The following is a 57,671-nucleotide window of genomic DNA, read 5'->3' as shown; positions in this document are numbered from 1 at the left end:
TCGGATACGCTCAAAAACCGTCTGACCGCGTTCATCCAGAAGCTCGGTCAAGCATGGGATAACGATCCTCGGGTCGCGTATGTCGAGCTGGGCTTGTGGGGGAACTGGGGCGAGCATCATATTTGGCCGGATAAGCTGGCCGACGGAACCGACCGGATTCCGCTCGCCTTCCAGACGGCGCTTGGCAATGCGGCCTCGCAAGCGTTCCAGAATAAGAAAGTGCAGGTGCGGTATCCCGACACGTTCCAAAATTTCAACTTCGGGTTCCTGTGGGATTCTTTCGCGCTCATCGATGACCTGGCCGGCGGGGAAGGCATCGTCTCCCGCAACGTATGGCGAACGCAAATCAACGGAGGGGAGATTGCTTACGACTGGGGACAGAAGCATATTCAGCCGGGCGATTCGCCGAACGACACGTTAAGCGATCCGACCCATCGCAACTATGTCATCGATTGGATCAAGAAGACGCATTCGACCAGCCTCGGGTGGGTGGATCTGTACGATGCCGGCAATTCCGCCGTCTCGGAAGGCGCCGCGCTGATGCAGAAGGAATTCGGCTACCGGTTCGTCATTAACCAAGCGACCTTCTCCGGCAGCGTGCAGCCCGGCGGATCGATGAACGTCGCCTTCCAAGTCGTGAACAAAGGATCGGCGCCGTTCTACTACAACTGGCCGGTGGAAGCCAGCTTGCTCAATAGCGATCGCACGGTAGCATGGAAAGGAATCTTCAACAACGCGGACATCCGGACGTGGATGCCGGGCGACGACTGGAACAGCGCGACGCGCCAGTATAATCAAGCGCCGGCCGTGCATCAAGTGTCGGGCACCTTCGCCATCCCGTCCAATATGCCGGCGGGAACGTACACGTTGGCGCTCTCGATTCTCGACCCTTATGGGTATAAGCCGAGCGCCAGATTTGCCAACGCGAACTACTATACGGGCGGCCGGACGCCGCTTGGCAAAGTGGGCATCGGCATGGATCCCGCGAATCAGAACCTCGGCGCGTTCGATCAGCTGAAGTCGGACAATACGCTGTCGTATAGCCTGACCCAAACGCCGTATAATGGCGGCTACAGCGGCGGCGGAAGCGCGGATACGCAGGCGCCGAGCGTGCCGGGCAATGTGGCGGTAAGCGGGAAGACGTCGAGCAGCGTGAGTCTGACGTGGTCGGCTTCCACCGACAACGTCGGCGTAACCGGCTATGATATTTATCGCGGCGGCGTATGGGCAGGCTCCGCGAGCTCCGCCGCTTTCACGGATACCGGGTTAAACCCGAGCACGACCTACGGCTATTCGGTACGGGCGAAAGATGCGGCGGGGAACGTCTCCGGCGCGAGCGGCTCCGTAAGCGCGACGACCAATGCTTCCGGAGGCGGCGGTACCGGGACGGCGTATGAAGCGGAAGCCGCGGGCAATACGCGGACCGGCGCTGCCGTCGTTGCCGCCTGCGGCACCTGCTCGGGAGGCTCGAAGGTCGGATATATCGGGAACAACGACGGCACGCTGCAGTTTAACGGCGTCAGCGCGTCGGCAGCCGGGTCGTATACGATGACGGTGTCTTACCTCGGCGCGGAAGCGCGTTCCATGCAAATTCGCGTCAACGGAGGCTCGCCTTCGACGCTCAGTCTGCCAAGCACGGGGAGCTGGACGACGGTCGGTACCGTGCAGACGCAGGTGCAGCTGAATGCAGGCGCGAACACGATCCATTTCTCCAATCCGACGGGGTGGGCGTCCGATCTGGATCTCATCCAGATTAGCGGCGGCGGCAACGGCAGCGGCGGAACGAGCAGCTTGGTGCTGGATAACTTCGATAACTCGCCGGGCTGGCCGAGCGCCAACGATCTGGGCAAATGGACGGGCGCGAACGGGTTCGTGAATAACGCAGGCGTCATTGAATCCGGCGCGTTGAAGCTGCAGTATAACAACGACGGCTGGTTGGGCACGGATATCAACCAGAACATCGGGAATTACGCGAAGATGGTCATTCGGGTCAAAGGCGCGAACGGCGGCGAGCAAAATCACGTCCAGCTGACGATCGGCGGCGTTACCCGCACGTTGGCGGCATTCAGCGGGGATACGGTCACGACCGGCTACAAAAACATCGCGATTGATCTGGCCGCCAACGGCGTGGACCGGAGCAGCCCCGGACAGATGACGATGACGTTCTGGCACGGAGGCAGCGGTACCGTCTGGATCGATGAAATTCGTTTCGAATAAGACGCGTTCTGTGCGTTAGAGGGCGAGCTTAGGACGGCACAATAAGATCGGCCCGCGGATTCCGCGGGCCGGTCTTTTGTTCTGTTTATTCGGCGGATCAGCGGACAGGCACTCCGCCTTATTCAGACGCCCTTGCCTGCTGACCGACGTCGATGCGCGCGGTCGCCGCAAGCGACTGGCGATAGCGCTTCATATCGACGACGGCGCCGCCGCTACGCCTGGACGCCTCGGCGGCGAAGGCCATGAGGTGACTCTCTAGCGAGGCGGCCGCGGACGTCAGCGTATCGCGGTAACGTTCGTGCCGAAGATCGGAGAGGAATTGCCGCATGATTCCGTCGTCGCCGCCTTGATGGCCGCCTTCGCCGGCCGGAATCGGAATGACGGTCTGCGTCCCCGAGGCAAATTCGAACAGCTCGATGCGGCCGCTTAGCAAATCGCCGCGAATCTCGCCCTTCGTCCCCATGATCTGGACGGTGCGGTTCATATCGCGCGTGAACCCGCACATGCTGAACACGACAGTGACGCCATTCTCGAATTCCATCTGAACCGTTTGATGATCCACCACGTTATTATCCGTCCGATAGACGCATTTGCCATAGGGGCCTTCCAGGATGGCTTGCATGCGATTCGCCTCGGTCGGCGGATCGGCGATCAGCGCCGCGAATCGGTTGATCTCCGGATCTTGCATATAGAATCGCGGCGCCGAATACGGACAGGTCGCCTCTGCCTGGCAGCCATCCGTACAGCGGTCGGTCGAGCCGGCGGGCGCCTGGTCGAGCCGGAAGTGGCCCAAGGATCCGAAGGAGCTCACCTTCGCGCAGTCGGCATCGACGATCCATCGGATCAGGTCCATGTCGTGACACGACTTCGCCAAGATCATGGGACTGGCGATCGCGTCATTTCGCCAGTTGCCGCGGACGAAGCTATGCGCATAATGCAGGTAGCCGACGTTTTCGTTGTGCTGCATGGACATGACGTCGCCGATCCTGCCGTCTTGCACGAGCTGCTTCACGTTTTGCCAGAACGGGGTGTAGCGCGAGACGTGGCAGATCGAGAGCAGGCGGTCTTCTTCGCGCGCCGCGCGTTCCATCTCGACGCACTCCGCCGGGTTGTGGGACATCGGCTTCTCCAGCAAGACATGATACCCTTGGCGGAGCGCGGCGATCGTAGGCTCGTAATGCATCTGATCTTGCGTGCAGATGAGGACCGCATCGCACAGCTTGGGCCGGCTGAGCAGCTCTTCCCAGGTGGCATACAGCTGCTCCGAGGTCAGGTTGAACGCTTCCGCGAATCTCGTTCTTCGTTCTTCATTCGGTTCGGCGACCGCGACTACCTCGACCTCGCCGGGGGACCGTCGCACATACGGCATGTAGGACAAGAAGCCTCTGGCTCCTGCGCCTATGACGGCTAATTTTATCGTCCTCATAGCAACCTCTCCCAACAGAAGCGTTTAGATTTTGCGGTACCACGGCAGCCGCGATAGCGGGGCGCTCACTTCGACTTGAAGCGGGCCTTCGACGACGCTGCCGTCATCCCCTTGCCATCGGCCTTCCGGGAATTGAATTCTGCGAGAAGTCTGCCCCTTCTGCACAACCGGAGCGACCAGAATGGAGTCGCCAACCATGAACTGATCCGTCACGGCATGGAAGCCCTGCTGCGGATAAACGAACTCCAAGCTGCGCAGGATCGGCAGCCCTTCTTCGGCGGCTTGGTCGGCCAGTTCGGCTAGCGCGGGACCCAGCTCCGATCGGATGCGTACGGCGTCCATGCACCAGGACAACTCTTCGCCGTTCAACACGCGCCACGGCGCCATGGAGAACTGCATCGCCGGGAATAAAGCCGAGCATTGGACGAAACGGACGAATAGCTCGGCATCAAAACGGAAATGAGGCGAGTTAATGTCTCCGTCCATCCCGCCGCCGACCATATCCGGACAGTTGTAGGCATAGCCCATCAAGCCCTGCGCGATCGCGTTCGGGATGAGACCGCTAAGGCCGGTCGCGGCATCCCAAGAATGCGTCTTGTCGCGCTGCCGCTGAATGAGCGCCTGTCCGCCGAGCTTCCAGCACATGCGCAGTTCGCTAAGCGGGTATCCGATTCCGAGGCGAGCGTAAGCTTCGCAATCTTCCATGGGACGGACAGGGAGCGACCATGCGACGGGTTGCGTCACGTCATGCAGCAGATCGGGCAGGATCGGTTCGCCTGCATCGAGCTTGAATCCATCCACCCCGTAATCTGCCGCGAGCCGGTCCAACTGCTGCTTGAACCAGGCGGCTCCGGCCTCGCTCGTATAATCGACGACCGCGCTGTACCCGTTCCACCATCTCCGCAGCACCGGCGTGCCATCCGCATGCTTCATCAACACGCCTAAGTCGCGCAATTGCCGGAATTTGATGCTGTCTGGACTTACGTACGGGCACACCCAGAGCATGATTTTGAACCCTAATTCGTGCAAGGACGCGATCATCCCGGCGGGATCGGGGAAGCGATGCTTCTCGAAATCCCATGTGCCGTAGTCCTGCATCCAGTTGTCGTCGATAATCAACACGCCCGGAGGGAAGCCGTTCTCGATAATCGATCTTGCGTAATGAAGGAGTTTCTCCTGCGTCGGCTCGTAAAACATCTCCACCCACGTGCAGTATTGCGGGGCCATGAAAGCCAGCTTGTCGGGCGTAACGCCGGAAGGCGGAAACTGGGCTTGGCAGGCATGCCGGTAAGCGCCTTGAAGGGTGCCGTGTCCTTCTTCGATGACGAGCTCCCCGCCGTGATCGATCGTCAGTGTACCCTCGTTAACCGAGAAGGCGAACGGCTCCTCGCACCACACATACCTCCCCAGATTAGACAACAGTAAAGGAGAGGCTTGATTATCGTCCGTTACGCGCAAATCGCGCGAATGCGGGCGGTTGCCGAACGGCATCGCATGTCCTTCGTTAATTACGCCGCCCCACCACAATTCTCCGGGCTTTCTTGGCAATGAAGTGATCGTCATCGCAGACACTCCTAACGTTTTGTGAAATAATTTGCGCAATTATTTACTCACAGTATGAAACAATGTGAAGCGGAATGCAAATCTTTTTCATCTTAATAATTGGGCATTCCATCTTAATAATGGGGCATTTCAAGCGGGTATGCAGTTCCGATACAATGAAAATGTAACGAGGCACGGTGAGTTGCAAACTGTGTTTACGCAAATTTTTGCTCAAACGACCTATTAGGGGGATGTCAAATGGGGAAAAGAAACAAGTTTTCATTGCTAATGGTCACGGCGCTCGCTTTGGTCACGGCCGCATGCGGCAACAACGCCGACAACGCGCCGGGTAATAATCCAACCAGCAACGCAGGGAGCGAGACGGACGGCTCCAAGAAGAACGTCACGCTGACCTATTCCATCTGGGATAAAATCCAGCAGCCGGCTATGGAAGCGATCGCGAAGGAGTTCACGGCCGAGCATCCCGATATTAAGGTCAAAGTAGAAGTCATCCCATGGGGGGATTACTGGACCAAGATGTCCGCCGCCGCTCCATCCGGGACATTGCCCGACGTCTTCTGGATGCACGGCGGTCAATTCGTCAAATACGCGACGGGCAAATTCCTGGAGCCGATCACGAGCAAGGTGCAGGCCGGCGAGATCGATCTGAATAACTACGCGGCCGACCTGGCTTCCATCTATACGCTCGGCGGCGAGAACTATGGCGTGCCCAAGGACTTCGACACGATCGGGTTGGCGTACAACAAGGAGCTGTTCGATCAAGCGGGCATCCCATATCCGGACGATACGTGGACGTACGCGAAGCTGGCCGAGGCGGCGAAGCAATTGAGCCAGCCGGACAAAGGCATCTACGGCTTCGGGGCGAAGCTCGATACGCAAACCGGCTATTGGAACGACATCCTCGCCAATGGCGGCAGCATTCTGTCCGACGATATGAGCAAATCGGGGTATGACGACCCGGCCACGATCGAAGCGCTGAAGGCTCGCTACCAAATGATTCAGGATGGCGCTTCGCCGACGCATCAGCAAATGACGGATACGGAAGCGACCGAGATGTTCAAGTCCGGCCGACTGGCAATGATCTTCGACGGCTCGTGGCGGATCAGCGACATCGACGGCAGCGAAGTGATCAAGGGCAAATGGGATTGGGCGAAGCTGCCCGTCGGCAAGGAGAAACGCGGCAACATCATCAACGGCTTGGGCAACGTCATGTCGGCGGCCGGCAAGAACAAGGCAGAGGCGTGGGAGTTCCTCAAGTTCCTCGGTTCGAAGCGGGCGGCGGAAATCACGGCGGAGATGGGCGCGGCGATTCCGGCGTTCAACGGCACGCAGGACGCTTGGCTGAAGTCGAGACCGCATCTGAATTTGAAAGTATTCACGGAGCAAGTCGCCGATGCGATTCCATATCCGAGCGGTTCCCTGGCGTACCCGGTCTGGTTCGCGAAGGAACCGGAGATCATGTCCCAAGCGTGGGGCGGCGCCATGCCGGTCGAGGAAGCCGCGAAGAAAGTCGCCGAGATGATGAATCAGGCGATCGAAGAAACGAAGTAAACGTTTTGTGCTTGTTCGGGGAATTATGCGACCATTCATGTCGTTATTAAAAACGTAAAGCGTGTCCGCGAGAGCGGACGAAAGCGAAGGTCAGCACGAAGTCTCGTCAAGGGCGCGAAGTGACAGGTTCAAACCCCGAGGCGAACCTTCTCGAACGAAGCTCGAACAACAGCTTTGTCCCTTAGGACGAAGCGGGCTCATCGCGAAAGGACACATCAAGGACGGCCGCGTATCGAGTCACGCTTATTAGCAGAGTCCAGAGGTGAACGTTTTTCGGAGAAAAACGACTTCGGAAGCACATGCTTAACCTTCTGGTTCCCCTCGGCGGAGGACAATGCTGTCAGGTTAAGGAAAAACGTCCGGTGAAGCCACCCGGGGCCCATAGTTGACGGGTTTGTGTTTTAGGACTGACTTTCAAAACCCGCTGAAGCTTTGTCCGTCAGGACAAAAGCGTGCCACACTCCAGCCTTCCCGCCGACCGCGAACAAACATGCCAGCACGAACGAGGGAGTCCAGAGGGCAAAGCCCTTTGGAGCCTCCTCGGCGGAGGAGGTGGGAGGAGGGAGCAACAAAAGCGCGGTCAACGGGGCGCAGCCCTTCTTAAACTACAGCATTGGGCTTGGGGGCGGTAAAGGAAGGGGATCCTGAAGGGGCGAAGCCCCTTGTCCATCTTAAAGATTCGAAGGGCGTTCTCGGGAGACCGAGGCGTCCTTCAATAGATAGGAGTGGTTAGATTGAATGCCAGAAGCAGATATGCATGGGCCTACTTCATGATCGCGCCGACGCTCATCGGCACCTTGGTATTCTGGGGTTGGCCGGTGGTCCAATCGATTCTGCTCGGATTCCAGCAGTCGGAGAATTTCGGGCTCGTCAATCGTTGGGTCGGGTTCGATAACTACGCAAAGTTATTCCGCGACGAGGAGTTCTGGCAGAACCTGCGCAACACGTTGTACTATGTCGCGCTGTTCGTGCCGGTCACGCTGGTGCTCTCGACGATCTTCGCCGTGCTGCTGAATACGAAGATAAAAGGCTTGTCCGTGTACCGCGTCATCTTCTTCCTGCCGCAAGTGACGATGCCGGCGGCCGCCGCGATGGTGTGGGTCGTCTTGTTCGCGCAGGATTTCGGTCTGATCAACCATATTCTCGGCACCCGCATGGCGTGGCTGTCCAATCCGAATTATGCGATGTTCGTGCTCGTCATCGTCGGCGTGTGGGGGGCGATCGGCATGAATATGCTGCTCATTCTCGCCGGCTTGCAAGGCATCCCGAAGTCGCTCTACGAGGCCGCCGACATCGACGGCGCCAAGCGGTTCAACAAGTTCCGCTACATTACGATTCCGATGCTGACGCCGACGCTGTTCTTCACGAGCATTATTTTGCTGATCGGCGCCACGCAGATTTTCGACTCCATCTATCTCATTATCGGGAAGACGAACGTCGCGCTGCCGGCGGTTCGCTCGCTGGTCTATGCCTATTACCAGAACAGCTTCGTCTACTTCAATCCCAATTACGGCGCCGCCATTATCAACGTCCTGCTCGTCATAAACCTGGTGCTGACCGGAATTCAATTTGCGTTTCAGAAAAAATGGGTCGTCTACGACTAGGAAGGGGGAACCGCCATGCAGCTCTCATCGGCCAGGAAAATCAACTGGGTTGTTCACGTTATACTCATTATCAGCGCCGTCGCGATGCTCGTGCCCTTCGTCTGGATGGTGCTCACTTCGCTGAAGACCACGACGGAAGCGACGCAAATTCCGATCCGGTATTTGCCTAGCGCCCCCAGCCTAAGAGGTTATATCGAGGCGATCAGGCAATCGGCGTTTCCGCATTATTACTTGAATACGGTGTTTGCGGCCTTTATGAAGACGGTGTTTCCGGTTATTTTCAGCTCGATGGCGGCTTACGCCTTTGCCCGGATCAAATTTCCGGGAAGCTCGATTCTGTTCGTCTTGATCCTCTCGGTCATGATGGTGCCGAATCCGGTCTTCTATACGCCGCAATATATGATGATGAGCGACTTGGGGTTGGTCAACACCGTGACCGCGCTGTGGATCACCTCGCTGATCAGTCCGTTCGCCACGTTCCTGCTGCGGCAGTTCTTCCTGACGATCTCCAAGGAATTGGAAGAAGCGGCGGTGCTGGACGGCTGCAATCCGTTCCAAATTTACTGGCACATCATGCTTCCGCTGGTGAAGTCGGCGCTGGTCGCCATCGTCATCATTCAACTGCAATGGGCGTGGAACGAACTGCAGTGGCCGCTCATTATTAACAGCTCCCCCGAGAAAATGACGCTGTCCTCCGGCATCGCGACCCTCGTGTCCATGTTCGGGACGGATTATCCGGTGTTAATGGCCGGCGCCTTCATGGCGGTCGTGCCGATGATTATCCTCTTCTTCATCTTCCAGAAACAGTTTATCGAAGGCATCGCCTTCAGCGCGCACAAAGGTTAACGAGCGAGGCAGGAATCCGGACGTTCAGAAAGTCCGGATTCATCTGCTGCCGGTCGGGCGACGGCCGATCGCAATGAGGATCGTTCAGATTTGATAACGCTTACAAATGAAGAAGAGGAGGATATCGATGAATCCATTATCGATGCGAGGTAGCAGGAAAGCATCCATTCAGGTGCTGCTCATCGCTTGCTTGTTCGTAAGCACGTTCTTCGGGCATGCGGCAAGCTTTGTCCATGCGGACTCGGAACCGACCCGCGTGCCAACCAGTCCATACCCGAGCCCGGCGGTGGATAGCACGCTGAGCAAGCATGACTTGGTCTACGCCCCGAGTCCGCTGGACAATCCGTTGAAAGGCTTCGCGCCATTCTATCCGTGGGAAACGAAAGACGCCTTTCCCCACAGCCTGGAATGGGTGTATGTCCCGCTGAAAGCGGTAATGAACGGCCCTGACGCCTACACCTTCGATACCGGTCTGGAGCCGGCGCTCCAGGCCATCGCGGCACGAGGGAATCAGGCGGCGATTCGGGTCTATCTGGAGTATCCGGGCAAAGAGGACGCCATACCCGACTTTATTCATCAAGGCGGCGTTGAAATGCGTCATAACGATACGTTCGACCAAGATGAACCCGATTACGACGACCCGCTGATGGTGGCCTCGTTGACCAACTTTGTTAAAGCCTTCGGCGCCAAGTACGACGGGGATCCGCGCATCGGGTTTATTCATATGGGCCTCGTGGGATTGTGGGGGGAGTGGCATACGTACCCCTATGACGAGGATACGGCGGATGGGCTGCCGAACTACATGCCGAGCGCCGAGACGATCGGAGCGATTTTCTCCGCCTACGATACGGCATTCGACCGCACCAAGCTGGAGGTCCGCTATCCCGGCTTGCCCGGCGCATCGGCGTACAATATCGGCTACCATGACGATTCCTTCGGCTATAAGGAGGGCAGCCCGCCGCAGAGCGTCACGCAGCCGGAGAGCATGGGCGGCGCCTACTATTCGTTCATGACCAAGATGCTGGAAGCCGGCTCGGAGAACAAATGGATCACGGAGACGGTCGGCGGCGAAGTGCGTCCGGAAATTCAAAGCAGCTTCTTCAGCGGCGGCGCGAACGTGGATGATGCCCTGGATGATATTGAACTGACGCACGCGACGTGGATGATCAACCAAGGCGGGATTAGCGGGTATAAGGCCAACGACGCTGCCGTTGCGGCAGGCGTCCGGAAGATGGGCTACGATCTGCAGGTGACGAGCGCCCATTATAACGATATCGCGCAAGGCGACCCGCTTAAGGTCGGCGTCACCATTCAGAATAACGGCGTTGCGCCCTTCACGTATCCGTGGCAGGTAGAGCTGGGCGTGAAGAATACGGCAGGGAAGCTTGTGAAGCAATGGGAGACGACATGGGATATGACGAAGGTGATGCCTTTGCAAATCCGAACGTATCCGGAGTGGAACGTGCCCGGCAATCCCGAGTACGTTTCTTTCGGCGAGCCGTATTATTTCGATACGTCGATTGCGGCCCCGGGCTTGCATGACGGGTATTACTATCTGGTGATGAAGGTGGTCAACCCGTTAGAGGCGATGAGCGACAAGGCGAAGAAGGTCGGATTCGCGAATACGGATCAAGACAAGGACGGTTGGCTCAATCTGGGGCCGGTGCTGATCGGCGAGTGCGCGTCTCCATGCTCTGCGCCTCCGACTTCGCCGCCGCCTCCCCGAAGCGGCTGCTCGTGGATAATTACGACGGGACGCCGGCGTGGTCCGGCAGCACGCAGAACGATCTCGGTCAATGGACCGGTTCTAGCGGGTTCGCCAACGGCGGCGGGGCGGGCGTCGTAGAAGACGGCGCACTGGCGCTGCAGGTTCAGAATATGTCGCGATTGGAAACGAACGTCGGCCGGAAAATCTCGGATACGGGGAAATTGGTCGTCCGGGTGAAAGGCGCCGCCGGCGGCGAAGAGAATAAGGTTAGCGTCACGATCGGCGGCGTCACGAGAACGATCGGCCAATTCAGCGGCGATACGATCACGACAAGCTACAAAGATTTGGTGATTGACTTGCCCGCTCAGGGCGTAGACCTGTCGCAGACCATCTGGAGCATCGCGATCGCGCAAGCTTCGTGGGATACGACGGGCACGATCTATATCGACGAAATGTACTTTACGGACAGGGTTGAATCCGATTCCGGTTCCGGCTCGAATCCCGATCCTGATCCGGGTTCGGCAAAGCCGGGGCTCATCGAGGATTTCGAATCCTATGCCAATGACGCGGCGCTGGGGCAAGCCTGGACGGAAGCGTGGTCGGACCAACCGGGTTCGGTGACCAGGGCGCTTGGCCAAGCGAGCGGGAGCAAAGGCTTGAAGCTCTCGGTCGCGAACGCGAATTCGGAGTGGTCGAACATCATCCGCGCCATTCCTTCGGATAAGAAAGATTGGTCCCGTTATGACGGGTTGAGCTTCTGGGTGAACAATGCGACAAGCGATAGTAAGGACTTCAGCTTGAACGTCGCGCTTCAGACGCCTGCGGCCAAAGGCGAGTTCGGATTGAAGGAAGGCGGGGCGGCTTGGACGATCGCGGCGGATGGGACGTGGCGCGCCGCGGCATTCAACGGAAGCTCGCTGCGCGTGCCGGCCGGATTCCAAGGCGTCGTCCGGATCGCTTGGGATCAGTTCGCGCAATCCGCCTGGCAGTGCGGCGGCGTGCAGGCCGACTGCGCGGCCGCGCTGAATCCGAGCGAAGTGACCGGTCTGCAGTTCGGGTACCCGCCGGCCGGCTATGCGCATAACGTCATTACGATTGACGACATCATGCTGTATCGGGCAGACAACGTGCTGGAGGATTTCGAATCGTATGCGGACGATGCCGCCCTGCAGACTATCTGGCGCGTCGATTGGGAATCCGGGGAACCATCCGCGCTCCGTACGGTCGACAAGGCGAATTACGCGAGCGGTAGCCAGGCGATGAAATTCTCGGTGTCTCCGCCTCCGGGCAAACCGGCATCCGATTGGGTCAATATCAAGCGCGCGGCTTTCACCGGTGCCGACTCGGATTGGTCCGCCTTCGAGGGGCTGACATTCTGGGTCCATAATACGTCGCCAAGCGGCAAAAATATGGAGCTGAACTTATCGCTCGCGACGGATGCGCCGAAGGGCGAGTTCTCGCTGAAAGCAGGCGGAACGGTGAGTTTCTACGATGCAGCCGATGGCTGGAAAGCAACCGTGCTCGGGGGAGGCTCCCTGTCGGTCGCGGCGGGCTACAAGGGGATGGTTCGAATCCCGTGGAGCGCATTGGCTCAATCCACATGGCAGGGCTGCGACGCTTGCGATGCGGAATTCGATGCGAGCAAGGTGCTGCAAATTCAATTCGGCTTCGGTCCGCGCAATCAAGCCGACAATGCGCTCAGCATCGACCAGATCGGACTATACGCGCTATCGGGCCGCACAAGCGGGTCCGGTGGGGGCACGACGACGCCTCCGGTTGACCATCCGAGTCCGCCGGCTTGGGCGACCGCGGCCGGAACGCATGCGTTGGCCTATCAACCTGCGCCGGTGGATAATCCGCTCAAAGGGTTCCTTCCGTTCTACGATGCATCGGAGGAGGCTTATTTCAAGGTTGGCGACGATTGGCGGGATCGGCCGACGCAGCTGCCTTACAGCTTGGAGTTCTTCTATTTGCCGCTCAGCAAGCTGATGAACAACATGGACGATTTTAATTGGACGGAGCTGGATAAAAGGTTGGCGGAAGTAGCGGCCAGAGGCAATCAAGCCGTATTCCGCGTGTATCTGGATTATCCGAACAAACCATCGGGCATTCCGCAATTCTTGCTCGATCAAGGGCTGAAGACGTACAACTATACGGAATTCGACAATGGCAAGGATGCGACAAGTCTCGCACCCGACTATAATGACGAGCGGCTATTGAGCGCGCTGGACAATTTCATCGGCGCATTAGGCGCGCGTTACGACGGCGATCCGCGCGTCGGCGCTCTCATGATCGGCTTGATCGGCTTCTGGGGCGAGTGGCATACGTATCCGTACGACGGAAATTTGAAATCGCCCAACCTGATGCCGACTGACGCTAACCTGAAGCGAGTGCTTACCGCCATGGACGATGCATTCGACCAAACGCAGCTCGTCTTGCGATACCCGAAGGACAGCAGCGACCTGAAAACCAAAACTTTCGACGTCGGCTATCACGACGATTCGTTCGCGTTCCAGACTCTCCCGCCAAGCTTGGGCGGACAAGGCTGGCATTTCTGGGGGAGAGTCAACGACGCGGGCGTCACGGATTTCTGGAAGAAGAACAGCATGGGCGGCGAGATGAGACCGGAAATTCAAGTGAAGATGTGGAACAACGATCCGCCAAGGTACAATGAACCGCAGACGCCGATCGAAGGGGCGCAGGGCGAGGATTACTACACGAGTCTCGGCTTGACCCATGCCTCCTGGCTGATCGCGCAGGGTATCTTCCAGACCCCGCTGGATGCGGCGCCGCTCGCGAGAGCGACGGAAGGTTCACGCAGAATGGGCTATGAATATCATGCCCCTGCCGCCTACCTGGACGCATCGGGTGGCAGCCTGAAGGTGGGCGTGGAGCTGGAGAACAGAGGCGTCGCGCCGTTCTACTACGACTGGAAGGTGGAGCTTGCCGCCCAATCGGGCGATGACATCGTACGAATTTGGACGCCGGATTGGGATCTGCGAGACATTCTTCCGAATACGAACGGTTTCGATCACAACAAGCTGTTCGAAGCGACGGCCAATCCGGCCTTAAGCAACGGCAGTTATCAAATTCTGATGCGCGTCGTGAATCCGCTCGAGCACCTCAATGCGGACGCCAAGAGGTTCCGCTTCGCCAATGCGGATCAGCAGGCGGATGGATGGCTGAATCTGGGCAGCGTAGAGGTAGCCAATAGTGAAGCGGAGGCTCCGGTACGAGTTGCGAACGTAACCTCGAATACGCCGGAACAAGTTCAATTGGCCCCGGGCGCAAGCAAACAGTTCGAGGTCGCCGTAGCTCCGGCGGAAGCGGGCAATACGAGGATCGTCTGGTCTTCGGCAGACCTTAAAGTGGCCTATGTATCGGCCGCGGGCTTGGTCACGGCGGTCGGCGACGGTCAAACGCTCATTACGGCGAAGTCTGCAGACGGCAATCTAACGAAGCAGTTCCAGGTGACCGTGGCATCCGGTTCGAACCCGCCATCGGGCGGTCCATCAACTCCATCTGCGACGCCGACGCCTGAAGTAACGGACGACGGGATCAAGCTGGGACAGGATGCGGCAAAGATCGTTCGCGCGACAAACGAGGATGGCGTAACCGAAACGACGGCAACCATCGACGGGAAGAAGCTTCAGGATGCGTTCCGCGCGCTTCGCAACCCTTCGACGACCGTGAAATCGCAATCGGTCATCATCGAGTTGAACAATGACGAGGGCAGCGTGAAGGTCAATATTCCGTCATCCGCGTTGGTGGATGCAGCCGCTGAACTTCCTGACGCATCGATCGTCGTACAGACGGGTTTCGGAAGCTACAAGGTTCCTGTCGGCGCATTAGGCTTGACGTCTGTAGCGAAGAAGCTCGGCGCGAGCGCCGAAGAGATGTCGCTAAGCATTGTCATAAGCAAAGTAGCGGGCGATATGGCGACTCGACTGTCCGAACAGGCTGGCAAAGAGGGGCTGACCTTGCTTGCCCTTGCGCTGGACTACCAACTATTCGCGCAAGCGAAAGGACAAACGACCGAGATCGCCAGCTTCGGCAGCGCCTATGTCGAACGAACGATCGTGCTGCCGGGAACGACGGATCCGACGACCACGACCGCGCTCCTCTTCGACCCGGATACGGCGACATTCCGTTTTGTGCCATCGATTGTTCACCGTAACGGCGGCAAGACGGAAGTGGTCATCAAGCGAAACGGGAACAGCATCTATGCGGTCGTCTCGGGCAAGAAGACGTTCGCCGATCTTGTTGGCCATTGGGCCAAATCGGATATCGAATTACTGGCCGCTAAGCGGGTGCTGAACGGGATATCGCTTCACGACTTTGCGCCGGATCAGCCGATTACGCGCGCCGAATTCACGGCCATGCTCGTTCGTTCCCTTGGCTGGCATTCTCCGGATACGGTCGCGGCGAACTTCAGCGACGTCGCCCAGAGCGATTGGTTCGCGGATGCGGTTGCAAGGGCGGCTCAAGCGGGAATCGTCGAGGGGGCCGCGGATGGCGCCTTTAAGCCGAATGAACGCATCACCCGCGAGCAGATGGCGGTGATGGCAGCCCGAGCGCTCGACGTCGTGAACCAATCCGTTCCGACAACCGAGGGTAGCCTCGAGAGCTATGCCGATCACGATTCCGTTAACGTATGGGCCAGACCCGCGCTGGCGAAACTGCTCGCCGCTCGCATCATCGAAGGAAAATCGGAGACGAAGCTCGATCCCGGTGCGGAGGCAACCCGCGCCGAAGCCGCCGTCATGATTAAGCGTTGGCTGCAGTTCGTCGAGTTTATCAACTAATCGAGGAATGGAACAAGGAGCACATGAGGCTAGCATTCATGTGCTCTTCTTCTATGCTTCCCTCATATTCACTTGAATGGAATTCATGTAAACTAGCAAGAAAGACGCCATGGCGAAGGAGGACGCGCTAGAAGATGAAATCGGCTGTAATCGGGGTCGTTGCAGTACTTGTCGTATCGCTCCTCTACATCCTATACAGTCCCTATATAACCCCCGAGTTATCGAACTCGCCAGGGGGTCAAGATGTCGCCACGGCGGATCGGCAAGCGGATGAAGCGTCGGCATCGTGGGTCACCTTGCGGATGATCATGCCTGGCGATCAGTCGGCGCGCATGGGCGACTTCGTGGAGAACGAGTTGAACGACCGATTGAAGAAAGAGTTGCAGATCAAGCTTGAATTGACCTATATCCCGTGGTCGAATTATCAACAAAAATTGGAGCTCGCCTTGTCCACCGGCGAAGAGTACGACTTATTCTGGTATGGCGCGCCCTTCGTCTCGGTCTATCATACGAAAGGTTATATTCAACCTCTGGATGCGCTGCTCGATCAATACGGGCCGGATCTCGTCCGGCATATTCCCGACGAGAACTTCAAGCAGAACCGGATCGACGGGAAGCTGTGGGCGATTCCGTCGCAAGCGTTCACGTCCGCCGGCAAATTTTCTTCGGTTATGGTCCGCCAGGATTTGCTGGAGAAGGTCGGTCTATCCGAAATAACGTCCATCGCGGATTTGGAGCGCTTTTACGACAAGGCGCATGCGATCGATCCGAGTTACTATGGCTATTTGGAGACCGACCGCGGGCATGAAATGCTGTGGCGTGAATTGACGGATCGCAACTACTCGTCCTTGGATGAACGGATGTTATTTATGGTCGACGAGGATTCCGGGGAGATGCTGAGCTACGTGGAGTCGGAAGTGTACGGGAAAGTCGCGCGATTGCGCGAGTCGTGGGTGAAGAAGGGAATCATCGACCAGAATCTCGTGGGCAATCCGGCGGCGAAGATCGATCAGGAGAACGCGGGCAAACTGCTCTTCCGCGTCGGCGCGGTGTCCAGAGCGATGGAGAACCTCCAGACGGCGCGGAGCGCCGATCCGAATGCCCGTCTTCGCGAGTATTATCTGGCCGAGGGGAAGCCGAAGTTCATCACGACTCCGAGCAATGAAGCCTTTATGATTACGGCCGCATCGAAACATCCCGACCGCGCGATGATGTTCATGAACTGGATTTTGCAGAGCCAAGCGAATTACGACTTTATGATCTATGGGGTGGAGGGCAAGGATTACGAGCTGGAAGGCGGCAAAATCAAACAGTTGACCCCTGACCCGCTGATGTACGAATGGATGTGGCGAAACAAGGACTACTTCATCGCGCCCGCCGGCGTGGAGGACGACGTGATCCGCGATATGCTGACGAACGACGAGAACGCGCGCATCTCCAAACTGTTCGGATTTCACTTCAACGAGGCGTCCGTCAAGAACGAGATGGCGCAAGTCATGGCGGTGTATAAGGAGAAATTCGAGCCCATCAACTTTGGCCTGGCCAGTTATGACGCGTATTACGAGGATGCCCTCAAGGTGCTCAAGAAGGCGGGGTATGACATCGTATTCGCCGAATTGAAGAAGCAGTTCTCGGCATTCAAGCGTCAACGCGAAGCAGGCTGATCCGTAGGGGAGAGGACGATCGATCATGAGCCGTTTCAGCATATTCACCAAGCTCCTAGCCACATTGTTAATCCTGCTGTTCCCGATTCTGCTCTTATTCTCGATGTCGAATCGGACGAGCACGGAGGTGTTGACGGACGAAATCATCAAGGTGAAGCGATACCAGATGGAGACGTTCGCCGACCAATTGGATCAGTTGTTCTTCCGGTTGGATACGTATAAGAAAATGCTGTACGAAAGCACGGATGTCCGAAACTTGGCCTATCCCGACCTCCTGGATGACGTATTGGACAAATATCGCATCAACCGCACCGTCTCCGAAGAGATCAACCGGCTGGCCGGATACGGCGATTGGAAAGCGGTGATCGCGGTGCTCTATCCGCGTACCGGCATCGTCATCAAGAGCAACTCCAACTTGAATGCGCTTCCGGATGAGCTGCCCGCGCGCGATACGTTCTGGCAGTATTATTCCGATCCGGCAGAGGATTATTTTATGGGCATCTTGTCTTATCCGGAGAACTCCGCGGAGTCGGGGGAGGCGCATATGCGGGTGGTGCTGAAATTCGGCGTCGCGGCTTTGCGCAGCGCGTTATCCGAGTTTAAGGCGAACGGCTCGGGCGACCCGTTCTTGTATCTTCCGGGCGCGGACCCGATCTATAATTATTCCGTCCATGTAGATCAAACTAACGAGTTTCTGCCCCGGCTGCAGGCGATCGATCCCGCGAGGGAAAGCGGATATATGATGCTGGAATCCGGTCAGACGCGATTTCAGGTGCATTATCAGAAGCTGGAGTCGCTCGGCTGGTATCTGGTCGATTATGTGCCCATTAGCCAGATCATGGCGCCGATCAGCCGGAACCAAACCATGTTCTACGTGATCGGCGGCATGCTGCTGTTCATGGGGGCGTACCTTGCCTTCGTGATGTATCGGAATATCCAGATCCCGTTCCGGAAGCTGATCCAGAACATGAATTTGATCGAGAAAGGCATCTACTCGATTCGGATGACCGATAAGCCCAAAGGCGAGTACCGGTTCCTGTACGAACGATTCAACGCCATGGCGTCCAAAATCGAAGAGCTGATCGAGGATGTGTACAAAGAACAGCTCCGGTCGAAGGATGCGACGCTCAAACAGCTGCAATCGCAAATTAACCCGCATTTTCTATACAATACGCTGGCGTACATCAAGAGCATGATCGAGCTTAAGGAGAACAAAGCGGCTATCTCGATGACGATGAACCTGAGCAAGTACTATCGCTACACGACCAAGACGGGGAGTAAGATGGCGCGGCTGCAGGAGGAACTCGACTTAATCCACTTCTATCTGGACATCCACTGCATGCTGCGCGACGATTTTGAGTTCACGATCGAGATCGAGCCGCAGATGGAAGACTTGGAGGTACCGCGATTAATCGTCCAGCCGCTTGTGGAGAACGTCATTCTGCATTCGTTCGACCAGCAATCGGACTATGGCATGATTGCCATCCGATGTTGGCGAACGGGCGACATGAACCATGTGGCGGTCGAGGATACGGGGGGCGGTATTGACTATGCGGCGATCGAAGCGATCGGCAAGAAGATCTACTCGAACAACGAAGAGATCGAATCCGGGCTGAAAAACGTCCATCAACGGCTGCGTCTTCTGTACGGCGGCGAATCCGGCTTGAAGCTGAGCAAATCGAAATTAGGCGGACTTTGCGTCGAATTATGCTGGAGCGGCAGGGAAAGCGGGTCTTGATTGCAGGTATGGGAAGGAGGGGGAAGGTTGTACGAAATCTTGATCGTGGACGACCACACGCATTTGGTCGACAGTCTGGCGATTGCCCTTCCGTGGGAGCAGATGGGAATCGCCAACGTGTATAAAGCGTATTCCGGCGAGGAAGCGCTGGAGCTGCTCAATTACCGTTCCGTCGATATCGTGGTGACGGATATTCAGATGAACGGCATGACCGGCCTTGAATTGATCGCCCGCATCAACGAGAAATGGAAGAACACCAAGGCGGTCATTATAACGGGCTATGACGAGTTTCAGTATGCGAAGGAAGCCCTCCAGCAGCAAGTGTGCGATTACTTGTTGAAGCCGGTGTCAAACGAGGAATTGGAGCAGACTCTTCGCCATCTGATCGAACGGATTACGGAAGAAGGCAAGGAGCTGCTGGACCAGCAAAAATTCGCGTACCGGTTCCGCGAAAGCTTGCCTAAATTAAGAGAAATGTTCTTGTTCGATCTGCTATCCGGCAAAAAATACCCGCGGTCGGATTTGCAAGACAAGCTGCAGCTCTACGGGCTTCCTTTCGATGCGGAGCGGGAGGCGATCCTCGTATGCATGCGCGTGGAGGAGGATTACGCGAATACGGATCTATATAGTCTCTCGTTGATCGAGTATGCGATGTTCAACATCGTCGAAGAGGTGTTTTCGAAGCGATTCCATGTCATGTACTGCAAAGATTCGCATGATTATTTGATATTCCTCGTGCAAGCCAAACCGATGGAAGCGGCGGATACTGACAGCGCCGCGACGATCGAAGACTTGGCCCGGCTCTCCCAGCATCAAATCAAATTGTATCTCAAATCGAAAGCGTCCCTCGTCCTCAGCAGCTGGGGCGAATTTCCGGCAGACGTCCTGTCCATGTACCATGCCGCGTTATCGGTCTATACCGATTATATCGGCTATCAGACGGAGAGCTTCTTTCATGTGACGCAGCAGAAAGAAGCGCCTGATATCCGGCCGCTCGCGGAGCTGTATCGGTCCCAGACGTTCATGGAGCTCATCGATATCGAGCAGTGGACGGCCTTCGAGAACAAGCTGACCCGGATCTTCGACGAGCTGGAGCGGACAGGCGGCGGAGCCCGCGAATACGGGGTGGAGATCTACGTGACCCTGCTGCAAGCCTACTCCTATTATTTGCACAAGAAGGGCAAGCGGATCTTCGAAGTGTTCGGCCGCGATATCGAGAAGATGCTGAGAATGGATGCCAGCTGGAGCGTTGATCCGCTGAAGGAATGGGCGTTCGCAAGCTTCGTCCAAATCAAAGCGTACAGCGACAGCCGTTCGGACAATATCCGTTCCGGCTTGATGGAGCGAATTCGCCGTTTTATCCAAAAAAACGTGAAAGACATCACGCTGCAAGCGGTCGCCGATCATGTCCATCTCCATCCCGTCTACGTGTCCAACTTATTCAAACAAGAGACCGGCGAGAATTTCTCGAACTACGTGCTTCGCCTTCGGATGGAGCGAGCGGTGGAGTTGTTGAAGGACACGGATTGGAAAATCGTCCAAGTCGCGCACGAAGTCGGCTATCAGAAGCCGCAGTATTTCATTAAGCTGTTCAAATCCCACTATGGGTTGACGCCGCAGGAGTTCAAGAACGGCTTGTGAGCATCGTTTGGCGGGTAGGAAGAACCCGAAAATGAACGAAAGCGGATGTTGTTTGCATGCAGAATATACCATGTCTCAAACCGGGCTAAAATGTACATATTAAACTTAAATCCCGCATATCTTCCGCCGTTCATAGGTGTTTGCCTGAATTCATGTTATAATGGAGTATTCCGATCGATCAGGAACCAGAGAGGAAACCGTTATGAACACATTTGAAGACTGGAATCAGAAAGTGAAAAGGACGTTTAACGCAACGAGCATCGAAGAAGTATTAACCGTTACCGAGGCAGGCGCGCTTCTTGGTCTTTCCAAAGACCAAATGAAAGTGTTCGTGGATAAAAATAAACTAACCAAAGTCCCGATCATGAGAAGCGTTCATCGCTACCTGCTGCTAAAGAGTGAAATCGATGACATTGTAAAGAACGGGGTCGTTTAATAAAACGCGCCCCCGCATAGGTCGTTACAACCTTGATAATTCCATATGATTGTTTGAGCGAATGAATCCTTTAGCGTTGTGGATCAGGAAGCAATAACCAGAGCATACTAGGCCTGTATCAATTGCTATCGCGGGGCAAATGTGTTAAGATTAGTTTATTGGAATTTTGACCTGAATTCACATATCGCAGAGGGTTAACGTTTTGATTGCGTTTTTTAACCTTGTGCAATATGTGAATTTTTTATTTGTAACCGAATAAGAAGGTCATGTAAATTATGGAGGTGTTTCTATGCAAACAGGAACTGTGAAATGGTTTAACGCGGAAAAAGGCTTTGGTTTTATCGAGGTTGAAGGCGGCGAAGACGTATTCGTGCATTTCAGCGCGATCGTCGGCGACGGCTTCAAATCGTTGGATGAAGGCCAACGCGTCGAGTTTAACATTGTTCAGGGTAACCGTGGACAGCAAGCCGAGAACGTCGTAAAACTGTAAATGTCTTTCTGATCCCCGAACTTATCGTTTGGGGATTTTATTTTAGAAGCGTTAGAAGCGACAACAGGCAGACCTGATTAATTTTAAGGGGGAAGATCCAATGTGCGCGTGGAATAAACCGCTGGAAAATTTACCGGAAGAATTGACCATGATCTGGTCCTGTACGAATGCAGGCTGCAAAGGCTGGATGAGAGACAATTTCTCGTTCAAAGAAGTTCCCGTATGCTCGCAATGTAAATCGCCGATGGTGAGCAGCGAGCGAAGCCTGCCTATTCTGATGTCGTCGGATACGCAAGTGAAGCAGTTCAGAAGGAACCAGCAAAAAGCAAAAGCGGCGGAGTAACGCCTCTGGCAGGGAAATCCACAACCGCGCGAGGGTGTGGATTTTTTTGCGTTTACAGGCCAAGCAGGGGAAGGTGTTTGCGGGCCTCGTACGCGAGCGACGATGCAATACACTGTTTTAAGCGATCGACGGGGATGTGATCGTGTTCGGCGAATACGATGGCCCGATTGCCTTCAAAGTTGAACGTATCGCTGAAGAGTTCGCGGAAGGTACCGACCAGCTTGGTGTTGCAGTTGAAATACATGGCGTACTGATGCGGGCTGGATGGTTTCCAGTGGATTCGAATGGTGCTTCCGCTTGGGGGGACGTAACTGGGTTCGCCCCATTTCAACGTCTCTTCCAGAGGGGCGATGCCTTCCATCTCGGAGGCCGTATCCAGAATCAATTGGCGCAGCACGAACAACCTCGTTCGAATAGGTATCGGATACCGGTCGAACACGGCGGCTACCCTCGGATTTTTGATCATATCCATTCCGGACGCTTCCTCTCCTGATTTTGCCTGGCTCGCAACCCGTTCTTTTTCGGGGGACGGCGCAATACACTATTGGCGTAACGCGATATCGATTTTTCGCTTGTCCGTCGTTCGAATCGCCAACCGAACAGCTCATCGCGACATGTCGGACATACAAGGGGGAATACGTTGGACTGGGACTATCGGCTATTCAAATGGATTAATGACGGCGCGAATAATGAAAGCGTTATCGGGAAGGTGCTCGTCTACGCGGCCGATCTGGGCGATTATTTTTTCTTTTTTAGTTTGGTCTTCATGTTCTTGGTCCATCGCAAGATGGCGTTCTATGGGGTTATTGCCGTTGGCGTGACCGTCCTGTGCAGTCGGGGGATCGCTCATTTTTACTATAGAGACCGCCCTTTCGTTACCCATGACGTGAATTTGCTGCTGCCCCATATTGAAAGCAATTCCTTTCCAAGCGATCATGCGTCGGCGGCCTTTGCCATTGCGATGATGTTCTGCTTGTTCTCCCGAAAAATCGGGCTCCCTTATCTCGGATTCGCGGCGATCGTCTCGTTCTCGCGCATATGGACGGGCAAGCATTATCCCACCGACGTTCTGGCGGGCATGTTCTTGGGGATCGTTCTCTCGATTGCACTCTACCTCTTATTGAACCGATACGCCGTGTATAACAGCTCCGTACACCTGCTCAAACGTTTCACGAAGAAAGGATAAGCAGCTAAAGACGGATATCGACGAGAACCTCGTTCGCATGCGGACTGGGGTTTTTGGTGTTTGGAAGGAAACGCAAACCCAGGCGCGAACGCTGATTGTAACGGGCGTTGAGATCAATCGGAGCTGGAGAAACTGCCGCCTGATCCTGCCCAACCCGACCCTTTGCGGCCGGGTTTTCTGCTTTTCTCCATGTTACTTGGCGGATCGGCGTGATGATCGCGAGGTCTCGTCTAGGTTCGATGAAATTGTCCTTGCATATATTTTTCTCCCCACTCGCACAGCTGATCCAAGATTCCTTTAAGCGACTCCCCGATCTCCGTCATTTCATAGACGACCTTCGGCGGTACTTCATTGTAGACCGTTCGTAAGACGAGACCGTCGTCTTCCATTTCCCTAAGCTGCTGGGTTAGCATTTTTTGCGTAATGCCGGGCATGGCTTTCTTCAGTTCATGCGTTCGTTTCGGTCCGTAGTACAAATGGCAGAGGATCAGCGTCTTCCACTTTCCGCCGAGGACGTCGAGCGTCGCTTCCGCCGGAATATTGTAGGCGTTCTTCGGTCGTGCTTCCATGAATTCTCCTCCCGTCGGCGGCGAAATCGGTGCCCAAACCAAGGCACTATTCGGTGCCTATGTCACCATCCGGTGCCTAAAGCACAATAAAGTGCGTTCTTCCCTAGTGTCATTATATGGAACATAATCTCCATATACCAGCATGCAACTTTAATTCACGGAGGGATGCCAAATGACACAACGACTGCTCATCGCCGGCGGATATGGCATTGTCGGCAGCGCCATCGCCCGGCATGCTCGCGCAACGAACCAAGACGTAGAGATCATACTGGCAGGACGATCGCCGGAGCGAGGCGCCGCGCTTGCGCGGCAGCTGGGGAACGCCCGGACCGCCTACTTGGACGTGGAGAATGTCGAGCGTCTCGACCAACTGGGGCCAATCGACCTCATCGTCTCTGCCTTGCAGGATCCCGCGGATCGCTTGATCGAATTCGCCCTGCGGCAAGGCGTTGCACACATCGGCATTACGAAGCTGGCCGACGAGCTGGCACCATTGCTCTTCGCCGCCGCGAAGACGCCGCCGAAGCGCCCTATCGTCCCGCTCGGTCATTCGCAATCCGGGGTGATGACGCTCGTGGCGTTGAAGATGGCCGAAACCTTCAAGCGGATCGATTCGATTCGCTTGGCCGGACTCTACGACGACCGCGAACAGATGGGGCCGATGACGGTTGGCGATGCGGAGAGCTTCATCGGCCGGGCGCTCGTTCGGGAGGACGGCCGATGGGCTTGGGTCGAAGCGAGTCGGAGTCCGAGATCGGTCGCGCTGGCCGATGGCCGCGTACTGGAGGGCCTTCCCATGGGGCTGCTCGATGTGCCAGGCTTAGCGGCCGCCACGGGCGCGACCAATGTTCGGTTTGATTTCATCGTGGGCGAGTCCATCGGCACGCGTGCGGGAGGTCAGCCATCCCAAGATCTATATATCGAGATTGAAGGCGTGCTGCAGTCGGGCGAGCCCGCCAAGCGGCGAACGGTCGTCTCCGATCCGCGAGGCCAAGCGCACCTGACGGCTCTCGGCGTATTGGTCGCGATGGAGCGGATTCTCGGCTGGAACGGCGATCCTCCCGCCGCGGAAGGCATCCATTTTCCGGATACGCTGGTACCGGTCAATGCGGCGATCGCGCGGTTCGAGCAGTTCGGCGTGCGGATCTTCGATCAGTCCTGAACGTGAGCGTGAATCTCCACGCTAAACCAAGAAGAAAGCAGGGATGAAGATGAAGGTACTCATTGTGGTTAGCCATCCGAGAACGAACTCGTTAACGTTCGCGATCACGGAACGTTTCGTCCAAGGTCTTCAAGCGGCGGGACACGAAGCCGAGGTGCTCGATTTGCACCGATGCGGATTCGACCCCGTCTTGCGGGAAGCCGACGAGCCGGATTGGTCCGGTACGCCCAAAACCTATTCGGCCGAAGCGGAGGCGGAGATCGCGCGCATGAAGCGGTACGACGCGCTGGCTTATATTTTCCCGATCTGGTGGTACAACGTGCCGGCGATGTTGAAAGGATATATCGATCGCGTATGGAACAACGGGTATGCTTACGGCTCCGGCAAGCTTCATCACGAGCGGGTATTGTGGCTCGGCCTCGCAGCCGCTTCGCTCGCGCATTTCGAGAAAAGGAACTACGACCAGATGCTGGCGCAACAGCTTAATGTGGGCATGGCGAACTACGCGGGAATCGCGAATTCCAAGCTGGAGATTTTGTATGACACTCTGGATGCGGATCAGCGTCATATCGAGCGGCTCTTGGAGCGGGCGTATGAGCTGGGGTTGCATTATGCGGAAGGGAGCGGGGATGGTTCCCCTGCAGTAGAACATGAGTGATGGTTGAGCGGGAGCGGGCGGGTCGAGTCCGCCGGTATACGATGCTGCATGCGATCGTCATGGAGGGCTAAAGTCGGCTCCCGGTCGGAGGCGATCGTGGAAGCCAAGCGGCTCGGACTGATTTCATCCAGCGAGGTTATGTGAGCGCTCCAACTCGGGCGTGAGGACGCGAGAGACCCGGCCTTCGAGAGCGAGAAGGCCGGGTCTCTTTACTACGCGGCGGACGGTAACCCTAATTACTTCGCATTCGCATCCGGCTGATGAATCCCGAATACGTTGCCTTCCGTGTCGAGGTAATACCCCTGCCACGCCATGCCGGGGAGCGCGTACTTCGGCAGCGCCACTTGGCCGCCCTGCGCAAGAATGCGGGTCTCTGTCGCGTCATAGTCGGCTACCCCCATCGTACAAGCGAAGCCGTTCATCGGCTGGCCCGGTTCAGGAGCAGGACCTTGACGCTTCATCAACGCGCCGTTAATGCCGGGTTGATCGGCATCGCCCGTCACCGCTCCGAAGTAAGGCATGCCTGCATACGCGCTGTAATCCTCGAACGTCCAGCCGAATACGTCGCCGTAGAACTTTTTGGCGCGTTCCATGTCGTCGACGTGAATCTCGAAATGTACCAGTCTACCCATTACGATTAACCTCCCGCATGCGTGATTTCGTTCTATTCTCTTATTAGGTTTTCTTTTGAATTCTCCTTCTCCATTATTGGAAAATCGCAACAAAGTATTCATGGGGTTCGAAGCGCAATTGCATCTAGCGTTCGAAACATCCCGCCCACGAACAACACCCAGCCGCTGTGGGCCGGGTGTTCCCTCGTCCGTCTACAACGACAACAACACATCCAACGCATAATTCAAACTCGGGTATTTCCCCGTCTGCGCCAGCGCCTGCTTCTCTGCATAGAATAAGTGGCTCTCCGGGCTGGGGACGGCGAATCCGCACTGGGCAATCAAATTCGTCACCGGAAGTCCGTACCGGTTCAAGCGCCCGACGGCGGCCAACATCGCGCGGAAGGTCCCCGTCAAATGCAGAAAGCGGTGCGGATGTTCATGCGCGCCGACGGCATATGCGTCATTCAGCACGAGATTGATCTCCCCGAAGGAGAGGCCGCGCGGCATATAGCCGAGCAAAATCGCGAGCATGCTAATGTTCGGATGCTTCTGTTGAAACAGGTAGAAATTATGCTTGCCCTCTTCGGTCGTCGAGGCTTCCCTCGGATGCTCCTGATGGTAGGTCGGGGAATGACTGAGATGCGCGAATTGGTACCCGTTGATAAAGAGCCGATACCCCATTTCGATATCGTCGGCCCCCCAGCCCGGGTACTCTTCGAACAGTCCGTGGACTTGAAAGGCTTCATGCGCGAGCGACAGGCTTCCGGTGCCCGAGCTGATCCACGGCAGATGAAAGCCGTAGAACCGGTCGCCGTAACGGTCGATGACCTGTTCCTTCATGTGCCGCGTGTACGAAGCCAAGCCGGCGGACATCCGTTTGTACTGCCCTTCCATGATGCCCGTCCGATCGAATAAGGGTGGCGGATCCGGCAGATGTTTGGTCATGAGCCATCTCTGGTGGAGGTCGGGATGGCGGACGAGCAGTTCCAGCGCTTCTTGCTGTTGATCGGGCGAGAAACGGGGGTCAATCCGGGTGTACGCTTTCTGGATGGCATATAGCCCGCCGACGATGAGCCGGCTTTGCGCGCGATGCAGGTTCATGTGGGAGGCGATAAAGTCCGGTTCGACCAACACTTCGGCGTCCAGAAACATCACATACTCCCCGCGGGCCACTTGAATCCCGAAGTTCCGCGCCTGCGGACGGCCAATATTGGCCGGCATGCGAAAGTAACGCACGTCAAAGGAAAACGCCTCTTGCTGCGTGATCGAAGGCGTGGCATCCGTAGACGCATCGTCGACCAGAATAACTTCGAACCGGGCATGGTCATACGTCTGCGCCTCGAGCGAATATAGGGTGAGTCGATTAAGCGGATACCGATTATGCGTCGGCATCACGATGCTGACATCGATAGGCATGTCGCACTCCTCCATCATCATAGAATCATCCGCCGAGCTGCCGGATATAGCCCTCCAGTTGCGGCCATCTTCTTTGCTTGGTGTAATCTACTTCATGTTGGATGGCTTGGTGGTGCCGCATGGAACCCATGGCAGCGTGGATCCGGTATTGGATTAAAGGCTCGTCGACATAGTGAAACTTGATTCCGCTCGCGGCGATGCGGAACCACAGGTCGTAGTCGTGGGTGTACGGCAGCGACTCGTCGAACAAGCCGGACTCGAGCAACATCTGCCTGGAAGCGACGATCGTGCAGCCGTTAATCGGACAGTATTGCGAGAACGCGCGGTAAAAGGACAGCTCATCCGGATATTTGGGCGTGACGCGATGGTGTGTCAGGATGCCGTTGCCATCGATGGCATCATAGTCGCTGTACGAAATGAGCTTTTGCATCGCGATCATTTCGGTCAGCTGCCGCTCCAGTTTATGCGGATAGAACAAGTCGTCGGAACTAAGCCAAGCCACGTACTCGCCGGACGCCACCCGGATGCCCGCATTGAGCGCGCTCGCGGTCCCTCCATTCGGCTTTTCGAACAAATAGACGTTCGGATTGTTGGCTAAGTACGGGATGAGCAGCTCGTTGTACTGGTAGGAGCCGTCGCTGACGATAACGATTTCTTTGTTCGGGTAGGTCTGGTCCAGGGCGCTCTGAATGGCGATCGGGACATAAGGGTCGCAGTAGAACGGGATGATGATGGAGACGAGCGGGGTCGTCATGATCATATCCTCCTCGCTAGAGTAGTGGGGGGTGGTAATCCGTTACTACTAGTCTATGAAAAGAAGGATGGGAGGGTGTTGGGCGTATCGAGGAGTTCTACTATACGAGAGGGGATAAGACAGCGCGTAATAGACGAGGAGCCCTATGTTTCTGCTTCCAATCCTAGGTTAAGGATCGAACCGGCTCCCCGTTTTCGGCGGTCGGCGTGCTCACGCATTATTGATGCACGTGAAGGCCGTATGACCGTATTACGCGGCATTTTTTGTTGATTGTCGCGGTGTTCCTGAGTAGATTGCGGAGAATAAGAGGCAGTTTCAGATGGTGGGTCCGATATTGAACCTTCGCGGTGTTTAGCCAGATGCTTGCTTGTTTCGCCTTATAGTTATAATCCGGTCGGAGCTGTGCCGCGCTTCGCGTCCAGCACGCGAAGTCTCCTTCGGATTGCTCGCTCGAGAATTGCTCTAGAAAATCTTCCATGAAGCTCGTCGTCTCCAGACGTGATAACGCAGGCATCGAACGGCCAATGGAAACGTCGAAATACGCATGAATGACGGAAAATAGCAGGCGTCCAAAAGCATGGAAACCGGTCAATTTAAGGATATCGGCAATATAGTTCCAATCCAGATCGGGGTGCTCCTTCACGATAAGAGCCATTTCGAACAGATGTCGCAGTTTGGTTCCGTGATAGACGAAATGGGAGGCAAAGTGCAATACCTGATGAATTAGCTCGTCTTCGGGCGACATGGCAGAGAAAGAGAGTTGTTTGAAGCTAATCTGCTGTTGTCGCGCCCAAACGCGTCGATACCATTCTTCATGATTGCGGTTGCCGAAATAATCGGTGTGCATGACGTTCCGATGCAGTTCGATCGTAATCGAATTGTCCTTCTGATACTCAATATGCAGCACGTTATAATCATCGGGTTCCGTTTGTTCATAGCCCAGTTCCAGTAGAAGCGTTCTGGCTTCGTTCCAATGCTCGGGACGGACGAAAATATCCAAATCGGCCATAGGCCGGTACTCCGGCTGCGGATAAAGTCTTCCGATCGCAATGCCTTTTAACACGAGTGGCTGCAACCGACGATGCTCGAATGCGCCGAGTACGCCTTTGATTTGCTGCATGATCAGCAGATTTCTCAGCGTCTGGTCCACGAACTTTTTCTTAATATGTTCCCAGTTGGCATTCTTCTGATTCGATTCTTTGTACGTTTTGTTGAGCATGGGGAATAGAAGCGCCCCCACTCCTTCCTGGAGCGCGGCGTCGAGCAGGGCTTCCAAATCGGCGGATTGTTCAACGCGCGGCTTGGTCTCCGCATCCACGTGAAGCGACCGGTTGAGCATGCGGATAATTTCGTCTTGATAGGGGGTCATAATGAGAGCTCCTTTATGGCTATCCATGAAAAAAGAGATGCTCCCTGTCGGAGCAGGAGAGCATCCGTATGAACGAATGATAAAACGTTATTTTTTACCTTTGCCGCCACCGTTGCCGTTGCCTTTTCCATTGCCATTGCCGTTATTGCCTTTGTTGTTTCCGCCGCCGTTGCCCGAATTACCGCCGCCTGGGAAGACGCCGCCGTTGCCACCCGGGAAATTCCCCTGGCTGTTACCTGGGTTACCGCCTACCCCATGGCCTAAGCCAGGAAAGCTACCGCCGCTGACGGTTTTTTCAAAGACGATCGGGCGGCTATCAAGAACTTGAGGTTTTGTATATGCGCGTTTTTCCATCGTTTTCACCTCCTCCTACGTTGCCGCGTTGATTTCCTTGTCCAAAAAGTGCTGATGCCTCACGAGCTTTCTGTAGGGGCCGTTCTTTCGTATGAGTTGTTCATGCGTGCCGATTTCCGTTATTTTCCCTTCCTCAAGCACCACGATCTGGTCGGCATGATGAATGGTTGACAGGCGGTGCGCGATAACAAGCGTCGTTCGCCCGCGTTGAACGCGTTTCAGCGCCTCCTTCACCTGATGTTCCGTCTCGCTATCCAAGGCGGAGGTGGCTTCATCCATCAGCAAAATGGGGGCGTCCTTCAGAATCGCCCGAATAATGGCGACCCGCTGTCTTTGCCCGCCGGACAACCCGGCTCCGCGTTCGCCGACGACAGTATCGTAGCCATCCGGCAGCGATTGAATGAAGTCGTGCAGGTTGGCCGCTTTCGCGGCTGCTTGGATATCCGCATCGGTTAGTCCGGGCCGAGCGAGCAGCAGGTTGTCGCGGATCGTGCCGGCGAATAGGAACGTCTCTTGGGCGACGAGCGCCATGCTGCTGCGAAGCTCATCGGGCGCAAGTTCGGCGATCCGTTTGCCGTCTACCTCGATGAGCCCTTGCTGAGGTTGATAATACCCTTGCAGCAGATTAAAGAGCGTCGATTTGCCGGCGCCGGTCGTGCCGACAATCGCCACGGTCTGTCCGCTCCGTATATTCAGCGAGAAGCGATCAATAACCGGGCGGCCGCCGTAACCGAACGTGACGTTCTCGAAATGGATCGACAAGCCTTTAGTCGGCGTCGGCGTGGATACATAACCGGGAAGCAGCAGCGTTTGCGGTTGCTGCTTGAGTACCTCCATCAGACGTTCGAGGGCGGGAACTGAATTTTGATAACCGATCCAAATCGCAGCCATGCCCGTTAGCGGATAGATAAGATGGCCAGTCAGGTTAAGGAAGGCAACCATCGAGCCGACCGTAATCTGCGAGGTCGATACCAAGTACGCGGCAAAGCATAAACAGAATAGGAAAATGCCGGACCCGGCGATTTGACCGAACGCCGCGTAAAATCCCTGTAGGCGCGTTTCTTTGCGAGCAAGCCCATACAATCGCTCGCTATGCGCGTAATATTTTCCGAAATAGGCCTTTTCCAGCGTATAGGAGCGAATAACCGATAATCCGTGGATCGTCTCGCTCAAGAACACATTCATTTTCTCTACCTGATCATAGATCGACCGGCTGTTTCGCTTAAGCAAGAGGCCGAACAGTCCGCCGCATAGCGCGACGAGGGGAGCGGCAGCGACGCTTATCGCTGCCAGCAGCCAATGAGTTTGCGCCATGTAGAGCAGCACGGCCGCGAAAATGATCGGCAACCGGATCACCTGAACGAGGTTGGCTCCAATCATGCCTTCCACGCCGAAGAGATCTTGCGTGAAATGCGTTAATAGCTTGCCAGGTCGGCTGCGGTCGGTATATTCCGGGGATACCAGCAGTAGATGGCGTAGGAGATATTCCCGTAAATCCTTGATTACCTTGCCGGAGGCCCATAACTCGAGGTGCGACCCGAAGTAGCCGGCCGCAATCCCGAGTGCGGTAAGTCCTAAGGCGAGCGGCACCATGCTCATCAGCTCATCGAACTGTCGGTTGACGGCCGAGTCGGTCATGCGTCCCATCAACCAAGCCGTTGCCAGTGTCAGTCCAATCTCGAGAAACACCAGCAAGAATAACCCGGCGTGGGGCTTCCAGTGACGACGCAGAAAAGGTTTGATTACCCGAAACGCGTCTCGGACGGCATACATATTGATAAGGCTTTCCTTAAAGAGCCGCAGTAGCTTGTTCATGCAGCGTCCTCCTGCATTGACGATCGTTCGGTATGGCGCAGCTCAATCGCGCACGCTCTCTACTAGATTGCGTGCAAGCAAGTCGTCCACGAATGCCTGTACGTCCATTGCGGCATCGGAGGCGTTGATCTCGAACGTCTCGCACACGGCTTGGCTCAACTGTTCTACCGAATGCGGCTCTTCCAGCTGACGCCAGCAGAAACTCCCGACCTCGTTCAGTTGAGAGACCGTATAGTTGTCCAGGTCCATGACCATGCAAAGCTCTTCAAGCTCCATCATGTCGCAGTTCGTTTTCCATTTATATTTCCATGTCATTCAATCAACTCCCAAAACGTCGGTTCTTTGCGGAAATAAAGCTCATATACGGGAACAGATCGCGCCAGTTCCCCCAGCTTCAGCATAATGAATCGGGTTGACGCCGGCGTCGGATTCCAATAGAACACCGTTCGCATCATGGCCAGCACCGCATCGGAAAGCGGAACGGGAACGCGGCGATCGTCGGCCGACTGGCGGAGCAAATGGACGCTGGATAGCGGGCCCGGGGCCAACTGATCGGCGATTCCGGTGTGGAGATCGCTGCGGAACGGGGAGTGAAATACGGTCGCCCCATCCGGCCCGATTTTAACGAGCGCCGCCTCGTCCGCGTAAATCCCTCTTGGCGACGAAAGCGCGGCTGCCGTCGATTTGCCTGCCCCGGAGGGGCCGGTGAAGATATGAGCCTCGCTGCGGGAACGAACGCAGGAGGCATGCATGAGTAGTCCCCATCCGGTGTACACGGCGTATAAACTGAACATCTGCATAAACGCGTGCTTGAGAGCGAGGCCATCGTGAACTCGCATGGAAGCTTGCTTGTACGCGCTGTCTACGCGAAGTTCATAATCGGATCGCGTGTAGCAGGCATGTCCTTCCTCGTCGATCGATTCATCGAGCTCGTAGCTAAGAAAAGGGGCGCCGAATCCAGACGAAAGCCGAATCGATAGTTCCGCAGACCCGTCGTTCTTGCCTAGATCGGAGAAGGTGTTCCGGAACAGATCGGCAATATCCTCGGATTGAAAATCGAGCGCCCAGATGAACTCGCCGATCGCGATATTTAGCTTCGACATATGGGAAATCCCTTCATATAGTATAATAGTCCTAGATTAATAGGGATCGTTTGGTAAAAAAGATTCAGCATATTTTCATTATAGCGACATTTCTATATAGTCCGCAATGAGATTTATTGACGAACGGCGTGTGAAAACGCAGGGAATGCTTACCTTTGGCGTATCGGAAGTTACGATTTTTGCTTCTTCGATCGTAGTCGGATGGTTCCTGTAGGTGGTATACTATGATTAAGTCTTTCGTACTAGATTTAACGGGAACGGTGGATATAGATTAGGCAATGGCGGTGATCGAATGTCGCAAGAACGCGGCGGCGCATATAAGAGGGTGAGGCAGCGTCTGCGCACGGTGAGCAGATTGTCCTGGAAAATGAGGCTGTTGGTTGCTATAGCATTCACGCTTATGGGGGTTTTTCGGTTTGCGATCCTATTTATTCCGTTTAGGCATTTAGCCCGAACGATGGGGCGGCGGAATGGGAACACCCCGGTGTCGGTCGAGAGGCACACGCTCATGAAAGCGGCTAAGATCGGCTGGGCGATTGAGAGAACGAGTCGGTTCACGCCTTGGGAGAGTAAATGTTTGGTCAAAGCGTTGGCCGGTCAAACGCTGCTGCGGGTGCTTCGCGTGCCGACGACGTTGTACCTCGGCGTGAGCAAGGACGAGTCGAATAAAATGATAGCCCATGCCTGGCTTCGCTGCGGCGAATTGATCTTGACCGGAGCCAATGAAGCGAGTATGTTCCGTCCGGTTGCGCAGTTCGCAAGCTTGGCTGGCAAGGAAGCGTAGGGAATGTTAGGAGACAGGGAGGAATATAGGTGGGGGCAATATTAGGCCTTGTCCTGTCGGGCAGTGAAGCGCGGTTGCGGGAAATCGGGAACAATGCGATGGACAAGCTTGGCGAGTTTCGATTCGACCGATTAAGGAGCGAGGCGGAAGAAGGCGTCTTTTTCGGTTGCGGCGTTATCGTGAATACGCCAGAATCGCGAATGGAAGAGCTGCCGCGACGACAGGGGAACGACTATCTCATTACTGCGGATGCCATTATCGATAACCGGGACGAGCTGTTCCAATTGTTAGGCATAGAGCACGAGCATCGCGCATCGGTAACGGACAGCGAGTTGATCATGCTTGCTTATGAACGATGGGGATATGACTGTCCCCAACATTTAATTGGGGACTACGCCTTCGCAATTTGGGACAAGCGGAAGCGTGAGCTGTACTGTGCCCGGGATGCGGTAGGCGCGCGCTCTCTCTATTACAGCCAGGATGGCGGAAACTTTGGCTTCTGCACGATTGAGAAGCCATTGCTCGGAACCGTGCGGACAACGGTGGAATTAAACGAACGCTGGCTGGCGGATTTCTTGGCGATCGATAGTCTTCTTCAAGAGTCGATAGCCGGCGAAACCGTCTACGAGGGGATACAACAGCTGCTCCCGGCGCATTACGGCATTTGGCGGGAGGGGCGCTTGGAGACTACGAAATACTGGGATCCCCTGCAGCTTCCGCCGATTCGGTATAACACCGATGAGGAATACGTGGAAGCCTTTAATCGTATTTTTCGGCAAGCGGTGGATTGCAGATTGAGAAGTGCGGGCGAGGTTGGAATTATGCTGAGCGGAGGGCTCGATTCGGGCTCTGTCGCCTGTTTGGCCGCCGAACGGCTTGGGCGGGACAATAGGCGGCTTCATGCGTTCAGCTCCGTGCCGGTGCGTGACTTCGGAGAGAAGCCGGGCTCCCGGCATCACATTTTTGATGAGGCCGAGCAAATGCGGTTAATTGGACAGGCTTACCCTAATATCAACCAGACATACTGCAGCTTTGAGGGGCGAAACGCTTTAACGGATGTCGATAAGATGCTGAACGTATTTGCCCATCCCTACAAAATATTTCAAAACATGACCTGGTACCGCCCTATGTTGAACAAAGCGGCGGACGAAGGTTGCACGATCATGTTGAACGGTCAGTTCGGGAACGCGACGATCTCATATGGCGAGTTTACGATGCACCTGCTGACGTTGTACCGCAGCGGTAGACTGGTCTCCTTGTATAAAGAAATAAAAGGCCTAAGCCGCTTGATCAATCAGCCTGTTAAGCGAGTCGGGAAGCTCGCTCTCAAGGTTATAACGCCTTATTGGCTTCGCTCCATGCGGGATCGAAAACGCCATCCGAATTACGAACGTCTTCACAACACGCTAATCAAGCCAGCTTTAGCGGCTAAGTGGAACGTAACGGAACGACTCGAGAAAATGAATGCCAGACTGTATACCGAGCGTTACTTTGACTATGAAGAGGATAAATCTTGGCGAGTGAATCCGCTATTCCTGCTGCATGTGGGGGCGGTAGAGACGAAATTGTCGCTCGAAAACGGCATAACCGTTCGTGATCCCTCCCGAGACCGACGTCTAATCGAATTTTGTTTAGCTATTCCATCGGATCAATATGTTCGGGAAGGGCTTGAACGCCGTTTAATCCGCCGCGCGATGAAAGGGATCCTCCCTGAGCCGATTCGTACGAATATTACCACGCACGGTGTACAGAGCGCAGACTGGATGCATCGGCTTGAACCGGCTTGGGCGAGCGTAAGAACAGAGCTCGATCAGATCGTTAAACGCGGGGAGCTCGAAGCCTATGCGGATATGGATAAAGTAAGGGAGTTGCAAGCGGCTTTGATCGGGGACAAGCCGATTACCGATGAAGAGGTCGTCTGGAAATCATTGATGACCATCATTTTGTCCAGATTTCTGATGGACTTTCGAAGGTGCAATCAACAACAGAACTAAAACCACTCGGCTGTAGGATAGGGCGATATGGTGAAGCGGGGTATAGCGATTGGATCAGCAAATTGGGAAATACCGTTATCGCATGTTTGGTCTTGTGTTCGAGTCGGATTTTCGGCTTGATGGGCTAACGCCGGATAATGGAGAACCGGATGCCGTTATTAGAGAAGGAATCGTAGATGCGCCTTTTTCTGGGCCTGAAGGCGAAAATGCATTTTGTGTTGCGGAGAATGGGGCCTTCGCTTTTCGCGTAAAGGGGATCGGTGCCTTTCAAATCCGGGATGGCCGCGAGATTACCTTCCAGAAAGACCTTCAATGTTTGGATGACGCCTACACCTTATACATCTCCGGGACATGCGCGGGAACCTTGCTGATGCAGCGGGGGATTATACCGATCCATGGAAGCGCGCTGCTCTTGGAAGGCAAAGGGGTCATTGTGACGGGCGATTCAGGCGCGGGCAAATCCACGCTATCGGCTTCCTTGAACAAAAGAGGATGTTCATTTTTGGCCGACGATATTGCGGCGCTTCAAATCGAACCAAGCGGGGAAGTCGTGGTACGCCCTGGATTCCCGCAGCAGAAGCTTTGGCGGGATACGGCGACTCGCATATACGGCTCGGTAGAGATGTTCGACCGTATACCGGGCACGCGGGACAAGTATTATATTCCGATCCCAGGAGATCAATTTATACCGTCGAACAAGAGGCTGCATGCGCTGTTTGAACTTGTGCCGGAGTCGCGGGATACCGTGGAAATCGTGGAGCTTAGAGGCATGGAGAAACTTGCGCGGCTGATGTATAACACGTATCGCTTTGAGTTGGTTGAACTGCTGGGGTTGAAGAAATGGCATTTTGAAGCTTGTGCCCAGCTCGCGTCCCAAATTGCGGTCTATCGCATTAAGCGTCCCGCCAGCGGCTTTACGGTAGAGGAGCAGATCGAGGGTATGATGAGAGCCGTGCAGAAGCTATAAATAAGAATGAGGGGTACCCAAGTGGATACCCCTCATTTCCTTTTTATACACCGGTGGATGAACCGTTCTCTATCTCCACTAACTTATGATCACGAACACGGTAGACGCGATTGCATATATCGATGACCGATAAGCGGTGGGTGATCGCGATACACGTCTTCTGCGGGGCCAACCGTTTAATGCGCTCCAGTACTTCTACTTCCGTGTCCAGATCAAGTGCGGACGTAGCCTCATCCAACAATAGGATGGGGGCTGGGCGCAGAAGCGCTCTCGCAATCGCGATCCGCTGGGCTTGTCCCTCGGATAGGCCAACGCCGTTGTCGCCAATTACCGTATGCAGTCCTAACGGAAGTTTAGTAATGAACTCCCAAGCGCACGCATGGCGAGCGGCTTCGATAACCGCGTCCTCCGTTGCGTCCGGATTGCCGATACGGATATTATCCAGCACGGTTCCGGAGAATAGCGTGTTCCCTTGCGGGACGTAGGAAAAGTAGGAGCGGGTCGCGGCGGAAATCGCCAACTCTTCCGCGCTGCTTGTCCGGACGAACGCCCGGCCTTCCCGTGGTTGAAGAAGGGCTAGCAGCAGCCGCAGCAAGGTTGTTTTGCCTTCCCCGGACGTACCGACGATCGCGATGATTTCGCCGGGTTTCACGCTAAACGAGATCTCTTGAAGAATAGGGACGTTAGTCTCGTAGGCATAGGAGACGCCTTCGAAGTTGATGGACGCAAGCTCTTTGATTGGCTGCGCATATTGTTCCGAACCGGGTTCGCTTTGCAACGCGTCAAACTCTTTTAACCGTTCCACGGAGGCTAAAGTGGCAATAATCATCGGGAGCGAACGAGATAATCCTTGCAATGGTCCTTGAATATGTCCGACGAGCTGCAGGAAAGCCGTAAAGGTACCGAAGCTGGTCGCCCCTCGCGCGATTTTGTAGGCACCCAACACAAAGGCGAGGAAAAAGCCGGCTTGATAGCCGAATCCGATAGAAAGGTTGGTCATGGCATTGAAAAAGTTCCGTTTCACGACCCAGTTCAGTTTGTGCTGCTGAAGGTTCTCCATTTGTTGCATGCTGCTGTTCTCGTATTGAAACGTCTTAATGATCAGCATATGGCGAACGTTTTCTAAGAGAAAGGAACGGTAGCTGCTTTCAGCCGATTGAATTTCATGCTGCATGCGTTTCAATTTACGACCGATCAGCCAACTTAGGAATAAGGTAATAGGACCGAGCATAAACGCGAAAATGGCTAAGGTAGCATCGTAATACCATAATGTGAAGAAGGCGACGACTAACTGAATGGCCATGGCAATGATGCCCGGCAGAGTTGCTGTCCATCCTTCGACGATATTTCCGACGTCGCTGACTAATCGGGTTTGGATATCGCCGTTATGATATTTGTTGATTGCCATCCACTCAGTCCGATAAAGGCGCTTAAGCAGCCGATCATGCAACCGGAAGCTAAGGAGTTCTCTCAGTTTGCCTGTTCGAATCGAGAGGTAAGCGCCGGCGATTAATTGCATGATTAACAGAAAAACAAGAAGGATGATATACAGGGTAGCTGCGGAATAGTTTTCGCTCATGGTGGAATCGATCAGCTGCTTCGAAACGGCAGCTACCCCGATTCCGCCTAGCGAGTTGAAAATATTCAAGCCAATGACAAGAAGCAGTGAACCCCAGTGGCCTTCGATTTGCTTGAGGAGCCAGACGTAGTTATGCCAAGAAACCAGCTTCTGTAAACGGTTAATAGTTATTCCTCCTGCAGTGGTGCGCTACTACTTCACCAGCACCTGTTCACGCTTCAATTGCTCGATCATGGCTTCAATCAGGGGGGCGCGAAGGTCTGGCGTCTTCAGGGCAAAGTCCAGCGTGGTCAAAATATAGCCGAGGCGCTCGCCTACATCATAACGGGTGCCCTCAAAATTATACGCGTACACGGATTGGATTTCGTTCAGGCGTTGAATGGCGTCGGTCAGTTGGATTTCGCCGCCGGCTCCGACTTCTTGGCGATCCAGGAAATCAAAGATCTCGGGCGTGAATACGTAACGGCCCATAATAGCCAGGTTCGAAGGTGCGGTACCGAGCGCTGGTTTCTCCACGAATGCGTTAACTTTATAGAGACGGCCGTCCTGCTCGAGAGGATCAATAATTCCGTAGCGGTTCGTTTCTTCGTTAGGGACGGTCTGAACGCCGATTACGGAGTTGCCGGTCTTCTCGTGTTCGTTGATCAATTGGCGGAGGGAGGGAACTTCGCCCGTCACGATGTCATCGCCGAGCAATACGCCGAATGGCTCATTGCCAATGAAGCGGCGGGCGCACCAGACGGCATGGCCGAGGCCGCGAGCTTCCTTCTGACGGATATAATGAATTTCAACTCGGGCGGAACGCTGCACTTCCTCCAACAGCTTTAGCTTACCGGATTCCAGCAATTTCTCTTCCAGCTCGAACGAGTTGTCGAAGTGGTCCTCGATGGCGCGTTTCCCCTTACCGGTTACAATAATGATATCCTCGATTCCGGCCGCGATTGCTTCCTCTACGATGTACTGAATCGTAGGCTTGTTAATAATAGGAAGCATTTCTTTGGGCATGGCTTTGGTCGCAGGCAGGAAGCGTGTGCCTAGCCCTGCAGCGGGAATAATCGCTTTTTTTACTTTTTTCACAGTCTCATCTCCGGTGGTTAGAATTTGGGTAATCAACTATTGTTTTATCTTGTTTTGTCTATTTATCTAAGCATTAATCGCGATAAGATTCAGGTCCTTCATTCTAGTGAGAAATTGGCTTGTCTGTTCCAAGCAAGTATGTTTGTCAATGTCATAGATCTCAAGCAGGCGGTTTACTAAAGTATCCATTGAGATAGCAACCTCGATGATCCGCCATATATCAGCACTTACGCCCTCGAGCGCATAGTATTTTCCGGATTGAATGTCCAGCATGCTAACCTCCTCGTCCAGAGAGGTTGCCAGAATGTCGGGGTTTCTTGAAATGGTAGCCGATAAGTCGACAGTAGATTCATGCATAGGGAAGGAGCCGTCCTGTTCTAATTAGAATATAGGAACAAAAAAAAGAAATCCCAAATTGAAGTCAATCTGCGATTTCTTCTTTTACGATCATTGTCTCATGATTACGAGAAGGAGTAGAACGTGTATTTGCCTACCGTGATGACGGCGTCTGGATTTTTCTTCAGCTCGCTGCCGTACTCCGTCATAGCCACTTCCAAGGACTTAACCTCTGGTTTTTCCCAAGTTTTCTTCATTGATTTCACCTCCATTCCCAATACAATGTCTATAGGTCTTGTTTACTATATTCGTAGGCTAATTATATATTAGTTTCCAGGACTGGACAAGCACTTTTTCCATCATATTTTGCTAAAAATCTCCCTAAATTCGGCGGAAATACAGTGATTGCGCTTACAAATATCTAACGTGTCGAATTACCAAATTTTCGCCGAAAGATTTTTGTTGGTTTATACAGAAAATAGTAGAACTAAGTCGTTGGTTGTAGTACATTCTATCTATGACAAAAATAACAGTTGGGTAGGATAATATGCACAGATCAAATTTGTTAGCATCCGTAAACTTACTGCAGTTGTTTGCCGATGTGGCGACTCTCTCGCTATCATTTTTCGCCTCTTATGTTATAGCTGGAACTATTACAGAATTGATGCCGCTGAATGAGTATATATGGGTCCTGCTAATTTTTGCGCCGATCTGGATATTCTCTATGCAAATCCAGCGGATGTATAACCAAACAACATTTATGTATGTAGACCGGATTGTCCGGAGTGCGTTCTTCTCTTCGGTTGCTTCATTTCTGATGGTTGGCGCACTATTCTTTTTCGTGAAGGAAACCCTTGTAAGCCGATTGCTTATTGGAGTTTACTTTGTTTTGGCTACAGTGCTATTGATTGGCGTGCGGATGTTGATTATTCGATTTGTGACGAGGATGAAATCCTTCAATAGTCCTAGGGTCGTAATTGTTTCAACGCCTGAACTTGCCAAGAAATTTCGTAGATATCTGGCAAAGACAAACATGAAATTCGATGTTGTCGGCTACGTTCAAGCTTATCCGAACAAACGGCTGCGTTCCGGATATCACTTGGGGTATATGACGGATCTTGAAGAAATCGTCAAAAGGCATGTAATTGATGAAGTGATTTTTGCACTTCCACGGAATTACGTAGGGAAAATTGAACCGCAAATACTTCTTTGCGAAGAAATGGGTATAACAGTTCGTATGATTATCGATTTTTACAATCTCCGCATTTCCCGTACGCATCTATCGAGTGTTGGGACTTTCCCGATGCTTACATTCCATTCCGTGACGATTAATCGGGTCAACTTATTGATAAAACGCATCATCGATATTGTTGGCGCCCTTGTTGGATTGCTGATTATGGCAATTCTCTCCTTGTTTATTATTCCTGCGATAAAATTAGAGTCTTTCGGTCCGGCGGTCTTTTCTCAGAAAAGGGTTGGTTTGAATGGACGGGTCTTTAAAATTTATAAGTTTCGTTCGATGTATCCCGACGCGGAAGAAAGAAAAAAAAGGTTAATGGAACAAAATCAGGTTAGCGGCGGATTTATGTTTAAGATGAAGGATGACCCTCGTGTTACAAAGGTGGGTAAATTTTTGAGAAAAACCAGTCTCGACGAATTGCCTCAATTTATTAACGTTCTATTGGGGGATATGAGTCTAGTGGGTACAAGGCCTCCTACACTCGATGAGGTTAGTAAATATGAGCCGTATCATCGTAGAAGATTGAGTTTCAAACCCGGTTTGACAGGGATGTGGCAAGTAAGCGGACGAAGTAATATCACGGATTTTGACGAAGTTGTTAGACTGGATACCAGCTATATTGACCAGTGGTCACTAATGTTAGATTTGAAAATAATCATGAAGACAATACGGATGGTCATTGATAGAAGAAGCGGCGCCATGTAAATAGTGATTATAAATTGGGGTGTGACAAGATGAACGAGACTAGGTTGCAAAGAGGTAAGAAAAATAAAATGCTTAAAACAAAAGCCAAGACTGTAACATTTACAATTCTAATGAGCTCGATTCTACTGAGCTCTTGTTCGTTGGGGTTGAATAACCAAGGGGTGCCTCAACAAGTTGTTGGTGAAAGTAGTTCTTTGTATTATACGGTGAATCAAGGTGATATTTCTGCTAGTTTGATTGGAACGGGTCAACTTGTCCCGATCAAAGCGACGAGTTTGTACTTTAATAATGTATCGGGGCCGGTTAGCCAACTTAACTATTCTTTAAATGATACTGTTAAAAAAGGTAGTCTGTTTGCACAAATTCTGCCTACTGAAATAGAAAATAAAATCAGTATGCAGCGAATCGTTGTACAGAAAGGCAAGGGTCGACTTCGGTTGCTTTTAGATGGTAACGGGGAAGTTGCAGAACTCAGAAAAAGTATCGAACTAACCAAGTTAGACCTTGAGAGTAAACGTGAGCAGAAAAAGAACCTGCCAAAAGAAACTGAGTTGGCGATTAACAAAGCCAAGCTTGTGCTGGAACAGTATGAGGTTGAGAAAAGTTCTACAATGAAATCACAAGAATTAGCTGAGATTGAACAAAGAAATGTGGAGGATGCAGTTAGGCGAATTGAGATTCGATTGGAACAAGTCCAAAATCAAATTCAATCGTCAATAGTGGCATTAGAGCGGGAGCAATTAGTTTATGATAATTTAATCGCAAACGCCGGGTCGGCAGAAGATATCAAGATTGCGGCGATTCGATTAGAGCAGGCAAAACTAAGCTTATCCAATAGCGAAAAAGATAAAGCTATTACAGAGCTGGACTTGAAACTTGCCCTCGTTCCTACGGAGCAATATAAGATGGATCAGGCTGCTTTGGGGTTAGAGGGTGTCACAAAATCAATTGAGGGTGCTGGACTTACACTCGACGAAATCAAAAAGAACTCTGATCAGAAAATGAAACTGTTGGATCAAGGGATACAAGAAACAAAAATCCAGATTGATCTTCTTAACCTAAGGCTAAACCAAGCGTTGAAGGAACATGAATTTAATACAAGACAGGCTAAACTTGACCAAGAGAGCGCAGAGTTGACACTATCAATGCTTGAGCAAAATTTGCTAAATAGCAAGCTTTACGCCCCGGTAGATGGTGTCGTTTCTTACATGAGTAACGTTTCCATTACCGATAACTTGAGTATTAGTCACCTATTGGCCAAAATTGCGGATCCGAATCAGCTGGCGTTAAAGTTGACGGCAATTGATGCGAAGTACATTTCGGATGTATCCACAGCGGTCCTGGTAATTGGCTCCAAAAAGTATGATGTTGAACTTTACACACCACAGCCTGGCGATGCGCTCTATCAGAATAGTGCAGTTCCTAACAATAGTAATCTAAGTAACTTATTTGTCAAATTCAAGGGTGAGGTTCCTAAGTTGAAATTTGAAGAGAGCGTACAGGTTCAACTTGAAGTTGTGAAGGAGAACGTGCTACTCGTTCCAAAATCTAACCTGAAGGTCGAGTCAGGGAAGGTTATGGTTGATGTACAACGGAATAATGAAATTGTAACGGTGGAAATAACCAGAGGAATTGAGAGTGACGTCAATATTGAAGTCGCTAATGGCCTGGAAGTCGGGGACCAAATCGTTCGCAGATAACTACCGTATGGGGAGATGCATAGCATGGAGTTTGAAAGATTAGTATATGCAATAATTAGAAAAATATGGTTAGTGGTTCTGCTTGCACTTGTTGGAGGCGTTGCTGCAGGAAGTCTTAGTGTAGCTACGGCACAGCCGGTATATCAAACGGAAACGACATTATTTGTAATGAAGCGAAGTAGTTCAATGCTCTCTGGTGAAGCTATTACTTATAACGATATCGCACTTAGTCGCGAGTTGATTAAGGATTTTAGTCAAATTCTCTTATCCGCAAGGGTAATAGAGCCGGCTGTCAGAGAGGTAGGAATTGAGGGAGTGACGTCTGCCGATGTAAGTGTTGCGACAGGAATCCGCCTTATTGAAGAATCTAATGTAATGTCGATCGTCATCACTTGGCCGGATGCGACGGAAGCAGTGAATATTGCCAATGCTGTAGGCCGATCTTTTGCTTCAGTGATTGGCTCCTTAACTAATGACACGAACTCTGTTGGGATTATTGATGAGGCGAGAGTGGCTTACAGCGTTCCGCCAGGTCACGCTAAGATGGTCATTTTCGGTATAATGGCTGGCCTTCTGTTATCGCTGGCGTACATTTATGTGCGGGAAATATTTGATAGTACAATTCGTTCTGCCAAAGAGATCGAGAGAGGTCTTGAATTAAAGGTAATCGGGATCATTCCAGAATACAACATCAGTTGAGGGGAATTCAAGGGCGATGCAAACCAAAACATTTAATGTATATAACGAAGAAAACAAAGCGGTTCAAGACGCTTATGCAATGCTAACCGCGAACATCCATTTAAGCGGGCCGGAAAGTCACTACAAATCTCTGGCCCTAACAAGCTGCAAGCCTAGCGTAGGCAAAACATCGATTGCAATAAGCCTGGCTATTACCATGGCTGGATCCGGATGGAAAGTGTTGTTGGTCGATGGGGATATGAGAAAGCCGGTGGGCGGTAAACGGTTGGGGGATAACACGTTGCTTGGGCTATCGGATTATTTGGCTGGACAGGCTGATTTGTTGGACGTGTTATGTAACACCAATATTAATAACTTGACTTATCTTTACGGTGGTGAAAATCGCCAAAATCCAATCGGCTTATTGTGCAGTACAAGATTCGAAGAACTGAACGCTTGGGCAAGAGAGCAGTATGATTTTGTCATCTATGATACACCGGCGCTTTCTTCCGTAGTCGATGCGTCGCTCATTGCGGCTCGGGTAGACGCTACGTTACTGGTTGTAGAGATCGGACAGACTTCTATGGATTCGTTGAAACCTGCGAAAGAACAGCTTGAGAAAGTCAATGCGAATATCATGGGTGTGGTCTTGAATAAGGTGAAGAAAAATGCCTATAAAAAATATTTTGGTGCCTTTGATTATTTCTTTGATGGAAGCAAGTTTGTCAACCGTTCAAGTCGGGATCGAAAGAAAAAGTCTTCGAGCTAATGGAGAGTTTGAGGAGTAGGATTTCAAGGCCGACTGTTGGAGATGAGAAGTAAATGATGATAAATGCATTTAAAAGGGACATGACCGGGGTTATCTTTGCTGTTTTCACCGTAATTATCCTGCTAATGCCATTTGGATTGAGTATTACGGGAAACAATTATATTAAACTGCTGCAGGATGCGGCCTATGGCTTTATGATTCTCAATGCTGTTTATTTAATTGTTCGGCATAAGCCTTCCATGGTGATCTCGCCGCAAATATTTATGCTTTTTTGTTTTATTCTGATGTTTACTATTATCGGTCTTTACTTTAGCGGTTTAGTAACCGTCGCGCTTCAGTTCCGGCAGTATGGATTTCTCTTCTTTCTAATCATTATGATGCCGTATGCTAGTATTTCAGATTTTAAGTATGTTTGGCCGATTCTAAAAGCCATCGCGGCCGGGTGTATTCCGGTATCAATCGCACAGTTTTTATATTTTCAGACTAAGGGCGATTACGTATCCGGATTGATGGGGCCCAGGGAAAGCGGAACACTGACGTTGTTTCTGCTTATTGTGTTCTTCTCGGAGTTTATGCTCAGATTGTCGCAAGGGCGCAAGCTATTCGGGTTATATTTCTTATTTCTTGTGCCAACCACGATTAATGAAACTAAAATAAGCTATGTTTTGATCCCGTTATTATTGTTTTCGTCTCTGCTGTTTACGAAGAAGCTTAAGATGAAATATGTGCTCAATATTGTGTTGTTGTTAGCCCTATTGTTTGCAGGGACCTCAACAGTTTACAACAGTATTGGATATAATCATTCGTTAACGGAAGCATTTGAATATGAGAATCTTAAGTTCTATTTAACGGATGATACTTATACCGAGGATGCGGGACGACTGACTAAAATTTTGTTGGCCGTTGATATCATTGAGGACAGCCCTTACATTGGATACGGCTTGGGATCCACTTATAAAGCTTCAACTTCAGGCGCACATGGATATATATTTCAATCCTATCCCGGAGGTAATCAGTTAAGCGCTACTAGGCCGCAATTGATGGTGACGCTAATTGATTTTGGTTGGATCGGAACGGTATTCGTACTGCTAATGCTAATTACCTACTTCATTAAAGTTCTAAGGCTGAGAAAGATAACGTTAGAGAAGATTGTCTCGTTAAATTGTTTTATTATTATTATCTTTTGTTTCCCTTATCATAACCTTTTTGCAATGAGTCAGATTATGACGATCTTTATTATTTTCACAGTGATATGCTTAAGGTTTAAGGGCATGAGTAACCATGACGGCCATTCAATCGGAACTACCTGATTGACGGCCGTTACCTTTTACTGTTGACTTTATGAGGAGATATTGGAATGGAACCTGTTATAAGCGTCATAGTGCCCACCTACAACGCCGAAGAGTTTTTGCCACGGTGCCTGGATTCAATTCTCGCCCAGACGTTCGCTAACATTGAGGTTATCGTAGTTAACGACGGATCTAAAGATCGGAGTGGAATCATTGCTGACGAGTACTCGGTTAGAGACAGTAGAGTTCGAGTCATTCACAAAGAAAACAGCGGGGCGGGCAAAACCAGAAACAGCGGATTGGAAATAGCAAGAGGACAGTATATTGGGTTTGTAGATGCTGATGATTGGATTGCGCCGGAGATGTATGAGGAGCTTTACCAAGCCGCAGTTCGGGATCAATCCGAAGTGGCGATGGCTGACTTTTACCGGGTAACGGATCGGGGCCAGCCAAAACCAAAGTGTACCAACCTGAAACAAACCTTGTATGAGAATAAATCGATTATCGATAACATCTTAATCCTTATGTTCGGTGCAGATTCGAAAGCTGACGATGACGTTGCAGTTGAGATGTGTGTTTGGAGAAACATTTATAAGCGTGAACTGATCGAGCGGAATGGAATCCAATTCTACTCGGAGAGAGAATACATCTCAGAAGATCTTGTGTTTAACATTGAAGTGCTGACAAGAGCAACACGCGTTAGTATTGTGAATAAACCTCTCTATTATTACGTGTTAAACATCAACTCTCTCACGAAGAAGTATCAAAGAGATCGCTTTGAGAAGGATAGCCGACTTTATTTATACATGAGAGAGCGGCTTAATGAGATTGGTATGCTAAGGGACAATGAAGAGCGGTTAATGCGTACCTTCATTGGGAGAGCGCGCACATGTATTATCAGTGAAGCACGCGACAATAAGCAGGATAATGTTCGTATGCGGATAAAGCGTATACGATCTATTACGAATGACTCCATGCTGCAAGAAGTCATTCGCTCCTACCCCATATTCAACTATTCTTTGAAATTGCAGATATTTACGTATTGCATGAGATTGAGACTGGCGGAAGTATTATTTATGCTGGCTGCGTATCATCCGCAGCGTTAAGGCTCTAAAGAGAGGGGAGTTTGTGTGAAGAAAATAGGGATACTTACTATTAATGACTATAATAATTACGGAAATCGGCTGCAGAATTTAGCGGTACAAGAGGTATTGCGATCATTAGGTTGTACGGCCGAAACAGTTGTAAACAATACACCATATAATTTTCGGAACGTCGAAGAGAAAACGTTGCTTCGTCGTTTGGGGGCACTAGGGAAGATGGCGCCCAAAGAAGTAATTCTGAAAGTAAATAGATATATCGCTAGAAAGAAGTTTGGAAAATATACGGCAGAACGTATTGCGGCGTTCAGGGGATTTACGAATTCGTACATTACCGAAACGGAGTTTAAAATATCGGAAGGTCATGTCCCTTCCACCTTGGCCGATCAATACGATTCCTTCGTGACGGGGAGCGACCAAGTATGGAACCCCATTTATCGGCAAGGGTCATCAATTGATTTTATAGCGTTTGCTCCTAGTTCAAAGAGAGTAGCTTACGCACCAAGCTTTGGTGTTTCCGAAATCCCATCCGAATACAATGAGATGTACAAGAGATGGTTATCGGAGATGGGACGCTTATCCGTGCGAGAAGAAGCCGGCGCAACATTAATTAAAAAGTTGACAGGTAAAGACGCCGTCGTGTTAGTAGATCCGACGCTTATGTTGACCAGGGAAAAATGGCTCAGGTTCTCCAAGGAAGCTGCTAATAAGCCTAAAGGCAAGTATCTGTTAACTTATTTTTTGGGAAAGCAGTCGGCTGAGACGTTAAGTGCAATTCAGGCTATCGCGAAAGAACATGAGTTAAAGATTATTAGTTTGGCAGATACAGCGGATCTTGGAACCTATGTCACAGGACCAAGCGAGTTTATCGACTATATTCGATCCTCGACGGCATTTTTCACGGACTCCTTCCATGGAGCAGTCTTTTCCATACTTTTTGAAAAGTCGTTTACGGTTTTCGGGAGAGCAGGTATGAATTCCAGAATGGAAACTTTACTCTCAACCTTTAAGCTGGCATCGAGGAAATGGGAAGATGTAAGCGCGACGGGTGAGTTGTTCCACATTGACTATAGTCATGTTCCTGATATCCTGGAGGCGGAGAGAAACAAAGCACTCCATTACTTAAGAGAAGCTTTATCCATTAAGGAATAGTTTATGAGAGTAAATCAACTAAAAGCCGGAGCTGCACTATCCTATCTTTCTATGGCTTTCGGTTTTATCGTATTTATCGTTTATACTCCGTTTATGCTCCGGTATTTGGGGCAAAGCGAATATGGACTATATAACCTTGTTATTTCCGTAGTCAGTTATTTGAGTCTGTTAAGCTTTGGCTTTGGCAGTGCTTATATTCGTTTTTATTCTCGATTTAAGGCAAAGGAAGATTCTGGAAACATTGCGAAGTTAAACGGGATGTTCCTGCTTATCTTTTCGGCGATTGGCTTCATTTCTGTAGTGGCTGGGCTATGTATGGTACTCAATATTGGGGCTGTGTTAGGTAGCCAATTGCAAGTTAGTCAAATCTCGACGGCCAAAATCCTAATGTCGCTTATGATTGTAAATATTGCGTTCTCATTTCCATCCAGTGTATTCCATAACTATGTAATGGCCCATGAGCGCTATGTTTTTCAAAAAAGTCTGCAGTTAATCAAGGTAGTCGCAACACCGTTTATAACCATACCGGTACTTATACTCGGCTATAAATCGGTTGGCGTCATTTTAATAACGGTAGTTGTCGCAATAGTCATAGATATTGCAAATATGTTATTTTGTCTGAGGAAATTGCAGATGCAGTTTTCCTTCCAACGTTTCGATACGGGGCTGTTGAAGGAGTTGACCGTTTTTTCTTCCTATATTTTTATGAACATGATTATAGACCAGATTAACTGGAATGTTGATAAATTTATTCTAGGCAGATTCAGCGGAACAGTCGCTGTCGCTATTTATGGATTAGCGTCTCAATTTAACACGTACTACTTGCAAATATCGACATCCATTTCGAACGTATTTATACCTCGTATCAATAAGTTGGTTGCCGCTCACAATAATAACGAAGAATTAACTAATTTATTCACAAGGATCGGCCGGATTCAATTCATGCTGCTTGCATTAATATTTACCGGTTTTCTTTTTTTTGGTCAATCCTTCATCACGTTGTGGGCAGGCGCAGAGTACAAGGAAAGTTTCATCATAACATTGCTCTTATTGGGACCTGTTACGATTCCTCTGATTCAAAATATCGGGATCGAGATCCAGAGAGCTAAAAATATGCACCAATTTCGTTCATGGGTTTATTTAGCGATAGCGATCGTTAATATTTGCATCAGTATCCCACTGGCCAAACAATACGGGGGGATCGGGTCGGCTCTAGGGACTGCGATTTCTTTGTTCCTAGGAAACGGCTTAATTATGAATTGGTACTATCATAAACGAGTCGGCTTAAATATGATTTATTTTTGGAAGAGAATAGTGGCCTTCTTCCCCTCTCTAGTCGCTCCCATATTATTTGGAATATTGGCTTACAGATTTATAGACCAGTATAACTTTGGTCTTTTAGCCGTATTTGGCAGTATTTATTGCGGGGTCTTCGGAGCATCGTTATGGCTATTCGGTATGGACCGAACAGAGAAGGAATTACTACTGAAACCGCTTCGTGCAGTAATGGGCAAACTTAAAGCAACTCGTTAATTGAGTTGGTAAAGGGTGGAACAATGAGAGACAAAATCGTTAATGCGCTTCCGATGTCGGTAAGATTGTGGGTCAGAAAAAACAAGTTCACCGTTAGTTTATTGGTCAATTATTGGTATGACATGAGAGCCTTCTACCGATTTTCGTTTGAAACGAATCGTGTCAAAACAAAAAGACATGATGAAGGCAATCTAATCTTCTATTATCACAAAATCGAAAAAGGGTTGTCGCTGCCGAAACCGAGAGTCGGTTTTGCCAAGCAGCATGTCCTTTATCTTTTTGATGAACTGGAAGCCTATCGCCAAAAGTACGGATGGGATAATGTATCGAAGGTTACTTTAAATACGTTAGACTCCTATGTTGAGTTTAATAGGGCGCATGATTTTGAAATGCCCGAGATGACAGGGCGTCTTCAGGCATTAAAAAACACGCTGTCCAAGGAAGTCAATGAGACGACTGGGGGCGGAGTGCGTGAAATCACGAGGGATGACTTGGAGAAGAGTAAGATCAATTTCAAGGAATTCGTCTTTTCACGATACAGTATCAGAAACTTTAAACCTGGTGAGGTAAGCATCGAACTTATTCAAGAAGCTATAAGTATCGCACAGAAGACACCGTCTGTATGTAACAGGCAATCGGCTAAAGTGTATGTATTCTGCGGCGACGAAATAAAGAAAAATGTGTTAAAGTACCAAAATGGCAATGCAGGTTTCGGAGGTACAGCCGATAAAATCCTTATCGTATCGATGGATATGCGGGACTTCAGAGGCGTAATCGAGAGGAATCAATATTTCATAGATGGCGGTATGTATGCGATGTCGCTGATTTATGCGCTGCATTCGCTAGGTGTCGGTACTTGCCCGTTAAATCTATCTATTACCCATGATATAGAAACAGGTTTAAAGAAAACAGCCCAAATTCCAGATTCGGAAAAATTGATCATGATGATAGCTGTCGGCCACGTGCCAGATAATCTAAAGGTGGCTTACTCTCATAGACGGGAAGCGTCCGAAGTCATGAAGGTCATCCGGTAGGAGGATTCCGTTCATCAAATATGCGATATGTATTTTAGCCCATCGTAAGCCTGCATTATTACAGATGATCGTCGACAGACTAGTCGCTCCTAATGTGGAGGTTTTCATTCATCTTGATAAAAAAAGCAGGCTTTCGGATTTTTCTCATATCAAGAATGCAACATTTATCGAGAGAAGGATCAGTGTTTTCTGGGGCGGGCGGTCTATGGTTAACGCGATGTATAATCTGATCGAGTATGTCGTTCATCAAACGGGCTGCGAGTATCTTCTATTTATAAGCGGAGAGGATTATCCTATTATTCCTGGTGCTTTGTACGATACGTATATCGACTGTGAGAAAAACTACGTCCAATATGAAAAACTACCCAAGAAAGATTGGGATCATGGCGGAATTGACCGAGTGCAGCACCTATATCCGTTCCGGTCTTATACAACCTTTCGTTCTCGTGCATTCATCAAGCTGCAGAAGTTAATGAAATACAGCAGAAATTATGGGACACTCGGATTTTCACTGTACGGCGGGAGTCAGTGGATTAACATTAACCGGACAGCTGCGGAGTACGTTCTCGATCAATGGCATACTTTCTATTCGGTTATCAAATATAGCAGGATACCAGATGAACTTCTCTTTCAAAGCATTCTATTGAATTCTCCGTTGCGAGAGACAATCGAAAACAACAACTTGAGGTTTTTACATTTCGAGAAGGGTCACGATCATCCGGTTTATTTGGACAAGTCGTACTTCGGGAAAATAAATGATGCAATGCCGTTGTTCTGCCGAAAAATTCAGGACCCGGCCACGTTTGAAGCTTTCCATAGATACTTTAACAACGCAGAGGCCCAGAATAATGGCTAAGGCTACTTCCTAATGCGAGGGAGATACGTGTGGAGAAAATACTAATCGTTACATCAGATCTATCGGTGAAAGGCGGAGTCTCATCAGCCGTTCATTCTTTAATGCAGGAGATTAACTCGAGGAAGAAGAGTGATATTAAGCTCTATAGTTCTTATATTACTACACATCCGGTGCTGAGTATCTTATACTCTTTGATGCGAATCGCTGCCTTTTTCTTATTGTTATATCCATTTCGTTATCGGTTGTTTTATGTCCATGTCTGTGCGTTCGGCAGTTTTTATCGTAAGGCTATATATGTACTGGCTTTACGTATGCTTAATAGACCGGTCGTCATTCATCAGCATGCGGCCGATTTGGATGTCTTTGTAAACAAAAATCGTTTTAACAAATGGTTGGCACGTAAAGTATATGAAGCTTCTTCAAGTATCTTTGTGCTATCGGAGAATATGAAAGCGATCACCAAATCAGTGGCGGCTGTCGAGGAGATCCATATTATCAAAAACCCGGTGCAGGTGCCGGCTCATAATAAAGATTATTCGACAGCAGATCAAAAAATTCGCCTCTTATTTTTGGGTGAAGTCGGTCAACGCAAAGGGATTTTTGACCTTATTCAGGCCGTTGCCGATATGACGGAAGAGCAGCGTGATCGGATACAACTGGATATTGGCGGAAATAAAGAGCTGGATAAGCTCAGAGAGATGATTAAGGCCAATCGCTTGGAAGAGACGTGCATCGTTCATGGATGGGTAACAGGGGAGCAGAAGAACCAGCTGCTGAAAGAAGCATCTGTATTCCTCTTGCCCTCTTACTTTGAGGGAGTTCCAATCGCTATATTGGAAGCTATGTCATACGGGTTGCCGGTAATTAGTACCAATATTGCGGGTATCCCTGAGGTCGTAAAGCATCGCTACAATGGGCACATAATTGAACCTGGCGATATCCAAGCTTTGCGATCGAGTATAGTTTATTTTCTTGAGCATAGCGAGAATCTCCAAGTGTTTGGAGAGAACAGTCGAAAGATTGTCGAGGAACACGACGTCAGGTTGATTGCGAATCATATTTTGTCATTGTTCGGAAGAATAACATCCGGAAGTGAGGGGTTAAGCATTGAGAACAGTCTACATGGGAAACGTTAAATGTCATGTGACGAATGCTTCCGAATCTCTCGAGTTGATGAGCCAGAAAGAAAAATTAAGTATTTTTTATCTGAATGCCCATTGTTATAATGTTTCCCAGAAAGATGAGGAGTATCGGGCCTGCTTGAACGAAGCGGATATGGTGCTAAACGATGGGGTCGGTGTGGACATAGGCTCCCAATTATTTGGTTTCCGTTTTCATGAAAACTTAAACGGGACCGATCATAATGTTCGTATTTTGGAAATGGCCGCACAAGCAGGGCTTAGGGTATACCTGTTGGGAGCTGCCCCTGGTATAGCAATTACAGCAGCAGAAAAGTTATGTGCCAAGATACCCGGACTTCAAATAGTAGGCGTTCAAGATGGCTTCTTCGAAGATTCTCAAGCTGTCGTTCGAGAAATCAACGATTTAAAAACGGATGTGTTAATAGTAGGCATGGGTGTCCCGCGTCAAGAAAAGTGGATTAGTCAACATTTTGCCCAACTCGATGTGAAAATTGCAGTAGGGGTGGGCGCCTTTATCGATTTTATGGCAGGTAAATTTCCGCGAGCACCTAAAATGATGATAAATTTAAAGTTGGAATGGATGTTTAGATTTCTTCAAGAGCCTAAAAGGCTTTGGAAAAGATATCTGCTTGGCAATGTCATGTTTTTTTATTACATTATTAAGAATAGATTGACGCACGGGGAATCTAAATGAGTGGGATTGAAAACGTGTTTAAAAAAAAACGTTGCGATGGATAGTAGCAATTGTGGTTGTTGGCATCTTGGTCCTTTGCGTCGCAATATCAAGGTACTTCTCTGGGCAAGATTCATTGGAATCTAATGGGCTTAGCCAGTCGTTAGCTAATTATTTTATGGAGTCTCTGATCGCAAACGATTTCCCGGTGAATCGAAACGATGTTTTTTGGAAGTTGACTGCAAATGCACTTTTAAGGAAAGCAGCTCACTTTACGGAGTATATGATGATCGGATTTTTTCTATCAACGTTACTCAATCTCTTCATAAAACGTTTATGGGCATGTCTTCCGATTGCAACCGCTGTTTGCTTTTTTATCGCTTATCTGGATGAGTATAGCCAACAATTTGTTGCCGGCCGAGGATCTCAATGGTTGGACGTGAGAATAGATACTTTCGGAGCGTTTACGGGAATCATTCTGTCGTCGGTTATTTTCTTTATCGTTAATAGAGTTCAGAGGTTAAAAATGGAAATTAAACGATTAAAGCCACAACAAGATGGCGGAGTGTAATCGACGGCCTCTGGCATAAACATGTTACGTAACTCTCTCATATACAGATCAATACAATGCGGTTGTGCATAATGGGGAGAGACATCGTTTGTTTTAAGAAGGAGTGAATTGCAATGAAGCCCAAAAGATATGCGAGTATCCTTATTATTGCCCTGCTGACTTCATTTATGAGCGCAGGGTCTTCTTTTGCCCAAAAAGAGATTGGCGTCGTCATAGACGGGCAAGTTCAAAAGTTCACGCAGCCACCTGCTATTGTAGAAGGTAATACTCTTGTCCCGCTTCGGGGTGTGTTTGAAGAATTAGAGGCTAAAGTGGAATGGGACCCCAAGAACCAAACGGTCGTGGCGGTAAAGGACAAAACGACAATAAAATTAACGATTAATAGCGACCTTGCGTACGTTAATGGGAGTCCGATTCGGTTAACGGCGAAAGCGCGAACCATGAATGGGACGACGATGGTTCCTTTGCGGTTCATCTCGGAATCTTTAGGAGCCAAGGTAGTATGGGATAATAAAAACGGACGGGTGTTAATTACAAGCGGACTACCGGGAAAGGTGACGGAGCAATTCGCCTCAGCAAGAACAGCGGATTATAATGCTAACGTGAAATGGGAAGAGTCGACTCTTGGAACGCCGCTTGACGTTAGCGGTCTAGTGCTCGACGCGCCAGCCGGAAAGTATGGGTTCGTAACCGTGAAGAATGGGCATTTCTATTTTTCAAACGGAAAGCGGATTAAATTCTGGGGGACTAATATTGGCCTGAATGGATTATATCCGACCCATGAGGAAGCTGTTAAGATCACGGATAAAATCGCAACTCTTGGTTTTAATGCGGTTCGATTAATTGGCATGGATGCAACCGAACCCAACATCGGTTTAATCGATCGTACTAAAGATCACACTCAAGCATTGGACCTGGCTAATTTGGACCGATTCCACTATTTGATTAGTGAATTTAAGAAGCGAGGCATTTATGTCGTGCTGAGCTTGAATGCGGATCGAACATATAAGTCGGGGGATGAGGTAGCCAATTCGGATTCGGTGGGTAGAGCAAAAGGAATTAATTTGTTCGATGACCGGATGATTGAGCTTAATCAGCAGTTTAATCAATTAATGCTTTCCGCAAAAAATCCGTACACGGGCCTTTCTTTGAAGGAGGACCCAGTCGTCGCGATGATGGAGATGACGAACGAGAACCAGTTGTTTGAAAAATGGGTGGACGGTTCGTTAGAGGCAACATCGCGGACAGCGATCCCTGTATATTACGTCCAGCAATTAAACAAAAAGTATAATCAATTCCTGCTAGGCAAGTATGGCAGCCATAGTGTCCTATCGAAAGCGTGGTCTAATCCGGTCAGTTCATTTAACTTGATTGCGAATGGTGATTTTGAAACGGATTACACCAAGACGTGGTCGATCGATCAACGAAATGGCCTGAATGTAGCTGAAGTAATTCGAACAAAAAGCGGAACGGTGGATGGTTCGAATTATTTGAGTGTAGGAAACATCCTGTCGCCATTCAAAAGTTTTGACGATGGGGTTATAAGACAATCCGGGGTTAAGTTAGTCAAAGGAAAAACCTATGAAGTATCGTTTGATGTCCGAACTTCTATACCGGCCAAATCTACATTAAGAGTAGAGGTGAAGAACGTTGCCACGAATTATAACTATGGGCTTGATAAATATGAGACGGTATTGCCGTCGAAAAAATGGAAGCGTTACAAGTACACTTTTGTAGCCAATGAAAATACGTCAAAAATTCCCGATGCCTCTTTAACGTATGGTTTTGGTTATTTTGGCGGAGGGAATCTGGACATTGATAACGTACAAATCAAAGAGGTCCAACTAAAAGTTTTTGGTTCCGGCGAGAATTTGGACCGTGGTACAGTGAAGCGCACAATATGGGGAGAGCGTTTCCAATATGTTTTACAAAGAACAGCGGATACAACTGAGTTTTATTACTCGTTGTTGACGAGTACCTTCGCTTCTTATAAGCAGCATTTGCGAACTATCGGGGTAAAGGTCCCGATAACAACAAGTCAAAATTATCGAAACAATGTTGAAATTATGGCCAGAGCTGTGTCCGGAGATTATATGTCGGGACATGTCTATTGGGACCATCCGGAATTCCCAGCGAAACAGTGGGACAAGTATAACTTTACCATGAAGAACGAATCGATGATTAAGACGGCGGCGCAGTCATCAACGGAATTCGGGAATCGCTACTGGGGATATGGCAAGTTTCTGCAATATATTGCGCTCACAAGAGTGGAAGGGATGCCTTTCGTCATTGGCGAATGGCGTCAACCGTACCCGAATGACACAGAGTTTGAAGCTTTATCTGTCATATCGGCTTATGGTCAATTGCAGGATTGGGACGGAATATTTGCCTTTAATTTTTGCGATAACTGCAGCTATGGTTCAAGCGATGAGCGGTTGGACTATTGGTTTAACATCTACAATAGTCCATCTATGTTGGCGCAACTGCCGTCCTATGCGGTGTCCTTTTTGAAAGGTCATATAAAACCGGCAGTTAAATCCGCAGTTTATAAGTATAACAATAGTGAAGTCGTCCGGGGGAATATCGTTGACGGATATCTGAATAATAACAACTTTAATATCGGACAAGGGGTACCGGCATGGCTCTTTCTGAAGCACCGCGTATCCAAAAAGTTTAATGAAGCACGTACATCGTTGGAAACGGATATCCTGACACACGAGGAGGATACCAACCTTGTGAACACGACTCGCCATGTCTCGGATACCGGCGAAATTGTATGGGACGTTTCAATGCCGGGTTCTGAACATCTGGCCATTGATACGGACTATACGCAGGCCCTTACAGGATTTATTACAGGCAAAATTATGAGAACGTCGTCTCTTACAACAATGATATTGGATGCCGAATATCCATATGGATCAATATCTTTACAATCGATTGACAGCAAACCGATTCGCACATCCCCAAAAATGTTATTGGCTGTTGTGTCGAGACAGTACAATAAAGGTCAAAAAAAGACAGCGAATAATGGACTATCTACCTATGGAATAGGTCCTGTGATGATGCAGCCCTTAGATGGTGTAATCGAGATTAAAACTGATTTGTTCGGTGTCAAGGAGGTTAAGGCCACACAATTAAGCGCGAATGGTCAAGAGGTGCGAACTCTACCGGTAGCTCTTGATCGTGTAAATAATACAGTAATGATCACTCTGCAAGCCTTAACCTCACCGCATATTTATATTACTAAAATTTAGGATAAAGTCAGATGTAAGTGGTTAATAAATATGAGGTTCGTGTTTAAGAGGGGAACGATTCTTCGTAAAGAGAAATGTAGAGGTTTAATTCTACTAAATCGCATTTTTTATGGGTCTGTAAAGCTTTTTGTGTAAACCCTCTTGAAGTAAAAAAGCTAACGTAAATAATGACCGATACGGTCGGGGAAAAAGACGGAGAGCTGGAG

General features: G+C 51.0%; 48 protein-coding genes (1 of these 48 running past the window's edge). 32 read left to right on the top strand and 16 right to left on the bottom strand.

Going from position 1 to position 57,671, the window contains the following annotated elements; genetic code table 11:
• Nucleotides 1-2,217, top strand: partial view of a DUF4832 domain-containing protein gene (locus BCM02_RS31890; RefSeq protein WP_187434521.1) — the 3' portion only. Its footprint begins 363 nt before the window's first position; the window shows 2,217 of its 2,580 coding nt (coding positions 364-2,580); its start codon lies beyond the left edge, outside the window; it ends in the stop codon at nucleotides 2,215-2,217.
• 118 nt (nucleotides 2,218-2,335) lie between these two features.
• Here BCM02_RS31890 and BCM02_RS31885 read toward each other — a convergent pair whose 3' ends face one another.
• Together BCM02_RS31885 and BCM02_RS31880 are read right to left on the bottom strand one after the other, a co-directional pair.
• Nucleotides 2,336-3,643, bottom strand: a complete 1,308-nt coding sequence (locus BCM02_RS31885) for a Gfo/Idh/MocA family protein (RefSeq protein ID WP_148933181.1) — start codon at nucleotides 3,641-3,643, stop codon at nucleotides 2,336-2,338.
• Nucleotides 3,644-3,667: 24 nt separating this feature from the next.
• Complete coding sequence (locus BCM02_RS31880) at nucleotides 3,668-5,206, bottom strand: glycoside hydrolase family 31 protein (protein WP_148933180.1); 1,539 nt, start codon at nucleotides 5,204-5,206, stop codon at nucleotides 3,668-3,670.
• Nucleotides 5,207-5,443: 237 nt separating this feature from the next.
• Between BCM02_RS31880 and BCM02_RS31875 the strand changes: the two genes are divergently transcribed.
• The 11 genes from BCM02_RS31875 to BCM02_RS31825 all read left to right on the top strand — a co-directional run bounded on the left by BCM02_RS31875 (nucleotide 5,444) and on the right by BCM02_RS31825 (nucleotide 22,032).
• The gene (locus tag BCM02_RS31875; protein ID WP_148933179.1) at nucleotides 5,444-6,757 is read left to right on the top strand and encodes an ABC transporter substrate-binding protein; all 1,314 of its coding nucleotides are present in this window, start codon (nucleotides 5,444-5,446) and stop codon (nucleotides 6,755-6,757) included.
• 734 nt (nucleotides 6,758-7,491) lie between these two features.
• Nucleotides 7,492-8,361, top strand: a complete 870-nt coding sequence (locus BCM02_RS31870; RefSeq protein ID WP_148933178.1) for a carbohydrate ABC transporter permease — start codon at nucleotides 7,492-7,494, stop codon at nucleotides 8,359-8,361.
• 15 nt (nucleotides 8,362-8,376) lie between these two features.
• On the top strand, nucleotides 8,377-9,207 hold the full coding sequence (locus tag BCM02_RS31865) for a carbohydrate ABC transporter permease (RefSeq protein ID WP_148933177.1): 831 nt from the start codon (nucleotides 8,377-8,379) through the stop codon (nucleotides 9,205-9,207).
• 127 nt (nucleotides 9,208-9,334) lie between these two features.
• Nucleotides 9,335-11,053: a DUF4832 domain-containing protein gene (locus BCM02_RS36210; protein WP_246183647.1), complete on the top strand. Its 1,719-nt coding sequence runs from the start codon at nucleotides 9,335-9,337 to the stop codon at nucleotides 11,051-11,053.
• A 32-nt stretch (nucleotides 11,054-11,085) separates the two neighbouring features.
• A complete protein-coding gene (locus tag BCM02_RS31855) occupies nucleotides 11,086-15,720 on the top strand; it encodes an S-layer homology domain-containing protein (protein WP_342791376.1) in 4,635 nt (1,544 codons plus the stop codon).
• 134 nt (nucleotides 15,721-15,854) lie between these two features.
• Nucleotides 15,855-17,384: an ABC transporter substrate-binding protein gene (locus BCM02_RS31850; RefSeq protein ID WP_148933174.1), complete on the top strand. Its 1,530-nt coding sequence runs from the start codon at nucleotides 15,855-15,857 to the stop codon at nucleotides 17,382-17,384.
• A gap of 25 nt (nucleotides 17,385-17,409) precedes the next feature.
• Nucleotides 17,410-19,122 carry a sensor histidine kinase gene (locus tag BCM02_RS31845; RefSeq protein WP_148933173.1) on the top strand — a complete coding sequence of 571 codons (1,713 nt, stop codon included), beginning with the start codon at nucleotides 17,410-17,412 and terminating at the stop codon, nucleotides 19,120-19,122.
• A 27-nt stretch (nucleotides 19,123-19,149) separates the two neighbouring features.
• The gene (locus BCM02_RS31840) at nucleotides 19,150-20,763 is read left to right on the top strand and encodes a response regulator transcription factor (protein WP_187434520.1); all 1,614 of its coding nucleotides are present in this window, start codon (nucleotides 19,150-19,152) and stop codon (nucleotides 20,761-20,763) included.
• Between the two features lie 202 nt (nucleotides 20,764-20,965).
• On the top strand, nucleotides 20,966-21,199 hold the full coding sequence (locus BCM02_RS31835) for a helix-turn-helix domain-containing protein (RefSeq protein WP_148933171.1): 234 nt from the start codon (nucleotides 20,966-20,968) through the stop codon (nucleotides 21,197-21,199).
• Between the two features lie 289 nt (nucleotides 21,200-21,488).
• Nucleotides 21,489-21,689: a cold-shock protein gene (locus BCM02_RS31830; RefSeq protein ID WP_148933170.1), complete on the top strand. Its 201-nt coding sequence runs from the start codon at nucleotides 21,489-21,491 to the stop codon at nucleotides 21,687-21,689.
• 100 nt (nucleotides 21,690-21,789) lie between these two features.
• Entirely contained in the window at nucleotides 21,790-22,032 is a 243-nt protein-coding gene (locus BCM02_RS31825; RefSeq protein WP_148933169.1) for a cold-shock protein, read from the top strand.
• Nucleotides 22,033-22,084: 52 nt separating this feature from the next.
• Here the strand turns inward: BCM02_RS31825 and BCM02_RS31820 are convergent, their stop codons facing one another.
• Nucleotides 22,085-22,504, bottom strand: coding sequence for a DUF1801 domain-containing protein (locus BCM02_RS31820; protein WP_148933168.1), 420 nt, complete (start codon nucleotides 22,502-22,504; stop codon nucleotides 22,085-22,087).
• 168 nt (nucleotides 22,505-22,672) lie between these two features.
• Between BCM02_RS31820 and BCM02_RS31815 the strand changes: the two genes are divergently transcribed.
• Entirely contained in the window at nucleotides 22,673-23,218 is a 546-nt protein-coding gene (locus BCM02_RS31815) for a phosphatase PAP2 family protein (RefSeq protein WP_187434519.1), read from the top strand.
• A 230-nt stretch (nucleotides 23,219-23,448) separates the two neighbouring features.
• On the opposite strand, the gene BCM02_RS31810 is transcribed toward BCM02_RS31815, so the two are convergent.
• Nucleotides 23,449-23,787 (bottom strand): winged helix-turn-helix transcriptional regulator, encoded by a 339-nt coding sequence (locus BCM02_RS31810; RefSeq protein ID WP_148933166.1) that lies wholly within the window; start codon nucleotides 23,785-23,787, stop codon nucleotides 23,449-23,451.
• A gap of 172 nt (nucleotides 23,788-23,959) precedes the next feature.
• Between BCM02_RS31810 and BCM02_RS31805 the strand changes: the two genes are divergently transcribed.
• The gene (locus tag BCM02_RS31805; protein ID WP_148933165.1) at nucleotides 23,960-24,949 is read left to right on the top strand and encodes a saccharopine dehydrogenase NADP-binding domain-containing protein; all 990 of its coding nucleotides are present in this window, start codon (nucleotides 23,960-23,962) and stop codon (nucleotides 24,947-24,949) included.
• Between the two features lie 49 nt (nucleotides 24,950-24,998).
• Nucleotides 24,999-25,607 (top strand): NAD(P)H oxidoreductase, encoded by a 609-nt coding sequence (locus BCM02_RS31800; protein WP_148933164.1) that lies wholly within the window; start codon nucleotides 24,999-25,001, stop codon nucleotides 25,605-25,607.
• A gap of 236 nt (nucleotides 25,608-25,843) precedes the next feature.
• Here the strand turns inward: BCM02_RS31800 and BCM02_RS31795 are convergent, their stop codons facing one another.
• The 8 genes from BCM02_RS31795 to BCM02_RS31760 form a co-directional block, all read right to left on the bottom strand.
• Nucleotides 25,844-26,239: a VOC family protein gene (locus BCM02_RS31795; protein WP_148933163.1), complete on the bottom strand. Its 396-nt coding sequence runs from the start codon at nucleotides 26,237-26,239 to the stop codon at nucleotides 25,844-25,846.
• A gap of 192 nt (nucleotides 26,240-26,431) precedes the next feature.
• A complete protein-coding gene (locus BCM02_RS31790; protein ID WP_187434518.1) occupies nucleotides 26,432-27,637 on the bottom strand; it encodes a glycosyltransferase in 1,206 nt (401 codons plus the stop codon).
• 25 nt (nucleotides 27,638-27,662) lie between these two features.
• Complete coding sequence (locus BCM02_RS31785) at nucleotides 27,663-28,391, bottom strand: glycosyltransferase (protein WP_148933161.1); 729 nt, start codon at nucleotides 28,389-28,391, stop codon at nucleotides 27,663-27,665.
• Nucleotides 28,392-28,608: 217 nt separating this feature from the next.
• Nucleotides 28,609-29,760, bottom strand: coding sequence for a nucleotidyltransferase domain-containing protein (locus BCM02_RS31780; protein ID WP_187434517.1), 1,152 nt, complete (start codon nucleotides 29,758-29,760; stop codon nucleotides 28,609-28,611).
• A gap of 87 nt (nucleotides 29,761-29,847) precedes the next feature.
• Complete coding sequence (locus BCM02_RS35545; protein ID WP_187434516.1) at nucleotides 29,848-30,114, bottom strand: hypothetical protein; 267 nt, start codon at nucleotides 30,112-30,114, stop codon at nucleotides 29,848-29,850.
• 15 nt (nucleotides 30,115-30,129) lie between these two features.
• A complete protein-coding gene (locus BCM02_RS31770; protein ID WP_148933159.1) occupies nucleotides 30,130-31,929 on the bottom strand; it encodes an ABC transporter ATP-binding protein in 1,800 nt (599 codons plus the stop codon).
• A gap of 42 nt (nucleotides 31,930-31,971) precedes the next feature.
• Nucleotides 31,972-32,244 (bottom strand): PqqD family protein, encoded by a 273-nt coding sequence (locus tag BCM02_RS31765; protein WP_148933158.1) that lies wholly within the window; start codon nucleotides 32,242-32,244, stop codon nucleotides 31,972-31,974.
• A complete protein-coding gene (locus BCM02_RS31760) occupies nucleotides 32,241-33,032 on the bottom strand; it encodes a hypothetical protein (protein ID WP_148933157.1) in 792 nt (263 codons plus the stop codon). Before BCM02_RS31760 ends, BCM02_RS31765 begins: the two co-directional genes overlap by 4 nt.
• A 292-nt stretch (nucleotides 33,033-33,324) precedes the next feature.
• Between BCM02_RS31760 and BCM02_RS31755 the strand changes: the two genes are divergently transcribed.
• The 3 genes from BCM02_RS31755 to BCM02_RS31745 all read left to right on the top strand — a co-directional run bounded on the left by BCM02_RS31755 (nucleotide 33,325) and on the right by BCM02_RS31745 (nucleotide 36,777).
• On the top strand, nucleotides 33,325-33,816 hold the full coding sequence (locus BCM02_RS31755; RefSeq protein ID WP_148933156.1) for a lasso peptide biosynthesis B2 protein: 492 nt from the start codon (nucleotides 33,325-33,327) through the stop codon (nucleotides 33,814-33,816).
• Nucleotides 33,817-34,016: 200 nt separating this feature from the next.
• Nucleotides 34,017-35,810: an asparagine synthase-related protein gene (locus BCM02_RS31750; RefSeq protein WP_187434515.1), complete on the top strand. Its 1,794-nt coding sequence runs from the start codon at nucleotides 34,017-34,019 to the stop codon at nucleotides 35,808-35,810.
• A 49-nt stretch (nucleotides 35,811-35,859) separates the two neighbouring features.
• A complete protein-coding gene (locus BCM02_RS31745; protein WP_148933154.1) occupies nucleotides 35,860-36,777 on the top strand; it encodes an HPr kinase/phosphorylase in 918 nt (305 codons plus the stop codon).
• Nucleotides 36,778-36,820: 43 nt separating this feature from the next.
• Here BCM02_RS31745 and BCM02_RS31740 read toward each other — a convergent pair whose 3' ends face one another.
• The 4 genes from BCM02_RS31740 to BCM02_RS31725 all read right to left on the bottom strand — a co-directional run bounded on the left by BCM02_RS31740 (nucleotide 36,821) and on the right by BCM02_RS31725 (nucleotide 40,026).
• Entirely contained in the window at nucleotides 36,821-38,431 is a 1,611-nt protein-coding gene (locus BCM02_RS31740; RefSeq protein WP_281288265.1) for an ABC transporter ATP-binding protein, read from the bottom strand.
• A gap of 117 nt (nucleotides 38,432-38,548) precedes the next feature.
• Nucleotides 38,549-39,433: a UTP--glucose-1-phosphate uridylyltransferase GalU gene (galU, locus tag BCM02_RS31735; RefSeq protein WP_148933225.1), complete on the bottom strand. Its 885-nt coding sequence runs from the start codon at nucleotides 39,431-39,433 to the stop codon at nucleotides 38,549-38,551.
• Between the two features lie 66 nt (nucleotides 39,434-39,499).
• Nucleotides 39,500-39,706 (bottom strand): PqqD family peptide modification chaperone, encoded by a 207-nt coding sequence (locus BCM02_RS31730; protein ID WP_187434513.1) that lies wholly within the window; start codon nucleotides 39,704-39,706, stop codon nucleotides 39,500-39,502.
• 188 nt (nucleotides 39,707-39,894) lie between these two features.
• Nucleotides 39,895-40,026 (bottom strand): paeninodin family lasso peptide, encoded by a 132-nt coding sequence (locus BCM02_RS31725; protein WP_187434512.1) that lies wholly within the window; start codon nucleotides 40,024-40,026, stop codon nucleotides 39,895-39,897.
• 290 nt (nucleotides 40,027-40,316) lie between these two features.
• Here BCM02_RS31725 and BCM02_RS31720 point away from each other — a divergent pair, with 290 nt between their 5' ends.
• The 14 genes from BCM02_RS31720 to BCM02_RS31655 all read left to right on the top strand — a co-directional run bounded on the left by BCM02_RS31720 (nucleotide 40,317) and on the right by BCM02_RS31655 (nucleotide 57,465).
• Nucleotides 40,317-41,714, top strand: a complete 1,398-nt coding sequence (locus BCM02_RS31720) for a sugar transferase (RefSeq protein WP_148933150.1) — start codon at nucleotides 40,317-40,319, stop codon at nucleotides 41,712-41,714.
• A 29-nt stretch (nucleotides 41,715-41,743) separates the two neighbouring features.
• A complete protein-coding gene (locus BCM02_RS31715) occupies nucleotides 41,744-43,414 on the top strand; it encodes a hypothetical protein (RefSeq protein ID WP_148933149.1) in 1,671 nt (556 codons plus the stop codon).
• Between the two features lie 24 nt (nucleotides 43,415-43,438).
• Complete coding sequence (locus tag BCM02_RS31710) at nucleotides 43,439-44,113, top strand: YveK family protein (protein WP_187434511.1); 675 nt, start codon at nucleotides 43,439-43,441, stop codon at nucleotides 44,111-44,113.
• Nucleotides 44,114-44,129: 16 nt separating this feature from the next.
• On the top strand, nucleotides 44,130-44,861 hold the full coding sequence (locus BCM02_RS31705; RefSeq protein WP_148933147.1) for a CpsD/CapB family tyrosine-protein kinase: 732 nt from the start codon (nucleotides 44,130-44,132) through the stop codon (nucleotides 44,859-44,861).
• Between the two features lie 53 nt (nucleotides 44,862-44,914).
• Nucleotides 44,915-46,171 (top strand): O-antigen ligase family protein, encoded by a 1,257-nt coding sequence (locus BCM02_RS31700; protein WP_148933146.1) that lies wholly within the window; start codon nucleotides 44,915-44,917, stop codon nucleotides 46,169-46,171.
• Between the two features lie 47 nt (nucleotides 46,172-46,218).
• Nucleotides 46,219-47,256, top strand: a complete 1,038-nt coding sequence (locus BCM02_RS31695; RefSeq protein WP_148933145.1) for a glycosyltransferase — start codon at nucleotides 46,219-46,221, stop codon at nucleotides 47,254-47,256.
• Nucleotides 47,257-47,280: 24 nt separating this feature from the next.
• On the top strand, nucleotides 47,281-48,402 hold the full coding sequence (locus BCM02_RS31690) for a polysaccharide pyruvyl transferase family protein (RefSeq protein WP_148933144.1): 1,122 nt from the start codon (nucleotides 47,281-47,283) through the stop codon (nucleotides 48,400-48,402).
• 3 nt (nucleotides 48,403-48,405) lie between these two features.
• The gene (locus tag BCM02_RS31685; RefSeq protein ID WP_148933143.1) at nucleotides 48,406-49,935 is read left to right on the top strand and encodes a lipopolysaccharide biosynthesis protein; all 1,530 of its coding nucleotides are present in this window, start codon (nucleotides 48,406-48,408) and stop codon (nucleotides 49,933-49,935) included.
• A gap of 23 nt (nucleotides 49,936-49,958) precedes the next feature.
• Nucleotides 49,959-50,969 (top strand): nitroreductase family protein, encoded by a 1,011-nt coding sequence (locus BCM02_RS35740; RefSeq protein WP_222871042.1) that lies wholly within the window; start codon nucleotides 49,959-49,961, stop codon nucleotides 50,967-50,969.
• A 64-nt stretch (nucleotides 50,970-51,033) separates the two neighbouring features.
• A complete protein-coding gene (locus tag BCM02_RS31675; protein WP_148933142.1) occupies nucleotides 51,034-51,825 on the top strand; it encodes a beta-1,6-N-acetylglucosaminyltransferase in 792 nt (263 codons plus the stop codon).
• 29 nt (nucleotides 51,826-51,854) lie between these two features.
• Nucleotides 51,855-52,961: a glycosyltransferase family 4 protein gene (locus BCM02_RS31670; protein ID WP_148933141.1), complete on the top strand. Its 1,107-nt coding sequence runs from the start codon at nucleotides 51,855-51,857 to the stop codon at nucleotides 52,959-52,961.
• On the top strand, nucleotides 52,948-53,661 hold the full coding sequence (locus BCM02_RS31665; RefSeq protein WP_148933140.1) for a WecB/TagA/CpsF family glycosyltransferase: 714 nt from the start codon (nucleotides 52,948-52,950) through the stop codon (nucleotides 53,659-53,661). Before BCM02_RS31670 ends, BCM02_RS31665 begins: the two co-directional genes overlap by 14 nt.
• A 52-nt stretch (nucleotides 53,662-53,713) precedes the next feature.
• A complete protein-coding gene (locus BCM02_RS31660; RefSeq protein ID WP_187434510.1) occupies nucleotides 53,714-54,211 on the top strand; it encodes a VanZ family protein in 498 nt (165 codons plus the stop codon).
• Between the two features lie 113 nt (nucleotides 54,212-54,324).
• On the top strand, nucleotides 54,325-57,465 hold the full coding sequence (locus tag BCM02_RS31655) for a stalk domain-containing protein (protein ID WP_148933138.1): 3,141 nt from the start codon (nucleotides 54,325-54,327) through the stop codon (nucleotides 57,463-57,465).
• Nucleotides 57,466-57,671: the final 206 nt, after the last annotated feature.

It is taken from the genome of Paenibacillus methanolicus (assembly GCF_008124765.1).
Taxonomy (GTDB): domain Bacteria; phylum Bacillota; class Bacilli; order Paenibacillales; family Paenibacillaceae; genus Paenibacillus_Z; species Paenibacillus_Z methanolicus.
This window is presented reverse-complemented; position numbering and strand designations above follow the sequence as displayed.

What these genes read in the sequence shown, in the direction of transcription:
- BCM02_RS31825 (WP_148933169.1), top strand. Translation starts at nt 21,790, where the DNA reads ATGTGCGCGTGGAATAAACCGCTGGAAAATTTACCGGAAGAATTGACC.
- BCM02_RS31855 (WP_342791376.1), top strand. Translation starts at nt 11,086, where the DNA reads ATGTCGCGATTGGAAACGAACGTCGGCCGGAAAATCTCGGATACGGGG.
- BCM02_RS31730 (WP_187434513.1), bottom strand. Translation starts at nt 39,706, where the DNA reads ATGCTGGACATTCAATCCGGAAAATACTATGCGCTCGAGGGCGTAAGT.
- BCM02_RS31755 (WP_148933156.1), top strand. Translation starts at nt 33,325, where the DNA reads ATGTCGCAAGAACGCGGCGGCGCATATAAGAGGGTGAGGCAGCGTCTG.
- BCM02_RS31760 (WP_148933157.1), bottom strand. Translation starts at nt 33,032, where the DNA reads ATGTCGAAGCTAAATATCGCGATCGGCGAGTTCATCTGGGCGCTCGAT.
- BCM02_RS31700 (WP_148933146.1), top strand. Translation starts at nt 44,915, where the DNA reads ATGATGATAAATGCATTTAAAAGGGACATGACCGGGGTTATCTTTGCT.
- BCM02_RS31885 (WP_148933181.1), bottom strand. Translation starts at nt 3,643, where the DNA reads ATGAGGACGATAAAATTAGCCGTCATAGGCGCAGGAGCCAGAGGCTTC.
- BCM02_RS36210 (WP_246183647.1), top strand. Translation starts at nt 9,335, where the DNA reads ATGAATCCATTATCGATGCGAGGTAGCAGGAAAGCATCCATTCAGGTG.
- BCM02_RS31750 (WP_187434515.1), top strand. Translation starts at nt 34,017, where the DNA reads ATGGAAGAGCTGCCGCGACGACAGGGGAACGACTATCTCATTACTGCG.
- BCM02_RS31705 (WP_148933147.1), top strand. Translation starts at nt 44,130, where the DNA reads ATGCAAACCAAAACATTTAATGTATATAACGAAGAAAACAAAGCGGTT.
- BCM02_RS31805 (WP_148933165.1), top strand. Translation starts at nt 23,960, where the DNA reads ATGACACAACGACTGCTCATCGCCGGCGGATATGGCATTGTCGGCAGC.
- BCM02_RS31695 (WP_148933145.1), top strand. Translation starts at nt 46,219, where the DNA reads ATGGAACCTGTTATAAGCGTCATAGTGCCCACCTACAACGCCGAAGAG.
- BCM02_RS31865 (WP_148933177.1), top strand. Translation starts at nt 8,377, where the DNA reads ATGCAGCTCTCATCGGCCAGGAAAATCAACTGGGTTGTTCACGTTATA.
- BCM02_RS31710 (WP_187434511.1), top strand. Translation starts at nt 43,439, where the DNA reads ATGGAGTTTGAAAGATTAGTATATGCAATAATTAGAAAAATATGGTTA.
- BCM02_RS31850 (WP_148933174.1), top strand. Translation starts at nt 15,855, where the DNA reads ATGAAATCGGCTGTAATCGGGGTCGTTGCAGTACTTGTCGTATCGCTC.
- BCM02_RS31770 (WP_148933159.1), bottom strand. Translation starts at nt 31,929, where the DNA reads ATGAACAAGCTACTGCGGCTCTTTAAGGAAAGCCTTATCAATATGTAT.
- BCM02_RS31880 (WP_148933180.1), bottom strand. Translation starts at nt 5,206, where the DNA reads ATGACGATCACTTCATTGCCAAGAAAGCCCGGAGAATTGTGGTGGGGC.
- BCM02_RS35545 (WP_187434516.1), bottom strand. Translation starts at nt 30,114, where the DNA reads ATGGAAAAACGCGCATATACAAAACCTCAAGTTCTTGATAGCCGCCCG.
- BCM02_RS31785 (WP_148933161.1), bottom strand. Translation starts at nt 28,391, where the DNA reads ATGACGACCCCGCTCGTCTCCATCATCATCCCGTTCTACTGCGACCCT.
- BCM02_RS31830 (WP_148933170.1), top strand. Translation starts at nt 21,489, where the DNA reads ATGCAAACAGGAACTGTGAAATGGTTTAACGCGGAAAAAGGCTTTGGT.
- BCM02_RS31675 (WP_148933142.1), top strand. Translation starts at nt 51,034, where the DNA reads ATGATCGTCGACAGACTAGTCGCTCCTAATGTGGAGGTTTTCATTCAT.
- BCM02_RS31795 (WP_148933163.1), bottom strand. Translation starts at nt 26,239, where the DNA reads ATGGGTAGACTGGTACATTTCGAGATTCACGTCGACGACATGGAACGC.
- BCM02_RS31810 (WP_148933166.1), bottom strand. Translation starts at nt 23,787, where the DNA reads ATGGAAGCACGACCGAAGAACGCCTACAATATTCCGGCGGAAGCGACG.
- BCM02_RS31820 (WP_148933168.1), bottom strand. Translation starts at nt 22,504, where the DNA reads ATGGATATGATCAAAAATCCGAGGGTAGCCGCCGTGTTCGACCGGTAT.
- BCM02_RS31765 (WP_148933158.1), bottom strand. Translation starts at nt 32,244, where the DNA reads ATGACATGGAAATATAAATGGAAAACGAACTGCGACATGATGGAGCTT.
- BCM02_RS31780 (WP_187434517.1), bottom strand. Translation starts at nt 29,760, where the DNA reads ATGACCCCCTATCAAGACGAAATTATCCGCATGCTCAACCGGTCGCTT.
- BCM02_RS31790 (WP_187434518.1), bottom strand. Translation starts at nt 27,637, where the DNA reads ATGCCTATCGATGTCAGCATCGTGATGCCGACGCATAATCGGTATCCG.
- BCM02_RS35740 (WP_222871042.1), top strand. Translation starts at nt 49,959, where the DNA reads ATGAGAGACAAAATCGTTAATGCGCTTCCGATGTCGGTAAGATTGTGG.
- BCM02_RS31835 (WP_148933171.1), top strand. Translation starts at nt 20,966, where the DNA reads ATGAACACATTTGAAGACTGGAATCAGAAAGTGAAAAGGACGTTTAAC.
- BCM02_RS31800 (WP_148933164.1), top strand. Translation starts at nt 24,999, where the DNA reads ATGAAGGTACTCATTGTGGTTAGCCATCCGAGAACGAACTCGTTAACG.
- BCM02_RS31725 (WP_187434512.1), bottom strand. Translation starts at nt 40,026, where the DNA reads ATGAAGAAAACTTGGGAAAAACCAGAGGTTAAGTCCTTGGAAGTGGCT.
- BCM02_RS31720 (WP_148933150.1), top strand. Translation starts at nt 40,317, where the DNA reads ATGCACAGATCAAATTTGTTAGCATCCGTAAACTTACTGCAGTTGTTT.
- BCM02_RS31875 (WP_148933179.1), top strand. Translation starts at nt 5,444, where the DNA reads ATGGGGAAAAGAAACAAGTTTTCATTGCTAATGGTCACGGCGCTCGCT.
- BCM02_RS31685 (WP_148933143.1), top strand. Translation starts at nt 48,406, where the DNA reads ATGAGAGTAAATCAACTAAAAGCCGGAGCTGCACTATCCTATCTTTCT.
- BCM02_RS31655 (WP_148933138.1), top strand. Translation starts at nt 54,325, where the DNA reads ATGAAGCCCAAAAGATATGCGAGTATCCTTATTATTGCCCTGCTGACT.
- BCM02_RS31665 (WP_148933140.1), top strand. Translation starts at nt 52,948, where the DNA reads ATGGGAAACGTTAAATGTCATGTGACGAATGCTTCCGAATCTCTCGAG.
- BCM02_RS31715 (WP_148933149.1), top strand. Translation starts at nt 41,744, where the DNA reads ATGAACGAGACTAGGTTGCAAAGAGGTAAGAAAAATAAAATGCTTAAA.
- BCM02_RS31845 (WP_148933173.1), top strand. Translation starts at nt 17,410, where the DNA reads ATGAGCCGTTTCAGCATATTCACCAAGCTCCTAGCCACATTGTTAATC.